This window comes from Micromonospora sp. II (assembly GCF_001709195.1).
Lineage (GTDB): Bacteria > Actinomycetota > Actinomycetes > Mycobacteriales > Micromonosporaceae > Micromonospora > Micromonospora chalcea.
In genome coordinates this window covers 344,388-402,058 of sequence record NZ_LYXF01000057.1, presented here as the reverse complement: position 1 = coordinate 402,058, position 57,671 = coordinate 344,388, and the positions used below count along the sequence as shown (strand labels likewise).

At 70.2% G+C, this 57,671-nt stretch carries 49 protein-coding genes (2 of these 49 cut by a window edge); 30 read left to right on the top strand and 19 right to left on the bottom strand.

Annotated elements, in window-relative coordinates; genetic code table 11:
- From A8711_RS25095 to A8711_RS25065, 8 genes are all read right to left on the bottom strand, one after another.
- Positions 1 to 628: the 5' portion of a septum formation family protein gene (locus A8711_RS25095; RefSeq protein ID WP_083297101.1), read on the bottom strand. It extends 281 nt beyond the left edge of the window; the window shows 628 of its 909 coding nt (coding positions 1–628); the start codon lies at positions 626 to 628; the stop codon falls past the left edge of the window.
- A 661-nt stretch (positions 629 to 1,289) separates the two neighbouring features.
- Positions 1,290 to 1,823, bottom strand: a complete 534-nt coding sequence (locus A8711_RS25090) for a hypothetical protein (RefSeq protein ID WP_069089491.1) — start codon at positions 1,821 to 1,823, stop codon at positions 1,290 to 1,292.
- Positions 1,824 to 2,204: 381 nt separating this feature from the next.
- Positions 2,205 to 3,341, bottom strand: coding sequence for a site-specific integrase (locus tag A8711_RS25085; RefSeq protein ID WP_069089490.1), 1,137 nt, complete (start codon positions 3,339 to 3,341; stop codon positions 2,205 to 2,207).
- A 63-nt stretch (positions 3,342 to 3,404) separates the two neighbouring features.
- The gene (locus tag A8711_RS31770) at positions 3,405 to 3,707 is read right to left on the bottom strand and encodes a helix-turn-helix domain-containing protein (protein WP_083297091.1); all 303 of its coding nucleotides are present in this window, start codon (positions 3,705 to 3,707) and stop codon (positions 3,405 to 3,407) included.
- A gap of 80 nt (positions 3,708 to 3,787) precedes the next feature.
- Entirely contained in the window at positions 3,788 to 3,955 is a 168-nt protein-coding gene (locus A8711_RS32970; RefSeq protein WP_233607752.1) for a hypothetical protein, read from the bottom strand.
- Positions 3,956 to 4,418: 463 nt separating this feature from the next.
- A complete protein-coding gene (locus A8711_RS25075) occupies positions 4,419 to 4,964 on the bottom strand; it encodes a DNA cytosine methyltransferase (protein WP_069089489.1) in 546 nt (181 codons plus the stop codon).
- A 108-nt stretch (positions 4,965 to 5,072) separates the two neighbouring features.
- Positions 5,073 to 6,071: a TRM11 family methyltransferase gene (locus A8711_RS25070; protein WP_069089540.1), complete on the bottom strand. Its 999-nt coding sequence runs from the start codon at positions 6,069 to 6,071 to the stop codon at positions 5,073 to 5,075.
- Positions 6,055 to 6,978, bottom strand: a complete 924-nt coding sequence (locus A8711_RS25065) for a hypothetical protein (protein ID WP_069089488.1) — start codon at positions 6,976 to 6,978, stop codon at positions 6,055 to 6,057. The genes A8711_RS25070 and A8711_RS25065 overlap by 17 nt, the downstream gene beginning before the upstream one ends.
- 833 nt (positions 6,979 to 7,811) lie before the next feature.
- On the opposite strand from A8711_RS25065, the gene A8711_RS25060 reads away from it, so the two are divergent.
- From A8711_RS25060 to A8711_RS24990, 15 genes are all read left to right on the top strand, one after another.
- Positions 7,812 to 8,696: a hypothetical protein gene (locus A8711_RS25060; protein ID WP_069089487.1), complete on the top strand. Its 885-nt coding sequence runs from the start codon at positions 7,812 to 7,814 to the stop codon at positions 8,694 to 8,696.
- 641 nt (positions 8,697 to 9,337) lie between these two features.
- A complete protein-coding gene (locus tag A8711_RS25055; protein ID WP_069089539.1) occupies positions 9,338 to 9,730 on the top strand; it encodes a pilin in 393 nt (130 codons plus the stop codon).
- A 2-nt stretch (positions 9,731 to 9,732) separates the two neighbouring features.
- Positions 9,733 to 10,647, top strand: coding sequence for a conjugal transfer protein TrbL family protein (locus A8711_RS25050; RefSeq protein ID WP_069089486.1), 915 nt, complete (start codon positions 9,733 to 9,735; stop codon positions 10,645 to 10,647).
- Entirely contained in the window at positions 10,644 to 11,606 is a 963-nt protein-coding gene (locus A8711_RS25045; RefSeq protein ID WP_069089485.1) for a PrgI family protein, read from the top strand. Before A8711_RS25050 ends, A8711_RS25045 begins: the two co-directional genes overlap by 4 nt.
- The gene (locus A8711_RS25040) at positions 11,603 to 13,444 is read left to right on the top strand and encodes a VirB4 family type IV secretion system protein (RefSeq protein WP_069089484.1); all 1,842 of its coding nucleotides are present in this window, start codon (positions 11,603 to 11,605) and stop codon (positions 13,442 to 13,444) included. The genes A8711_RS25045 and A8711_RS25040 overlap by 4 nt, the downstream gene beginning before the upstream one ends.
- Positions 13,441 to 15,954, top strand: coding sequence for a type IV secretory system conjugative DNA transfer family protein (locus A8711_RS25035; protein ID WP_069089483.1), 2,514 nt, complete (start codon positions 13,441 to 13,443; stop codon positions 15,952 to 15,954). Before A8711_RS25040 ends, A8711_RS25035 begins: the two co-directional genes overlap by 4 nt.
- 374 nt (positions 15,955 to 16,328) lie before the next feature.
- Positions 16,329 to 17,168, top strand: a complete 840-nt coding sequence (locus A8711_RS25030; RefSeq protein ID WP_233607746.1) for a replication-relaxation family protein — start codon at positions 16,329 to 16,331, stop codon at positions 17,166 to 17,168.
- A 469-nt stretch (positions 17,169 to 17,637) separates the two neighbouring features.
- Positions 17,638 to 18,450: a hypothetical protein gene (locus A8711_RS25025; RefSeq protein ID WP_176722872.1), complete on the top strand. Its 813-nt coding sequence runs from the start codon at positions 17,638 to 17,640 to the stop codon at positions 18,448 to 18,450.
- A 408-nt stretch (positions 18,451 to 18,858) separates the two neighbouring features.
- Positions 18,859 to 19,695, top strand: coding sequence for a hypothetical protein (locus A8711_RS25020; RefSeq protein ID WP_069089481.1), 837 nt, complete (start codon positions 18,859 to 18,861; stop codon positions 19,693 to 19,695).
- Positions 19,692 to 20,009: a hypothetical protein gene (locus A8711_RS25015; RefSeq protein ID WP_069089480.1), complete on the top strand. Its 318-nt coding sequence runs from the start codon at positions 19,692 to 19,694 to the stop codon at positions 20,007 to 20,009. Before A8711_RS25020 ends, A8711_RS25015 begins: the two co-directional genes overlap by 4 nt.
- A 259-nt stretch (positions 20,010 to 20,268) precedes the next feature.
- Complete coding sequence (locus A8711_RS25010; protein ID WP_069089479.1) at positions 20,269 to 21,420, top strand: FAD-dependent monooxygenase; 1,152 nt, start codon at positions 20,269 to 20,271, stop codon at positions 21,418 to 21,420.
- Positions 21,421 to 21,452: 32 nt separating this feature from the next.
- Positions 21,453 to 21,803, top strand: coding sequence for an Lsr2 family protein (locus A8711_RS25005; protein WP_069089537.1), 351 nt, complete (start codon positions 21,453 to 21,455; stop codon positions 21,801 to 21,803).
- 177 nt (positions 21,804 to 21,980) lie between these two features.
- Positions 21,981 to 22,979, top strand: coding sequence for a hypothetical protein (locus A8711_RS25000; protein ID WP_069089478.1), 999 nt, complete (start codon positions 21,981 to 21,983; stop codon positions 22,977 to 22,979).
- Positions 22,980 to 23,075: 96 nt separating this feature from the next.
- On the top strand, positions 23,076 to 23,723 hold the full coding sequence (locus tag A8711_RS24995) for a GGDEF domain-containing protein (RefSeq protein ID WP_069089477.1): 648 nt from the start codon (positions 23,076 to 23,078) through the stop codon (positions 23,721 to 23,723).
- A gap of 38 nt (positions 23,724 to 23,761) precedes the next feature.
- Positions 23,762 to 24,358: an immunity 21 family protein gene (locus A8711_RS24990; RefSeq protein WP_369830128.1), complete on the top strand. Its 597-nt coding sequence runs from the start codon at positions 23,762 to 23,764 to the stop codon at positions 24,356 to 24,358.
- Between the two features lie 51 nt (positions 24,359 to 24,409).
- Here the strand turns inward: A8711_RS24990 and A8711_RS24985 are convergent, their stop codons facing one another.
- Positions 24,410 to 24,928: a hypothetical protein gene (locus A8711_RS24985; protein ID WP_069089476.1), complete on the bottom strand. Its 519-nt coding sequence runs from the start codon at positions 24,926 to 24,928 to the stop codon at positions 24,410 to 24,412.
- Positions 24,929 to 25,100: 172 nt separating this feature from the next.
- Entirely contained in the window at positions 25,101 to 25,649 is a 549-nt protein-coding gene (locus A8711_RS24980) for an aspartyl/asparaginyl beta-hydroxylase domain-containing protein (protein WP_013284987.1), read from the bottom strand.
- Between the two features lie 659 nt (positions 25,650 to 26,308).
- Here A8711_RS24980 and A8711_RS31760 point away from each other — a divergent pair.
- The 12 genes from A8711_RS31760 to A8711_RS24925 all read left to right on the top strand — a co-directional run bounded on the left by A8711_RS31760 (position 26,309) and on the right by A8711_RS24925 (position 37,818).
- A complete protein-coding gene (locus tag A8711_RS31760) occupies positions 26,309 to 26,680 on the top strand; it encodes a hypothetical protein (protein WP_233607747.1) in 372 nt (123 codons plus the stop codon).
- Between the two features lie 21 nt (positions 26,681 to 26,701).
- Positions 26,702 to 27,739 carry a hypothetical protein gene (locus A8711_RS24975; protein ID WP_069089475.1) on the top strand — a complete coding sequence of 346 codons (1,038 nt, stop codon included), beginning with the start codon at positions 26,702 to 26,704 and terminating at the stop codon, positions 27,737 to 27,739.
- Positions 27,740 to 27,848: 109 nt separating this feature from the next.
- Positions 27,849 to 28,919: a M23 family metallopeptidase gene (locus A8711_RS24970; protein ID WP_069089474.1), complete on the top strand. Its 1,071-nt coding sequence runs from the start codon at positions 27,849 to 27,851 to the stop codon at positions 28,917 to 28,919.
- Between the two features lie 114 nt (positions 28,920 to 29,033).
- Positions 29,034 to 29,705: a hypothetical protein gene (locus tag A8711_RS24965; RefSeq protein ID WP_069089473.1), complete on the top strand. Its 672-nt coding sequence runs from the start codon at positions 29,034 to 29,036 to the stop codon at positions 29,703 to 29,705.
- Positions 29,706 to 29,782: 77 nt separating this feature from the next.
- Positions 29,783 to 30,880, top strand: coding sequence for a DUF4314 domain-containing protein (locus tag A8711_RS24960; RefSeq protein WP_069089535.1), 1,098 nt, complete (start codon positions 29,783 to 29,785; stop codon positions 30,878 to 30,880).
- Positions 30,881 to 30,936: 56 nt separating this feature from the next.
- Positions 30,937 to 31,419 (top strand): hypothetical protein, encoded by a 483-nt coding sequence (locus A8711_RS24955; RefSeq protein ID WP_069089472.1) that lies wholly within the window; start codon positions 30,937 to 30,939, stop codon positions 31,417 to 31,419.
- A 347-nt stretch (positions 31,420 to 31,766) separates the two neighbouring features.
- Positions 31,767 to 32,927 (top strand): AAA family ATPase, encoded by a 1,161-nt coding sequence (locus A8711_RS24950; RefSeq protein WP_069089471.1) that lies wholly within the window; start codon positions 31,767 to 31,769, stop codon positions 32,925 to 32,927.
- 30 nt (positions 32,928 to 32,957) lie between these two features.
- Positions 32,958 to 34,595, top strand: a complete 1,638-nt coding sequence (locus A8711_RS24945; RefSeq protein ID WP_069089470.1) for a VWA domain-containing protein — start codon at positions 32,958 to 32,960, stop codon at positions 34,593 to 34,595.
- A gap of 294 nt (positions 34,596 to 34,889) precedes the next feature.
- Positions 34,890 to 35,501 (top strand): hypothetical protein, encoded by a 612-nt coding sequence (locus A8711_RS24940; protein WP_069089469.1) that lies wholly within the window; start codon positions 34,890 to 34,892, stop codon positions 35,499 to 35,501.
- A 41-nt stretch (positions 35,502 to 35,542) separates the two neighbouring features.
- The gene (locus A8711_RS32965; protein WP_233607748.1) at positions 35,543 to 36,538 is read left to right on the top strand and encodes a hypothetical protein; all 996 of its coding nucleotides are present in this window, start codon (positions 35,543 to 35,545) and stop codon (positions 36,536 to 36,538) included.
- On the top strand, positions 36,531 to 36,992 hold the full coding sequence (locus A8711_RS24930) for a DUF4262 domain-containing protein (RefSeq protein ID WP_069089468.1): 462 nt from the start codon (positions 36,531 to 36,533) through the stop codon (positions 36,990 to 36,992). The genes A8711_RS32965 and A8711_RS24930 overlap by 8 nt, the downstream gene beginning before the upstream one ends.
- 220 nt (positions 36,993 to 37,212) lie before the next feature.
- Positions 37,213 to 37,818, top strand: a complete 606-nt coding sequence (locus tag A8711_RS24925) for a hypothetical protein (protein WP_141707687.1) — start codon at positions 37,213 to 37,215, stop codon at positions 37,816 to 37,818.
- Between the two features lie 498 nt (positions 37,819 to 38,316).
- Here the strand turns inward: A8711_RS24925 and A8711_RS24920 are convergent, their stop codons facing one another.
- From A8711_RS24920 to A8711_RS24890, 6 genes are all read right to left on the bottom strand, one after another.
- A complete protein-coding gene (locus A8711_RS24920) occupies positions 38,317 to 39,066 on the bottom strand; it encodes a hypothetical protein (RefSeq protein ID WP_069089466.1) in 750 nt (249 codons plus the stop codon).
- Positions 39,067 to 39,223: 157 nt separating this feature from the next.
- Complete coding sequence (locus tag A8711_RS32180; RefSeq protein WP_369830129.1) at positions 39,224 to 39,937, bottom strand: hypothetical protein; 714 nt, start codon at positions 39,935 to 39,937, stop codon at positions 39,224 to 39,226.
- A gap of 320 nt (positions 39,938 to 40,257) precedes the next feature.
- On the bottom strand, positions 40,258 to 43,167 hold the full coding sequence (locus A8711_RS32175; RefSeq protein ID WP_176722871.1) for a BTAD domain-containing putative transcriptional regulator: 2,910 nt from the start codon (positions 43,165 to 43,167) through the stop codon (positions 40,258 to 40,260).
- Positions 43,168 to 44,043: 876 nt separating this feature from the next.
- Positions 44,044 to 47,271 (bottom strand): RHS repeat-associated core domain-containing protein, encoded by a 3,228-nt coding sequence (locus tag A8711_RS24900; RefSeq protein WP_233607721.1) that lies wholly within the window; start codon positions 47,269 to 47,271, stop codon positions 44,044 to 44,046.
- A 639-nt stretch (positions 47,272 to 47,910) separates the two neighbouring features.
- Positions 47,911 to 49,677, bottom strand: a complete 1,767-nt coding sequence (locus tag A8711_RS24895; RefSeq protein WP_124778840.1) for a hypothetical protein — start codon at positions 49,675 to 49,677, stop codon at positions 47,911 to 47,913.
- A gap of 226 nt (positions 49,678 to 49,903) precedes the next feature.
- Positions 49,904 to 51,736: an Hsp70 family protein gene (locus A8711_RS24890; RefSeq protein ID WP_069089463.1), complete on the bottom strand. Its 1,833-nt coding sequence runs from the start codon at positions 51,734 to 51,736 to the stop codon at positions 49,904 to 49,906.
- Positions 51,737 to 51,940: 204 nt separating this feature from the next.
- Between A8711_RS24890 and A8711_RS24885 the strand changes: the two genes are divergently transcribed.
- Positions 51,941 to 52,891, top strand: coding sequence for a DUF6745 domain-containing protein (locus A8711_RS24885; protein ID WP_124778841.1), 951 nt, complete (start codon positions 51,941 to 51,943; stop codon positions 52,889 to 52,891).
- Between the two features lie 191 nt (positions 52,892 to 53,082).
- Here A8711_RS24885 and A8711_RS24880 read toward each other — a convergent pair whose 3' ends face one another.
- Entirely contained in the window at positions 53,083 to 53,757 is a 675-nt protein-coding gene (locus A8711_RS24880; protein ID WP_069089461.1) for an HNH endonuclease family protein, read from the bottom strand.
- A gap of 412 nt (positions 53,758 to 54,169) precedes the next feature.
- Between A8711_RS24880 and A8711_RS33230 the strand changes: the two genes are divergently transcribed.
- The gene (locus tag A8711_RS33230) at positions 54,170 to 54,565 is read left to right on the top strand and encodes a DUF397 domain-containing protein (RefSeq protein ID WP_369830127.1); all 396 of its coding nucleotides are present in this window, start codon (positions 54,170 to 54,172) and stop codon (positions 54,563 to 54,565) included.
- Between the two features lie 43 nt (positions 54,566 to 54,608).
- On the opposite strand, the gene A8711_RS24875 is transcribed toward A8711_RS33230, so the two are convergent.
- Both A8711_RS24875 and A8711_RS24865 read right to left on the bottom strand, forming a co-directional pair.
- Positions 54,609 to 55,556 (bottom strand): helix-turn-helix transcriptional regulator, encoded by a 948-nt coding sequence (locus tag A8711_RS24875; RefSeq protein WP_069089460.1) that lies wholly within the window; start codon positions 55,554 to 55,556, stop codon positions 54,609 to 54,611.
- 889 nt (positions 55,557 to 56,445) lie between these two features.
- Positions 56,446 to 56,730: a hypothetical protein gene (locus A8711_RS24865; protein WP_124778842.1), complete on the bottom strand. Its 285-nt coding sequence runs from the start codon at positions 56,728 to 56,730 to the stop codon at positions 56,446 to 56,448.
- Positions 56,731 to 57,516: 786 nt separating this feature from the next.
- Between A8711_RS24865 and A8711_RS24860 the strand changes: the two genes are divergently transcribed.
- Positions 57,517 to 57,671 carry the start of a helix-turn-helix transcriptional regulator gene (locus A8711_RS24860; RefSeq protein WP_069089457.1) on the top strand. 1,231 nt of this gene lie beyond the right edge of the window, so the window shows 155 of its 1,386 coding nt (coding positions 1–155); the start codon lies at positions 57,517 to 57,519; its stop codon lies off the right edge, out of view.

Genomic DNA, 57,671 nt, shown 5'->3' with positions numbered 1-57,671 from the left:
ACGTGTGCGGCCGAGCGCAGTCGGTCTGCTCGAAAGCGCCGTACCGGTCCTCGTTCAGGCACCCGAAGGCCAGCGGTGACGGGCCCTTTAGCGCATCCCGCAGGCTGCCGGTGTGCTGCACCGGGTGGTCGTCCGGATGCCGTTGCTCGGAGCCGCCATCGGCCGTGTCCAGCTCGAAGATGTCGCACCGGAACCAGCGACTGCCACCCTGCCACCCGCCCGGGGACGGGGGCGCGACCTGCACCGTCAGGCGAGCGCCCCGCCAGTCGCCACCGACGAACGCGGTCGCCTTCGCGTCGCATTCGGCGAACGCCGGTCGCAGCACCGCCGAACCCACCAGCGGCGGGGTTTCCCGCTCGGCTACCGCGCCGGTGAACGTGCCCAGGTGAAAGGTCTCCAGCAGGTGCTGCCGCGAGCAGTCGACCGGCTGGTAGCTGGTCAGGTAACTCGACGGTTCGGCAATCACGTGGCAGTCGCCCACCTTCGGGGTGAACTGCACGGCCGCCGCGGCGAGCGGCCAGTCGTCGGTCAGGTCGCCGTCCAGCCCGGCAGGTGCCCCGCACCCCACCATCGCCACCACCGCCCCGGCCAGGGCAGCCACCGCCACCCGCACCACCCACCGTCGCAATTCACCCTCCCCGTCGCGCTGGCGCAGCATATGCCACCCGGGGGCATCACCAGGGTCTCCATCCGTCGTGTGACATCCCGAGAAGGCCCGGCGCTGCTGTGCTCCGGTGGACAGGGCGTTGATCCTGTCAGCCACGACACGCCGGTTAGGAGGGCGGCGGCTTCGGCGCGCTGCCGCCCGCGTGCGGGTACGGAGCTGCGCGGCGCGACCGGGCAGCTCCGTGCCGCCAGGCGTTACTCGGCGGGCTGCGCACCATCCGCAAAGGGCTGGTGCACCCGGTAGCTGACATCTGAGATGGTTTGCCTGGGACCGGTCGGCCGGCAGCGAATCCGGCCGAACTGCGCGAGGCTCGCAAGCGGACAGGAGCCCTCGTCCGACCGTGGTGTCGGCGTTCGCACCGATCCCTTCGGTGCTCCTACCGGTAGCGACGTTGCGGGATACCCCGTCATTTGAGTGTGGTGTGTGCGGAAATCTTCATGCAGAGGGCAACGGTAAGGGAGGCAGCGTGCTGGTCGCGGACCGCAGACTGGTGGGCCACGAAGTTGCCCTTGACTGCGGCGATGTATTGATCAACGACCAGGGCGACGACGGCAACGGCGAGAAGATCCTGGTGGACGACGAAGCCCTTACCCGCCTGGATGACAACTTCGCTCTTGTGCGGTTACTCGGTGTTCAGGGTGACGATGACGCCCTGGTTCGCGCACGCTGTCTGCAGACCCGACATGTGCATCGTCATTGGGCCCATGAACGCCAGCGCGCCCATCTCCTGCCCATTCGGGATCTGCGACATCTGCCAGGCGAGGTCCATCAGCGCGGTGCCGTGCTCGCGGATGTCGTCGTGGCGGGAGTCCTCGAACACCCTGCGCGCCTGTCGGTACTCGGCTTCGGTGAGCTTGTCATCGCCGCCGCCCTTAGCGCTGCCGTCGGCCTTCTTCCCCTCGCGCATGGCCTTGCAGGCGGCGACGCCGGTGTCCTCGCGGATGAACCGGTCGTACAGGCCGTAGCCGCCGACGGCGAGCAAGAGCGCAGCGAGGGCCGCAGCGACGGCGACGATCAGCGGCTTGCGGCTGGGCGCGGCCGGCGGTGCTGACGGCGCAATCCCAGCGGCGGTCGGCGGCCACTCGGCCGGCTGGTGCTGGACGGGCGGCTGGCCGTAGACGTCGTGCGGCTGCTGCGCCTGGTACGGGTTGGTCAAGACTGTCTCCCCACGTGACGTGTCGTGTCGATGATGGTTGGGATGCGGCTGCCGCCCTGCCCGTTGTCGGGTAGGTGACCGTGGGTGTGGCCGGTCAGCTGGTGCGGGTCGGTCGGAACGTGCCGACGGAGGCGGCCACATCGCCGGGCTTGTGGCGCCGCTTGTCGAACACGTACGGCTCGAGGAGGGTCCAGCCGTCGGCGCTGAGCTGCGCGAACCAGGCTTGACGGCGGAGTCTCAGGTGCTCTCCGCAGCGGTGCTAGTGTCCGCGAATGCGCGGCACAACACCCCCGCTCAACCAGTGCTCGCCCACGTCCAGTGCTGGGGCGAGATGGCGTGGCCCCTATCGGCTGGGCACCTATGCGCACCTCAGCAGCCTGATCAAGCGACCGGTCGCAGATGCCGCAGCGTGCTGTTGGGGCGGTCGGGTTGGGTTGTCTCCCAGCGTCGCTGCAGCGCGTCAACAAGGTTGGTGATCATGGGTTCGGTGACGTGGCTGTAGATGCCTCGGACTCCGGCGAGGCGGTGGCCGAGCCGTCGGGCCTGGGCGATCTCGGGGATGCCGTCTTCGATGAGCCAGGTCTTGTGGGTGTGGCGTAGGTCGTGGAAGTGCATGCCGGGCAGGATCGGCGGGATGTCTCGCTGGGGGTCGCCGGTGAGGGCGGGAGTCCAGGCGCGGCGGTTGAAGTTGGAGCGGCGTTGGTGGTAGCCGCGGGCGCCGGGGAAGACGGTGTGGTGAGGGTGTTCGGCGAGGTGGGTGGCGAGGAGGTTGGTGAGGAAGCGGGGTAGTCGGATGCGGCGGACGGAGTCGTTGGTTTTGGGTGGGCCGAGGTACAGCTTGCCTTCGACTTCGTGCAGGGCGCCGGTGTCGGGGTGGACGTAGATGCTGCCGAGGGTGAGGTCGAGGTTGTCTCGGTGCAGGCCGGCGAGTTCGCCCCAGCGCATGCCGGTGTAGGCGGCGGTGAGGATCATGAGGCCGTCGGATGGGCGGGTTTGGCGGGCGACGATGGCGGCGACTTGTTCGGCGGTGGCGTGGGGTCGTTCGGCGCGGATGCCTTTGGGGATGCGGATTCCTCGGCAGGGGTTGAAGGGGATCCGGCGGTCTTCGACGGCTTCTTGCAGAACCATCGACAGGACCATGATCACGTCGGCGACGGATCGGGGTGCGAGGCGTTTGCCGAGGGCGACGGCGAGGGTCTTGATGTGTTGGCGGCGGATGTCGACCAGGGGCAGGGGGCCGAGGGTGGGCAGGATGTGCAGTCGTAGGTGGCTGCGGTAGGCGGCCCAGGTCGCGGGGGACGCCTGGTGGGTGGACTCCCAGATGGGCACCCATTCGGCGAGGGGGATCCGTCCGCCGCGGGGGTCGATGAAGGTGTCGCGGGCGACTTCGACGTCGATTTCTTTGGCGCGGATGACGGCGTCGGCGCGCCGGTCATGGGTCGAGTCGGTGGTGACGGTGCCGTCGGTCATGCGGAGGCGGACGCGGAACTTCATGCCGCGTTGTTCCACCCAGGCCATGGGTTACTCCATTCGGTGCGGGTGCGGTGCGTCGGTGATGGACGCGTGACTTCGCGGGTTGGGTCAAGTCGGCGCTGGCGGGTGGCGGCGCCGGTGGGTGCGCCGGCCGGTGGCCGGTTCGGCGGAGGCGGCGATGAGGGCGGCGAGGTCAGCGGCGGAGAAGCGCAGGTGTTTGCCGAGGAAGGTGCAGGGGATTAGGCGGCGCCCGGCGCGGCGGCGTAGCCAGGATTCCGGGATGCGCAGCAGCGCTGCGGCTTCGGCTGGTGTGTAGAGGCGCGGTTCCTGCTCGTCGTGGTGCCCCGTCGCGCGGACGGGTGTGGGTGACGGCGGTGGGCGCCGTCGGGGGCGGTGCGGGTTGTCGCGCACGGTGAGCTCCTCGCAGGCGCGGGTGGGGCGGGCTCTTCGCGGGCGGATGCCTGGTCGGCTTGCGAAGAGCCCGCGGGTGGTCAGTGGTGGCGGCACAGCAGAAGGCGCAGGGCGGTCGCCGCTTGGGCGGGGACGACGCCGTTGCCAAGGACGCGCAACGCGCCGGTGCGTGGGAGATCGAGGGTGGGGTCGGTGACCCAGTTGGCGGGTAGGCCCATGAGCCATTCCACGAACGGCGGTGCGAGCACGGGCTTACCGTGCTGGCCGGGCTGGGCGGGCGCGGGAACGGGACGGCCGATCAGAAGCTCCCAGCGTGCGATCGCCGGGGCGTAGATCTGCCACGTGGTCTCGTCGGGTCTTCCGAGCGCGTCGCTGCTGAGCTGGGCGGGGGCGGTGCGTAGGTCGGGGTCCTCGTCGCCATGGTGGCCGGCGCTTCCCGTGTAGGAGGTTCGGGGCTTCGATAGGCCAGGCACCAGAGACGGCAGGGGGACGTCCTCGTGGGAGCCACATTGTCCGGGGCAATCCTTCTGCCTGTCCGTCACGCGCGGCGTGGGGAGGAGCACCTGTGACAGCGGCGGTCGGAAACCGTCACCTGCGCGGCGGCCGGGGGTGCCGGTGTCGCTCGCGGGTGGGGTCGGCAACAGCTGGTGGCGGATGCCGCTCGAGGCGACGACGTCGGGCAGACCGCGCTGGTGCCCGGGTCCTTTGCCGTCACGGGCACAGGGCGTCGGCAGCGTTCGTATCTCTTCTCCCCTCTCCGGTGGTGGCGAGCAGGAACAGCCGGTCCCGTCGATGCGGGGCGCCGATGTCGGATGCGCGTAGGCATAGCCAGCTCGTGTCGTACCCGAGCGCGGCCAGGTCGGCGTGGACGACGTCGAGTCCGCGTGTGCGGAGGGCGGCGACGTTTTCCACAAAGACGACGGGCGGTCGAAGAGCGCGAACAGCGTGAGCGACGCTTGTCCACAGGTTGCTGTGGACACCGGTGATGCCGGCGCGTTTGCCGGCGTTGGAGATGTCTTGGCAGGGGAAGCCTGCGGTGAGGATGTCGACGGGTGGCACGTCGGTCCAGTCGATGGTGCGGATGTCCCCGAGGTTGGGCACGTCGGGCCAGTGGTGGGCGCAGACGGTGGCGGCATGCCGGTCGGTTTCGGCGTACCAGGTGAGCTGGCCGCCGAGCACCAGCTCGACGGCCATGTCGAGGCCGCCGTATCCGGTGCACAGGGATCCGATGCGCGGTGCGGGTCGGTGGTCAATCACGCACCTCCGCCGCGTCGAACTGCGAGGGCTCACCGCGCGCGGCCAACAGCAGACGGCAGCAGCTGTACAGTCCCGCCGCGCGACTCGGGTGGCGGTGGGTAGGCCTACTCACGCGACCATCCCTCCCCCGAGGGTGTCCTTCAGGCTCTCTGAACGCGAGTCGGTCTGGCTCTTGCTGAACACGAGGACGTCCTCGTGTGCGATCAGGTGCATGGGGGTGCCGGCCGCCCGGGCCTTGCGGACGGCCTGGAGTTGGAAGAACGACGGCCGGGCGACGAGCCCGCCGTCGCGGATGGCGGCGAGCAGTGCCACGCACCGGTCGACGGGGGTGAGGCCGGCGCGGATTCCGGCGCCGATGACGGCCGAGGGGAGGTCGACGAGTTCGCCGTGCTTGCGCCACGGGCGGGCGGTCACGACGACGACCCCGCCGGGGCGCAGGAGGGTGTGGCAGCCGGTGAGGATCTGGGCGAACCCGTCGGCGAGGCCGGTGAGGTCGCGGTAGGCGAGGTTTCCGCGGTCGGTGCCGTCGTTGTAGGCGTTGTCGAACTTGGCCACGCCGTCGGTGCCGGGCCGGACGAGGCCGTGCACGGTCGGTCCGTACGGCGGCGAGGTTACGACGAGGGCGATCTGCCCGGTCAGGGCCGCGGGTACGAGCGAGAGGATGCTGGTGGCGTCGCCGCGGATGACGCCGGCCCGGCCGGTCGCGCCCTGGGTGTGGGCGTGTTTGATGTTGGCGTCGGCGATGTCGGACCAGCGGGACTCGTACTCCACGCCGATCGCGTCGCGGCCGGCGTGGATGGCCTCGACGAGGGTGGTGCCGATCCCGCACATCGGGTCGAGCACCAGGTCCCCCGGTTGGGTGTAGGCGGTGACGGCGTGCGCGGCGATCGCGGGGAGCATCCGCGCCGGGTGTTGCACGGACTCGCGCACGTACCGGCCTCGGCGCTGGACCGGTCCGGTGGCCTGGGCCGTCGCCCACACCGTCAGGCCCTCAGCGCTAGCAGCAGCCCGATGGCCTCCGATCGGGTCGATGGTGGCGGCGGTCGGTGTGCTCTGCTCGTTGGGGTCGCCGGCGGTGTCTGCGTGGTGCTTAGCCACGGCGACCACCGCCCTCGCGCCCGCCTCGTCCACGCGGGGCGCGGCTCTGGGATCGGCTGAAGACCATCAGGTCCGCGTGGATGCGCAGGTGCGCCATCTGCCACCGCTGGTCGGTGGTGGTGAGGGTGAGTAGTTCCTCGTCGGTGACGTGGTAGACGAAGGCGTCGCCGTCGGTGTCGGCGGTGACGGCGACGAGGTGCTGCAGGTAGCCCAGTCCGACGCTGGCGGCGGCCTGGACCATGCCGGAGAAGTCTTCCGGGCTGGCGGTGGTGCCGGTCGGGACGGTGACGACGAGGATCAGGCAGCCGCCCGGTTGCAGCAGGGCGGCGCAGGCGGTCAGCAGCCACGCCAGCCGGACCCGGTTGGCGGCGGCGTGCTCGTGCAGGGGCCAGCAGGCGACCACGAGACTGGTCGCCTGCTGCAGGGAGCCGCCGGGTGGTGGGTCGGCCGCCGTGCCGGTCGGCGGGTGCAGCTGCGGGTCGGTGAGATCGTCACCGAACCAGGCGCCCATCTCGGGCAGGTCGTCCTCCTCCCCCGGTTCCGCGCCGCCGCCGGTGGTGCCGGCGGGCGGGGCCGCGGTGGCCGGGCCGATGATCAGGCTGCACGCGTCGGTGAACCACGCCGGGTGGTGACGGCGCGCTCCGGCCGCGCAGGCCTGGGTGAGGGCGTGGTCGCCGGTAACGTCGACGACCGCCTCGCCGGGGCGGCTGTAGGCGGCGATGAGGCGGCCGGCCAGTCGGGCGCCGATGCTGCGTCCGGCGTCGCCCGGGATACGGGCGGTGCGCCAGACGGTGAGCGGTACCGGCGGGTCGCCGGCAACCAGGTCGATCGCGGTGGGGTCGACCTCGGCCAGCGGGCCGGTGTCGGCGGTGGGGTCGGGATGCGGGTTGTGGTGCTGCGGCGTGTGCTCGCTCATGTGGTGTCGGCTCCGCGCCGCGCCGTGGTGCGCTGACACCCTCAAACCGGTGTTTGTCAGCTGTGGCGAACACCTGCCCCTCTCACGGTGATCTCACGAATCTTTGACAGCCGGTTCCCGTCCGCTTGGCTGTCCTGGGGCTCCGGGATGTTCACGCGGGCGCCGGCTCCATGGGTCGGATCACTATCGGGAGGCTGCCAGAGCCGTCGATCGTTCCAGTTTTGTCAGCCGCCCAGTGTCACGGCCACCTCGGCCACACCAGCGGCGTACGCCAATGACACGGGGTGCTGGCCGGCATTGTCAGACCGCTGTCCGCTTCGCCGGACAGCAGCGGCGTCACCGGGGGCACCGGCTCCGGGATCTGTCATTCGGACGGCGGCTCGTCAGACCGTCACGGCCCGGCGGACGGACGCTGTCAGCCGGGGCATGCCGGCGCACCCCACGCCCCGTGGACGCCGACAGGCGGGGCGTCCAGCCGATCGCGGTCTGTCACTGTTCGCTGTCCAGCGCTGTGAGACGGGCTGGGAGGCGTCGTCGGACCCGCGCCGCGGTGGCGCGTCCTCTCCCCCGGCCGCGGCTGCGGAGCGTGTCCGTCCGTCTCTGGTCGTGTCAGCGCGAAGGTCAGCGTGGCGTATCAGAACGTGCACGTCGACGTCGATCGTCAGTGAGCGGTGGTGTCGCGAGAGGCGACTGATGGCGTCGACCCGGTGTCCATGTCGGCCAGCCTGCGTTGTCAGGGGGCCGTGAGGCCGAGGTGGCGCAATGGCGGTCAGGCGTGCCGGCTGCTGCTCCGGCCCGTCCCGACATTCGTCTCTGACATGGGAGTTCCTGACATGACCTCCTCCGCCACCGGCTGGCCCGACTCGCCTCTGGACGCCGTGGACACCGCCTTCGCCGACCTGACCTGCGACCCCGACCCGTTGTCCCTGGACCTCGATTCGCTTGTCGGGCAGCTCGGTGATGACACCGGTCTGCCCAGGGGTGTCATCGCGCTGCCGGCGTTGCGGCAGTGGCTGCTGGAGCATCCCCGCGCCTACAGGGTGCGGGACGTGGTGTGGCGTGAGCTGATCTTGCGCGCCCGCCTCGATGGGCCGGCCTGGGTCATCGCCGCGGTCGCCCTGGCGATGCCGGCGCTGCGCCGCTATGCCGGCCGGCTGCATACCGGCTGGGCCGGCGACGCCTACGACCTGGACGCCGAGATCCTCACCGGTTTCCTGACCGCGCTGCGCGACCGGGTTGACCTGGCCCGCCCGGCGCCGTACGCGGCGTTGTGCATGGCCGCGTGGCGGGCCGGCCATGAACTGCGGCAGCGTGCTGGCGCCGAGGCCGTGCCGGTGGACGACCTCGATCACGTCACCGGCCCGCGTACTCCGAAGCGGCCCTACGGGCATCCGGACCTCCTCGTGCGCCGCGCCGTCGAGGTGGGCATCGTCGATGAGTGCGATGAGCAGCCCTACATCGACCTGCGGCTGGGCCGGCGGGCCATCGAACCCATCGCCGCCCGGCTCGGCGTGGAGGTCGACACGCTGCGGCGGCGCGTCGAGCGCATCGACGTGCGCATCGCCGAAGCGCTCGTCGCCGGGCTTCTCACCGAGGTGATCTCATCGCGGGTGCAGGAGGACCTCGCCGCGGCGGCCGAGCGACGGCAGCACATTCGGGCCGCCCGCGGCGCCGGTCCGCGACCGGCTGCGGCGCGGGTAAGGCTGGCAGCCGCCTGAGGTGCCGTCCCCGTTGAGCGCCCCGACGCGGGCCCGGCCATCTGGTCGGGTCCGCGACCGTGTGCGGCGAGCCTGCCGTGCCGCAGCGGCCGCCGGTTCCCACCCCCGGGTACGGCGGCGAACCGCCGTGAACCGCTGCGGGGCGGGATGTCGGGACTCTCACAGCGGCGCTCAGGGGATGTCGAGGAGGTGGCTGTGAGGTTCCGGCGCCGACGCTGAGAGGCGGTTCCGTCACCAGCGGCATGGTCGTCGGAAGGGTGTGCTGGCCAGGGTCGTTAGAGGTTTGTGAGGTGGTGTTGGAGCGCTGTGGGACAGGCAGGTGTTCGCCAGGGCTCACAAACGCCGGTTTGAGGGTGCGGAACTCCTCCGGCGTCACCACGGCGTCATGCGGAGGTTTGGTTTCGCCCGCCGTCGGGCCGGGACATAGGGCTGATACGGGACCGGGTGCCTCGGGTGCCGCGCCACGTTGATGCGCTGACACCTCATCGATGACCGCTGACCCGAATGGGAGGACGAGCTCCTCCCGAGGTTCACCGCGCTCCCCTGTCCGGCATGTGTCTCCCGCGCCCGGCGGCGGCTCCCCGACCGCCGTTTCGACTATTCGCGCCGGCCGTGAGCCGGTGCGGGAGGTGCAGCCACCCATGTTCCCCACGTTGTGGGCACGGTCTCGTGCTCTGACTATCGCGCTGTCCACGCTTCGCCGCGTCGCCCGGGTCGCCGCGCCCGCTGCGGCTGCCCTCGGGATGCTGGCCGTGCCCGCCGTCGCCTACGGCGACGCCGGTGAGCCGGTCGTCCTGGCCGTCAACGACCTGCCCACCGTCATCGCCAACCTGCAGGCCTGGGTGATGGGCATCCTGGCCGCCGTCGCCACCCTGTTCCTGGTCTTGGCCGGGGTGTACTGGGCCACCGCCGGTGGCGACCCCGTCCAGGTCGACAAGGCCAAGGGCGCGTTGAAGAACGCGCTGATCGGCTACGGCCTGGCCGTGCTCGCGCCCGTCCTGCTGAGGGTCGTTCAGGGAATCGTCGGAGGCTGACGATGGCCTGGGCGCTCAACCAGATCCTCGACTGGTTCGCCGGTCTGCTGCTGGATTGCCTGAACGGGCTCATCACCGCGATCACCCGCGCGCTGCTGATCACCCCGGACGTCACCGCGCTGCCGCAGGTGCAGGCCCTGACCGGACGGTCGGTCTGGGTCGTCGACACCGTCTTCGTCCTGGCGTTCGTCACCGCTGGTGTTCTCACCGTGGTCGCCGGCGGTGACGAACGTGCCCGCTACACCGCGAAGGATCTCCTGCCGCGGTGCGTGGTCGGGTTCGTCACCGCCCACTTCTCGCAGCTGATCGCGGGCACGCTGATCGAGGTCGCGAACGCGTTCACCGTCGCGCTGACCGCGCAGGACTTCAACGGTGACGGGGCCCTCGACGCTGTCAAGACCCACCTGATGGCCGCGCGGGACCAGAGCGCCGGTCTGCTGTTCGTCGTCTGCCTGGCGATCATCGTTGTCCTGCTCGCCGCCACCGCTTGCAGTGTGATCGTCCGCTTCGCGGTCGCGCTGGTGCTCACCGCGGTCGCGCCGATCGCGCTGGCCTGCCACGCCCTGCCGCAAACCGAGGGTGTGGCCCGCCTGTGGTGGCGGTCGTACGTCGCCATGCTGGCCATCCCGGTGGTGCAGGCGTTCGTGCTGTTCGCCGGCCAGTGGATGCTGCTGGACACCAGCAGCATGCTGCCGCTGCTGGGCCTGCCGGTCGAACCGGGCGGGACGCTCAACCTGTTCGTCGTGATGGTCCTGCTGTGGACCACGGTCAAGGTGCCGGGGTTGATGCGCCGCTACGCCACCAGCGGCGCAGGCGGGCACGGCGGCAATCCGCTCGGCGCGGTCGTGCGGGTCGTCGTGGTGCAGCAGCTCACCCGCGGGCTGCGCATCCCCGGCCTTGGGGCGGTGCRCCGATGAACCGCGACCACCGCGACGAACAGCCCGTCACCGCCCGCATGCCCGCCGATGTAGACGCGCCGGACAAGGTGCTCTACGGGCTGACATTCCGGCAACTCGCGATCGTGGCGGTGGCCGCCGTCGTCTTCTATGGCGGCGGGAAGGCCCTGCACGCCGTCGTGCCCGCGCCGGTGCTGCTCGGCGCGGGCGTCGTGCTCGGCGGCCTGGTGTTCGGTCTCGCTGTCGGCCGCCGCGACGGACTGCCCATGGACGTGTGGCTGGCCTGCGCGGTACGCCACTGGCGGGCGCCGCGCGCGTTGTCCACCACCGACACCACCGCAGAGACACCCGACTGGGTACAGGCCCCGACGTCGACGGTGCCGCTGCCGGCCCCGCTGAGGTTGCCTGCCGACGCCATCGACGACCGCGGGGAGATCAGCCTCGGCGGTGTGAAGGCGGCGATGGTCGCGGCGACCAGCGTCAACCTCGCGTTGCGCACCGCCGACGAGCAAGCTGCCCTGGTCGACACGTTCGGCCGGTGGCTCAACAGCCTGTCCACGCCGACGCAGATCGTGGTGTCGGCGCAGCCGGTCGACCTGCACTCCGCCGCCCACACCGTCGCCCAGGCGGCGGACGCCCTGCCGCACCCGGCTCTCGCGGACGCGGCGGCCGACCACGCCCGGTTCCTCGACGACCTCGCGCAGCGGCGGGATCCGTTGCGCCGGCAGGTCCTCATCGTCACCCGCACCACCCGCGGCGAACGGGGCGAGCACGCGGCCCGGCGCCGCGCCGACCAGACGGTCCGGTCGCTGTCCGGGCTGGGCGTCACCACCCGCGCCCTCGACGGCCACGCGACGACCGCCGCCCTGGCCGCCGCCGCCGACCCGTACCGGCCGCCCCGCCCCGGCGGACTCGCCGCCCCCCACACCACCATCACCGGACCTCCAGTCAGGAGGCCACGCACCAGGAGGACATCGTGATCTTCGTCAGGCGCCGACGCGCCCCGCACGACGACAACCCCAGCGCCAGCCCGCCGTCCGCAGGACTGGCGGCGACGGTGGCACCGGCTTCGGTGGAGGTCACGCCCCGGTTCCTGCGAGTCGGAGACGGCTACGCCGCCACGCTGGTGGTGACCGGGTATCCGGCCGAGGTCGGGCCGGCGTGGCTGGAGCCGCTGCTGTCCTGGCCGGGCCGCCTCGACCTCGCGTTGCACATCGACCCGATCCCCGCCCCGGTGGCGGCGTCCCGGCTGCGCAACCAGCGCGCCCGCTTCGAATCGTCCCGGCGGGCCGATGCCGAGAAAGGGAAGTTGGCCGACCCGTACGTGGAGGCCGCCGCCGACGACGCCGCCGACCTCGCCGAACGCCTCGCCCGCGGGGCGGCGAAGCTGTTCCGCGTCGGCCTGTACCTAACCGTGCACGCCCGCACCGAAGCCGAACTCCTCGACGCGTGCGCCCAGGTGAAAGCCGCCGCCGCGTCCACCCTGATCGAGGTGCAGCCCGCGACGTGGCGGCACCTGCCCGGCTGGACCACCACCCTGCCCCTCGCCACCGATTCGCTGCAGATGCGCCGCACCATGGACACCCAAGCCCTGGCGGCCGCGTTCCCCCTCGCGTCGGCGGACCTGCCCGCGCCGCTGCCCGGCGACCCCGCCACCACCGGCGGGGTGCTGTACGGGGTCAACCCGGACTCCCAGGGCATCGTCTGGTGGGACCGCTGGAGCTGCGAGAACCACAACAGCGTGATCCTGGCCCGATCCGGCGCCGGCAAGTCCTACTTCGTCAAACTCGACATCCTCCGCCAGCTCTACCAGGGGGTGCAGGTCGCCGTCGTCGACCCCGAGGACGAATACCTCCGCCTCGCCGACGCGGTCGGCGGCACCATCGTGCGGCTCGGCGCACCCGGCGTGAAGATCAACCCCCTGGATCTGCCGGCCGGAGACGGCCGCCCGGACGTGCTCACCCGCCGCGGCCTGTTCCTCCACACCCTCATCGCGGTGCTGCTGGGGCAGGTGCCGCCGCCTCCCGAGCGCGCCGCCCTGGACCGGGCGATCCTGCAGGTGTACCGGCAGGCGGGCATCACCGCTGACCCGGCCACCCACCATCGGCCCGCTCCCCTGTTGAAGGATCTGGCCGCGACACTGCGGGCCGACGACAACCCGGCCGCCCACGAGTTGGCCGCCCGGCTGGCGCCGTGGGTGGCCGGCTCGTTCTCCGACCTGTTCGACTCACCGACCACGACCCGCCCGGACGGGCACCTCGTGGTCTGGAGCCTGCGGCACCTGCCGGACGAACTGCGCACCGTCGGCACCCTGCTCGCGCTGGACGAGATCTGGCGGCAGGTCGACCTCCCACCTCAATATCGGCGGCGGTTCCACGAAGGATCCCGCCCGCAGGGCCGGCAGCTGGTTGTGGTGGATGAGGCGTGGCTGCTGATGCGCGACGGTGAGGGCGCCCGGTTCCTGTTCAAGATGAGCAAGGCCGGCCGCAAGCGCAACGCCGGCCTGTCGGTCATCACCCAGGACGTCGCCGACGTGCTCGGCACCGACCTCGGCCACGCCGTCGTGTCGAACGCGGCCACGCAGGTGCTGCTCAAGCAGGCCCCGCAGGCCATCGACCAGGTCGCCGACGCGTTCGGACTGACCGCGGGCGAGCGGCGGATGCTGCTGTCGGCCCGGGTCGGGCACGGTCTGCTGATCTCCGGCACGAACCGGACCGCGTTCGAGTCGATCTCCTCGCAGGCCGAACACCTTCTCGCGACCACCACACCGTCCGACCTCGCCGACCTCGACCCCGACGACACGGAGGAGGACCTGTGACACCGTCCCTTGTCGCATCGCCAGCGCCGGCGCCCAGTCCTTCCGGGCCGGGCGCCGGAGTCAGTGCCCCGCCGAGCGCGCCCACGCGCTGGGTTCTGCACGCCGCCGATTGGGCGGTGGACCGGCCGTGGCTGCTCGGTGTCGCCGCCGCCCTGCTCGTCGTCTACGTCGCCGGGCGCACCCTGCTCGACGGGTGGCGGCACCGCCGCCACGCCGACCGGGCCCGCCTCGTCACCGTCGCCCCACCACCGGAGGTCGACCCGCACAGCGTCGCCGCGCTGTGGGCGAACCTGCACGGCACGCTCACCCCGTCGCGCCGACGGCGGCTGCTATACGGCAGCCCGCACGTGGTGTGGCAGTACACCTGGACCGGCCGGCAACTGCTCATCAGCATCTGGGTGCCCGGCAGCGTGCCGGCCGGGGCGGTCGAGGCCGCCGTGCGGGCCGCCTGGCCCGGCGCCGCCTGCACCACCGACGACCAGGCGTCACCGCCGATCCCACTGGACGTACCGGCGGCCGTCGGCGGGCACCTCCTGCCGACGGCCGCCGAGTGGCTACCGATCAACACCGACCACGACAACGACCCATTACGAGCGCTGATGTCCGCCGGCTCGCAGCTCAAATCGGACGAGTACGCCTGCGTGCAGATCCTCGCCCGCCCCGCCACCCCCCGCCGGGCCGCACGCGCCCGCCGCGCCGCCGGCCGGCTCCGCGAGGGCAAGACGGCCGTACCGGGCATCGATCCCGCCGCGCCGCTGCTGTGGCTGATCGAGGCGTTTCTTCCTGGCCGCCCCACCACCGCCCGCAGCGGCGGCCAGCTGGCCGGCCGCCGGGATCCCGGGGTGGAGCGGGACGTGCGGGCGATCCTCGACAAGACCGCCCATCCGCTGTGGAGCATCGGCATCCGCTACGCCATCGCCAAGAACAATCACCGCGGCGGCTCCCGGCCGGAGGCCAGGTTGCGGGGCATCGCGGACGCGGTCGCCTCGTCGTTCGCCGTGTACGCCGGCCGCAACCGTCTCGCGCACCGGGCGCGGATGGCGCGACCGGTGGCTGTGCTGGCCGCCCGGCGGCTCGGATCAGGGTTCCTGGCCTCCACCCCCGAGCTGGCCGTCCTCGCGGCGCTGCCGCGGGATCTGGCCGTGCCGGGGCTGGATCGGGCGCGGGCGAAGTCGATGCCCGCCCCGGTGGCGGTGCCGACCGGTGGCCGAGGCACGAAGGTTCTGGGTGACGCCGAAGTCGGTGGCCACGCGGTGGCCCTGTCGGTGGCGGATGCGAGGTATCACCTGCATGTGGTCGGCTCGACGGGCTCCGGAAAGACCACCCTGCTGGTCAACATGGCCGTCGAGGACATCAAAGCCGGCCGGGGCACCGTGGTCATCGACCCGCACGGCGACATGGTCCTGGACATCCTCGACCGGCTCCCCGCCAGCGTTGCCGGGCGGGTGGTGCTGTTCGACCCCGACCAGCCCAACCCGCCCACCCTCAACCCGCTGTCCGGCGACGACCCGGACCTGGTCGTCGACAACCTCGTGTCGATCTTCGGGAACATCTTCGCCAAGGCGTGGGGGCCGCGGATGGACGACGTCATGCGGGTGGCCTGCCTGACCCTGCTGCGGCACGCCAACGTCACCCTCCAGCACATCCCGCCCCTGCTCAACTCCACGCAGTTCAGAAGCGCGATGACCGTCGGCCTGGATGACCCGGCCGGCCTGTCCGGGTTCTGGCAGTGGTACGACCAGCTCAACCCGGCCCTGCGCTCCCAGGTCATCGGTCCCGTCCTCGCGAGGTTGCGGGCGTTCCTGCTGCGCGACTTCGTCAAGCGCACCATGCGCTACCCCCGCTCCAGCTTCGACATGGGCAAGGTCCTCGACGGCGGTGCCCTCCTCGTCAGGATCCCGAAAGGCCAGCTCGGCGAGGACACCAGCAAGCTCCTTGGCTCCCTCGTGCTGGCCCAGGTGTGGCAGGCCGCCACCGCCCGCGCCAGCGTGCCCGCCGACAGACGCCGGGACGCCACGCTGATCATCGACGAGTGTCAGAACTTCCTGACCCTCGCCAACAGTCTCGACTCGATGTTGGCGGAAGCGCGGAAGTACCGGCTGTCGATGGTCCTCGCGCACCAGGACCTGGCCCAGTTCCCGAAGGACCTCCTGGCAGCGGCGTCGGCGAACGCCCGTAACAAGCTGTACTTCTCCGTCGCGCCGGAGGACGCCCGTGTGCTCGCCCGGCACACGCTGCCCGAGCTCGACGAGCACGACCTGACGCACCTGGACGCCTACACCGCCGTCGGCCGCCTGGTCGTCGGCGGGCGGCAGACGCCGGCGTTCACCCTCAAGACCCGGCCGCCGAAGCCGGTCGTGGGCGAGGCGACGGCGATCCGTCAGGCCGCGGCGGAGGCGGTTCCGGCGCAGGACACCAGCGCGATCGACGACCTCGTCGACCGATTCTCGGCCCGACCCGACGACAACCGCCGGTCCCGTGGCAAGAGCGCTCCGAAGGCGAACACCTGAACGCCGCAGGACGGTTGAAGCAAGATCGACAGATCGGTCGACCGAGGTCGACCGAGTCCCGGTCGCCCCTTCCGTGCGGGCTTCACCAGCCCTTCACCACCGATCATCACACCGCACTGACAGATCCGGCCGTCCGGGTCTGTCAGTGCCGCTCACCGGCCGTGTCCAGCCTCCGGTGACCATCTCACCGAACTCAGACACCCTCCCTCGGAGGGACTCCTCTTCCGCTTGGAGCATCCACCGTGTCCACCAACAACTCCGTCTCCCGCTCGGCTTCTGCCCCTTCCTCCGCCTCTTCGCCTGGTTCCCGTTCGTCGTCTCGTCTTGCTCGTCTTGACCGGCTTCGTCGGTTGACCGCCCGTGATCATCAGCTGTTGCGGTGGCTCGCCGAGCACTACGTGCTGTCCACCGACCAGATCACCACGGCGCTGTTCCCATCGCGTCGCTCGGCCCGGCTCCGACTCGCCCAGTTGCACCAGATGGAGGCGGTCAGCCGGTTCGTCGACGTCACCACCGGCAGCGGCCAGTACCTCTACACCCTCGGCCCGCTCGGCACCGTGGTCCACCCCACCCAGTTCAACGACCCGAACCACGCCGGCGCCCGGGCCCCACGCACCAGCATCGACCGCACCGAACGCATCATCGGCAGCCGCCGCCTGCCCCACCTGCTCGGCACCAACCAACTGTTCATCGACCTGCTCGGCTACGCCCGCACCGACGAAAACGCCCGGCTGGCGCGGTGGTGGTCCGAACAGCACACCACCGCCGCCTTCGCCGCCGCCTCCTACGCCGCCGGCAGCGGCACCGGTGTCCAGCCCGACGGACACGGCATCTGGCACGCCGGAGGGCGCACCGTCGGGTTCTTCCTCGAACACGACAATGGCACCGAACCCCTCGGTACCGTGCTGCGCAAGCTACGCGCCTACGAGCAGCTCGCCCGCTACGGGCCCCGCTACCCGGTGCTGCTGCGCGTCCCCGGCCGCCGCCGCGAGCAGCACCTCCTCGACGCCCTCGCCGGGGTGCCCACCGCCATGCCCGTGGCCACCGGCCTCCACAGCGAGCACCCCGCCGGACCTGCCTGGACACTGACCACCGACCCCGGGCCGCGCCGCTGGCTGCACGAACTGCCCTGCGACCACGGCCCGGACAACCCGTCCACCAACCCGCACCGCTTCCCCGACACCGACCCCAGCGACCCCGACCCGGAGCCCTGACATTCACCTTCACCGCACGCGCAGGGGAGCCGTCCACCGCCGTGGGCGGCTGTGAGACCAACCGGATCTCACAGTCCCGCCGTCCCTCGCCCGCGTAATCGAGCGGTCGTCTGACAGTGCAGGTCAACGGCACTACTGACAATCATGACGGCGGCCGGCGCTGACAGATCCGGCCGCTACCTTCATCGGCACCACCTTCACCCATATATCGCTCCACCCGGTCCGGTCCCACCTCGGGAACCACCGCCGCACCTCACAGTGCGCTCTGCCCACCCGCCCTGTCGGCCGGTCGGCGCCCGCGCCGCGCGGCGACCCCCAGGTCGCACCGCACCACCCCGCACCATCCCGCTCCACCAGCAGCCCTCTGCTGCACCCATCCCTGTTCGTCCCGTGAGTCGACCCATGTACCCGGTGGGCCGGCCGCTTCCGCGCGCCCGACAACGCGCCCCTACCGAAGGAGGAACCCCAGATGACCGCAACCAACGGTGCCGCGACTCCGCTGAGCCGCTTCGGCACCCGCGTGCCGACGGTGACGCCCCGCCCGGGCCGCAAGCTCACCCCTGCGGCCACCACCGCCGCCACCACGGCACCCACCAGCCCGGTGGTCACGCAGACCGCGACGATCAACACCATGATCGTCTGCCTGCCCGACGGACTGCCGTCGCAGGCCCTGACCGCCACCCAGCTCGACCGGCACTTCGGCGTGTCCGGCACCCTGCAGCCCCGCTTCTGGGCCATCCCAGACATGTGGCTGTGGCAGCGACGCGACCTGGTCGCACCGCGCAAGGGACGTCCGGTGTACTGCGCCGGCGGACCGGTCAAGCTGCTCGACCTCGCCGCCATGCGCCACGCCGCCGGCGTCGGCGCCGGCATCCGCCATCAACTGTGGCAGCAGGTCGTGCACGGCACCCGGCCGGCCACCCCGTGGCCAACCCTGCTGGCCCGCCACCTGGCGGACCCCGCCCGCTACCCGCGCGAGCGGGCCGAGGCGGACTTCCACCAGCAACCCCGCGTCAACGCGATGCGGATGCACAACGCGGCCAGCTACGGCGCCGCCCGCCTCAGCCCAGGTGAGCTGGAGATGTTCCAGGCAGGCCCGATGGCCTACCAGCACTACAGCGCCACCACCGCCGTCTGTGGCGACGCCCTGCTCACGCCGGACGGGCACAAGCTCGCACCCGCGAGCGACGCCCTCACCCACCGGGTGACCTACCTCGAGCAGGCGATGCGGTACCTCGACACCGTCGAGCCCGACCAGCGGCTGCTCGCCGTCGCCCTGTAACACCACCGCACCGGAACCGGTCGGGCACCACCACCCATCCCCTGCTTCCCCGGGGATCGGCGGCGACCCGACCGGCTCCACGCAACTCCGCCCGCGCCGCGCCGACTCCTGGCCGCAGACGCAAGCTCTACCGCCGCGCCCCTGAGGCTTCCCGAGCCCTGCGACGCACACCCCACCACGACCAATGCGGCCACTGCCCCTACGCCACGTCCATTGCCACCTGAACCACGCCCGACCCGCTTCTGCGGGCCACGCGTCGTCGTACCCGCGGGCCAGAGCAGCGTGGCGTGGACTCGCTGCCGGCCCCGTGCGGGCACCGCCCGGCGCCCCGGGCTGGGGCGCCTCGCAAGCCCGGCCAGCGAAGCGGCCGACCTTTCCCTCTTCCACACATCAGGAGGTTTCCCCGCCATGTCCGATCGACTCTGGTTCCGCGTCGACGACGTCCTGTCGCTCGCCGCACACGCCGCCTCCACCGGCGCGCACCGTAGGACCCGGCAGCAGTACCGGGCCGGCGTCCCGGACCAGGCAGCGCTCATCTGGTCCCACGACATCGACGGTGACTGGTTGTCCTCCAACGGCGTCCCCCGCTGGTACGACACCGACGGCGCCGACCACCGCGTCCGCGCCGAAACCTGGACCCACACCGCCACCGGCGCCACCGGCAACCCGATCCCTACCGACGACGGACACGGATTCCTGCCCCTGCACACCGAACACCTCGACGGCCGCCGGGACCTGCTCGACCTGCTCCGCTACGCCCGCCGCCACGGAATGCGCTGGTTCGGGCTGCACCCGGACCCGGCGAGCGACGTCCGCTACCGCATCGTCCGCAGCCGCGGCGACATCACCCCGCCGCTTGCCACCTGGACCCCGGCGACCGTGACCTGCGACGTGGTCGGCGGCGGCGCCTACCGCGCCATGGTCGCCACCGGCTACACCACCCTCTCCCGCGCCGGGGTGCTGTGCCGCTTCCCTCGGTTCGCGGTGCAGCGCATGGCCGCCCACCTCGACGCCCTTCACCCCGGTGACATGTCCGGCGAGCATCCCCGGCTGCGGTTCGACGGCGACGAGGTCACCGTCGAGTGGGAGGACGACGACGGCCTGGGCAGTAGATGGGTCGAGGACGACCGGGTCGTCCCGGATGCCAACCGCTGCTACGCCCTCGGCGCCTACCAGTGGCCATGGACCCTCGTCGCGTCCGAGGCGACGACCCGCGCCGCCGACCCGGAGGGCCGGTCGCGGTGATCGTTGACGAGGTGTTCCATCAGCGCGGCCACGGCATCTACGAGCTGACCCGGGTGCACCACTCCGACGGGTACGTCCTGCGGGTGCGGGTCTGCCGCGACAGCTACGCCACGCAGAGCACGGCGGTCGCCGAAGTCCTCACCCCGCTGTTCACCTGGACGATCATCGCGAGCAGCCCCGGTAGTGGCTGGCACCGCACGACCCCAGCCACGCCCCCCGACGCGACACCGCTGATCACGGTCGCCGACGAGGTACTGCAGCGGGCCCGGCGGATCCTTCCCGTGCCGCCTCCGTTCACCACGCCCGGCCGCTAACCCGCCGAGACCACACCTTCCCGCGCCGCCCTGCCGGCCCGGTCGCACCTCGGCACCAGCGGACGCAGCCCGGGGCGCCGCGCCTTCCGAGCCTCCATCCGCCCGCCGCATCAAGGCGGCTGGCCTGTGTGTCCGCGGTCCACCGTCGCTGACCCGCCTTCTCACTGGCACCACCTGGCCGATGCCCGGCCACCCGCGCGCTCGCGCACACCCGGGCACGGCCGTGCCCGGGTTTCCCGCTCTTCAGAAGGGAACCCTCATGACATCCGCCACCAGGCCGTCCTCCGGTCGGCAGCCCAGCATCGCCGTCATTGGCGGCAGTATCACCGGCCCGGTCACCGCGCTGCTGTTGCTGCGCGCCGGATTCGACGACGTCACCGTCTTTGAGGCGGCGCCGGCGTCCGCGCCTCTGGGCGGCGGCCTCATCGGCCTGGAACACCCGGCCCTCGACGTGCTCGACCGCCTCGACATCGGCCAGAGCGAGTTCGTGGCCCACGACTCCGAGGCCATCGTCCAGATGACCGTCCGCGACCGCCGGCCGGCCGAGACGATCCGGCGTACCTATCCGGGGCGGAACACCACCTGGACGCTGCTGCACCAGGCGCTGATCCGCCGCCTGCCCGCCGGTGTCCTGCACACCGGTATGAAGGTCACGGCCCTGGTCGAGCAGGACGGTCGGCCGGTGCTGCGGTTCCGCGACGGCCACACCGCGGCCGCCGACCTGGTCGTGTTCGCCGACGGCCGGTCCTCCACCGGCCGCCGGCTGCTGAATCCCGAGCGGGCTCTGCGGTACGCGGGCTACGTCGCTCACCGCGGCGTCGCCGACATCGCCCCCGAGCCCGGGCTGCGGGATTTCCTGCGGTTGCAGCCCTGCCCGGGCGTGCAGTTCAACCTCGCCCCGGTAGCCGGAGGATGCGACTGGACCTTCTACCTCAACTGCACCAGCACCGAGTACGCGCAGCGGTTCGGCGCCGACCCCACCCGCCGGGTCTTCGCTCTGCCCCGGCACGTCAGCCCCGCCGCCCGCGCCCACGTCGACACCCACGCCGGCCTGCTCCTCCCGGCCGACCACGCCGCCGTCGTGCACGCCACCACCACCCGCATGGCTGTACCGGTCCTCGACATCACCGCACCGCAGCGCATGGTCTGGCCCGTCGGCGCCGGTCACGCCGTTCTGCTCGGCGACGCCCTCGCCCCCGTGCGCCCGCACACCGCGCGCGGCGCCAACAACGGCATCGAACAAGCTGCCGGCCTGGCTGCCGCCCTCACCCAGCACCGCAAGTACCGCGCTGACCTCACCGCCGCCCTGCACGGCTGGCAACGCAGACACCTGCCCGCCGCCGTCGCCGCTGTGCAACGCGGGCCCGTCATCGGCCACCAGCTCGGCCTCGGCACCCACCAGCCCGCCTAGTAACCCACCCAAGAGGAAAGGAGGTGGCCCTCGTGGCCACCAAGACCACCGCGATCCTCATCGACGACCTCGACGGCTCCACTGACGACGTCGCCACCTACCAGTTCGCCTTCAACGGCGTCACCTACGAAATCGACCTGTCCGCCGGCAACTTCGACCGGATGGCCGCGGCGTTCGGCCCGTTCATCACGGCCGGTCGGCGCCTGCCGAAACAGCCCCGGCCACCACGGCGGCAGGACGACACCGCGGCCGGCCGCACCCAGAGCCAGGAGATCCGCACCTGGTGGTGGACCGTGAACTGGCAGGAGCTGAACCTGCCCCAGCCACGAACCGGCGGCGTCATCCCCGCCGCGGTGCGCGACGCCTACCACGCCGCCCTCTGACCCCGGTCCCCGCCGTGCCGTTCGGCGGGCGATCACTGGGCGGCACACCTGGACGCGCCCTGCGGAGTCCCGCATTCCGGGCAGACGACTTGATCAACACCCGATCCGAAGCGTGCATCAGTGCACGCCTCACTCGCCGACCCCTGCCGAGGGCAGGAGAAAGGGGGCCACGCGCCCATGACCAGCACCCCCACCAGCACGACCACCGATACGGCCGCACCAGCGCCACTGGCGCCCAGCGTCGTGCAGGTCCTCGCCGCGCTGCACCGGCTCGGCGAGGCCACCGCCGCTGCCATCGCCACCGAGGCCGGCCTCGGCTACTCGACCACCACCCCGAAACTGCGCACGCTGGCAAGCGCGGGACTGGCCGAGCCGACCCGAAGCGACACCGGACCCACGCTGTGGCGGCTGAGCGACGCCGGCCGTGCGCATACCGAACAGGGCGGACACGGTGAGCCCGCAGCGGAGCCCGCTACCCGCGACACCGACACACCCGGTACCTCCGCCGGTCACGGTCCGATCGGCGACGACAGGCAGGGCACTGGGGAGGCTGACGACAAAGACGGCGACGATCGGCCAGCCGTTGAGGTTGCCGCCGACGGGCAGCCGAACGCCCTCCAGGAATCGGCATCGCCGGCTCCTGTTGATGCCGACGCGGTAGCCGAGGCGGCCGCTGAGGCCGAGGGCGCCGACACCGAGCACGGCGACGACAACGCCCGCTCGACTGCCGAGCTCGAGGTGTCAATCGCGGCCGACAGCATCGGCCAGGCCATCGGAGCGACGTCCGCAGCGAACGATGCGGACGCCGAACCGGCCACACCAGACGGTCTGCCTGCTGGCACGGCCACCGACAGCACCACGGGTGAACCCTTCATGGAAGCACCGGCCGCGCCGCCGACCACGCAGGCGACGGGCGAGGCGGCGCAAGCCCTTACCCGGCGGGCGTCGGGCACCCTGCGCGGCGCGATCCTCGAGGTCCTCGAGGCCAACCCCGGTCGGCAGTACAAGGTCAGCGAGCTGTGCAGGCTGGTCGACCGGGCCAACGAGGGAACCGGCGCGAAGAAGGCCAGCGCGGGCGCGGTCCACAACGCCGCCGTGAAGCTCGTCGGGACCGGGCGAGCGGTCCTGGTCGCCGAGAAACCCGCCACGTTCGCCCTCGCCGACCCGACCGCCTGACCGATCCCGCCCTGCCGGTAGCCCCGGAGGCGGGCGTCGAACTTCCCGGAACCACGCCCGCCCCCGGTGCTCCTTCCATAGAAAGGAGCGTCCGAAGTGTCTCCCATCCTGACCTCGATCGTCACCGCCGCCGGTGGAGTCCTCGCCGGTCTCGCCCTCGCCGCGGCCTTGCTGTGGCGCCAGCAGCAGGCGCTGGCCCGCGCCCGCTACGCCGCCGGCCACGACGACACCACCGGCCTGCCGAATCGGCGGGCCCTGCTCGCCGCTCTCACCCGCGCCACCCGCGCCGATGCCCCGTTCGGGCTCGTCCTGCTCGACCTCGACGGCTTCAAAGCCGTCAACGACACTTTCGGCCACGAGGCCGGCAACGACGTCCTCACCGAGGTCGGCCGGCGGCTGGCCGCCCTGCGAGGGCCGGTGCGCCTCGCCGCGCGCCTGTCCGGCGACGAGTTCGCCCTGCTGGTCGACGGCGGCCCCGACGACGTCGCCGCCGCCGCCCGCGCCGCCTGGCGGGCGGTCGGCCGCCATTCCGTCGACCTCGGCGCGCACACGCTGACTCTGCGCGCCAGCGTCGGGCATACCAGCGCCGCCCTCGGCGTTAGCCCGCGGGCCCTGCTGCACCAGGCCGACACCGCCATGTATCAGGCCAAACAATCCGGTGCCGGAGTCCATGGCGCCACCGCCACCAACAGCCGCACCGGACCGCCGCCGGGTTCCCGCCCGCGGGACCTGCGTCGCCGCTAACCGCTCACGGACACCGAAGGGGGTCGCCCGCCGACGACGTGCGCGAGGACAACGTTCTGCCGCGTCTCGGCGGGCACTCGTGGATCGCCGTGGCCTGGCAAGATCGCGACGGGAGGTCGGGGTCATTGCGGTACACGTGGGTTTCGTCGGCTGGCGGGCCGCTGCTCGTCGCTCCGCAATCGGCGCTGTCACTGTGGAGCGGCGCTGATGGCACGGATGGACCCGTGGAGAGCTGGGGGGACTACGGCCGGGCGTGCGCGATCGACGGTTACGTCGGCGTGGTCGCCGTCGGTCAGCGGCAGGCGCTTGTTCTGGGCGATGAGCCGGCAATGACGACGTACCTGTCCTCGGAACGGCTGTTCCTGCGGTGGGCAGCGGCGTACGAGGAAGACGATCTGGTGAGCGCTGCCCGCCGAGCGGTACGTGATGGCGTGGATTGGGACGCAGATGAGGATGTCCGTTGGGTGGTGGACGGGCCAGTTGTGATGTTCGATTCGGCGTGGCCGGGGGCGGAGTTGGAGCCCGACAACCACCTCGTGATCGATCTCTGCCCGGGCGAATACCGGGTCCGTGCGACGTATCGCGCCGATGGTGACACCTGGATGGTCCTCGTTCAGCTTCAACCCGTGTCATGAACTCGCACGCTTTTGCCCCTGACCACCTTGCCGTCGATTTCGGAGTCGCGCTCAGCTCAGACGGTGTCGGCGGTACTGCGGGGAGATCTCGCCGACCTCGATCCCGTTCTCGTCCAGGGCGTTGTAAATCGTCAGCCAGTCATCGGCGAATCGCAGACCCAGGGCCACGCTGCCGTCCGCCAAGTCGCCCCCGACGTACTCCAGGAGCTCCACCGCCGTCAGGCGCTGCCCGTGTCGAGCAGCCAACGACGCGGGAGCATCGTCGCGCCACCGCAGGCGAAAGCCATCCGATGTCGGCCATACCGGCGCCCGGGTCACGTCGATCATGCACCAGGTGATCGAGATGTCGTCGAACTTCTGATGGTTGATCTCCAGGCGTTCCTCATCGAAGTCGAGCACCATCGGGCAGTCGGCGAACCACGAATCGTCGTCGTCATCCCAGACCACCCAGGTGGACGTCAACCTGCGGCCCACGAGGCCCCGTAGTCGCTGGGCGTGACGGCTGGCGATGTCGGATATTCCGTGGCGCCAGTCTGGCTGGTAACCGGGGATCCCGAAGTTGAACGTCATCGAGGCAAGGTAGTCCTGGTCCGGGCAGCCAACGACACGGCATCTGGGACTTCCGCGTAGGGCGCTGCGCGTAGCGTGACGTCCTCAGGTGTTGCAGTGGCCTCGTATGCGGTCGGATTCTTCGAACCGGCAGGATGAAGCAGGGCCGCGGAGCTGGGCCGGCCTGTCTCGCTCATCCGCCGCGCCGCACGAAGCCTGCCACCGAAGCCGGCAATTCGTCTTGCGGCATGTCCTCGTAGCCGGGACGGGCGAAGTCGAACAGAAGCACGATGCGGTCGCTGGAGCCGTAGTTCCACGCCTCGTGCGTGACGGTGTCGTCGAAGACGAGGCTCTCGCCCTCGCTCCATTGCCGGGTCTCGTCGCCCACGCGCAGCGCGCAGTCCTCTGGCACGACCAGCCCGAGGTGGGCGCGGTAGACGGTCGTCACCCATCCCTGGTGGGGCTTGATGTGGGTACCAGGAGCCATTCGAGAAAACCCAGCGGTCGTCAGGTGAGGGACCTTCGTCAACGCGGAGGCAGTGTGCGGGCACGCGTCGAGCGCTTCCTCGATCCGTTTCCCGAAGGCGACGAGGCCGTACACGCTCCAGCCCTGGCCGTACATCTCGCGTTGCACCCACGGCTGATAGGTCTCCCGCGGCAGAGCAAGGCACTCGTCCCGGATGACCTCCCACTGTGCCCGAAGATCGGCCAGGAAGGGAAAACGCCGCTGATCCACGAACATGAGACAGCATGATGCACCAACGAGGGGCGATGTGGGCTACGGCACCGCCTCGTGTAGGCGGTCGTGGCAATGGCCCTTGTTCACAGCACTTACAGCTCTAGCCGCACGTTCATGCACGTTCCGGTCACCGGCCCACAGCGGCCGGTTGCCAGCGAGTAGCAAACCTGGGCCGGTGGCCGGCCGTCGCCACCGCCGGCAAGGCTTCGCGCCTCGACCGCTGCACGTCCGGCGTATCCGGCTCTGCTCCGGAACTCAGCCGCCGACACCGATGACGCCCGACGACGGCATCCATCGCGCCTTCATCGACCCGCTCGGCGACAGCAACGGCCAGCCGTCTCCCGGCCGCTGCTCACCACCGTCGACCCCACCCGCGTGCGCCGTGATTGCGCGCAGACCACCCGGGCGGTGACCCTCGCTGCTGTGAGGGCCGGTGACCCCTCACCTCGTCCAGCACGACTTGACCTCGGTCAAGAGATGAGCGTCGATCAGCGCTGGTCGTCGTCTGTCGTCCGGACGTCAGCATTTCCCAGAGCCCTGGCGTGTGTCGGGCGGCGACCGTGCATGCCCGCCATCCGTCGACCGAAGGGCCACCCGCCATGGCACACCCCGCACACCCTGAGGACCGCAGCCGGCGTCCCAGCGACCGCACCGCGCTACCGGTGGACGTCACCGACAGGCTTCTGTGGGCGCTCGCGGTCGACGTCGCCGCCGCCCACCAACCGGGACCCGACGGTGCCTGCACGAACCTGCAGTGCCGCGGACAGCAGGGTCCTTGCTGGGCGCTGCGCACCGCCCGGCGCGCCGAACAACGCGCCCGCCGCGCCGCCACCCTCGCCCCGCCGCCTTCGCCGGGTCCGGCCGCGATCGCACGCGGGCGCGCCCCGGTTCCCGCCATGCCGCGTCGCTTGACCGGCTGGTTCACCCCGGCCCATCCGCCGGCACCTGTGATGCGGCCTGCGTCCGTACCGGGCGCGGTGCCGCCGGAATCCCGGCTGGACCGGCGTCCACCCGTGGCGGCGTCGGCCGCCTGAGCACGCACCTGGAGGCAAACCGTGAACTTCCTACCGAACGACACACTCGCCGGTTACGCCCGCACCGCCGTGGACCTGCGCGCCCGCATGGTCGACTATCACCGCAGTCCGCTCGCGGCGCAGTACCTGCAGGCGTTCTTCGGCAGTCGTCTCGCCGACCGCCCCAGTCCCAGTTCGGGGGGCATGGCGAAGGTCCTCACCGCGGTCCGTGCCATTACCGCCAACCCGTGGCGATTCGGCGAGCCGTATGTCATCGCCCCCGCGATGACCGCGATCATCGCCGCCGCCGCGGCGGCCCTCGACCTGACCGGCGAGGTGCTTCCCGCCGACGTCGCCCCCGACGACGGCGGAGTGCTGTTCCTGCCCGAACCGATCTACCACCGCGGCGTCAGCGGTGAGGTGTCCTCGATCGGGGCGATCACCTGGGCCCGCACCACCAACACCAGCAGCGGCCGGTCCTTCTGGGCCATCGCCGGCTGGGCCGACCACCACGACGCGCACGACCCGGCGGCGGTGCGCCGTCGTGCGCAGCTCGCTGACCGGCCCGACCTCGCCCGTCAGTTCGGCCCCTATGTGCTGACCGATTTCACCGAGATCCCCATCGGCCGGCCCGTTGACCCCCGCCCCGACCTGCCGGTCCTCGACGGGGACGACCGCGACTGGGAACCGGCGCCCGACGGCCGGTTCTGTATTGACGAGACCACGACCGCGATGCGGGCCTGCGCTGCTGTCGCCTATGCCTTCTGGCGTATCCAGGCCCAACCCCTCGCGACCGTCGCCGCCGCCCTCTTGGACCGCGCTGCGCGCCGCCGTGCTGTGCGGGCCAGCATCCGCCATGACACCCGTGTGGTCATGCTGCGCCGCACCAGCCCTCTCGCCGAACCGCCCGACGGGGAACCCAAGTGGCACTACCGGGTGCGGTTCGTCGTCCGCGGCCACTGGCGACGCCTCATCGACCGCGACGGCCACCCCTACCGCATCTGGATCAACGCCCACATCAAAGGCCCTGACGGGGCGCCCTTGCTGCACGGCGAGAAGGTGGCCGTCCTCGCCCGCTGACTCCTGCACCCGCCCGAAGGCCGCGCGCCGCCGCTCCACAGGCTCGCGGCCTTCACCGTCCTCGCGACCTGCCGGCCCGCTGCCGGCCCTGCCTTGAAGGAGTCCAGTCATGACCACCCGCATGCTGTCCGGGATCGCCCTCGCGGTCACCGGCGTCCTGCTGCTGTGCTCCGGGCTGGCCACCACCTTGATCTTCGGCGGCGGGGCGGGCGCGTGCGGGCCGGCTACCAGCGTCACGCCCACCTCTTCGTCGGCCGCGCGCAGCCCTGCTTTGGGTGGGATCGGTCCGATCGGTGACTGGAACGCCGAGCAGGTTGGCAACGCCGCTGCCATCACCACCGTCGGCATGCGCCTCGGCGTGCCGCCCCGCGGTTGGGTCATCGCCGTGGCCACCGCGATGCAGGAGTCCTCCCTGATCAACATCCCTGGTGGGGACCGCGACTCGGTCGGCCTGTTCCAACAGCGCCCCTCCCAGGGCTGGGGCACCCCCGAGCAACTGCACGACCCGCGGTATGCGGCGACGACGTTCTACCAGAAGTTGCAGGCCGTCGACGGCTGGCAGGCGATGCCACTGACCGAGGCCGCCCAACGGGTGCAGCGGTCGGCCTACCCGGACGCCTACGCCAGGTGGGAACCCGATGCCGCCAGGATCGTCGCCGCCCTGACCGGGGCCAGCGCCGGCCCGGCCGCCTGCGGCGTGGCGGTCAGCGCGCAGGGCTGGGCCCTCCCGGTGCAGGGGGATGTCGGCTCCGGTTTCCGCACCTCGGGCCGTCCCGGGCACGACGGCGTCGACCTGATCGTGGGCAAGGGCACCCCGATCCACGCCGCGTCCGCCGGCACCGTCTCCGTCGTGCGCTGCAACGCCGTCGATGTGCGCACTGGCCGGGACTGGGGCTGTGACCGCGACGGCGATCCCGCTCTGACCCGCGGCTGCGGCTGGTACGTCGACATCAACCACCCCGGTGGGGTGATCACCCGCTACTGCCACATGCTCACCCGCCCCTCCGTCGCCGAGGGTCAACGGGTCGCTGCCGGTGACGTTATCGGCGTCGCCGGCAGCTCGGGCCATTCGTCCGGACCGCACCTGCACTTCGAGGTGCACCTCGGTGATCACAGCTCCGGCACGGCCGTCGATCCGGTCGCCTTCATGGCGTCCGTCGGCGCGCCCCTGAATCAGTAGTCCCGATCGCGGATGCCGGCGGCGGCTCCGTGATCTACCCCCAGCCCGGCGGTCGACCCGTGCGGGGACGACCGCCGCGACCCCATCCACACATCCCTTGAGGAGGACAAGGCCGTGAGCACACCCACGCTCATCGGTGTCGCCGGGTTCCGCGGCAGCTACACCGGCCGCTTGGTCCAGTTCGGTGAGAGTCCGGAGGTTCTGGTGCCGCTGCTGCGCCGGATCTGGACCGACACGTTCGGCCGTGACACCGGCGCTATGGCCGCCGCGCTGCTGGCCCACGACTGGTGGTCCCTCGCCGTCAACCCGAAGCCCCGGCGTTGGGACCGGCAGCCGCCCGTGCCCGGGCTGGGCTACCCGGTCGTCGTTCAGGACGCCGCCGTTCGGCGGGGCGCGCTGCGCGAGGACGTCGGCGGGGCTCTGGAGTGGCTGTATCTGCTGCACCTCGACCAGCGGCGGCTGGTGGTGTACGAGGCGACGATCCACGGCCGCTGGCTGCGGCACAGCGCGCATCACCTCGACCCGGTCGAGGACCTGTTCGTCACCGCGCCCGCCGACGACGGGGGCGGTCCGGAGATGACGGTGTGCACCGTCTGCGGCGCGGTCGACGAGATCGACCACGTCGAGGTGCCGTCCATGGCCGGCTACGGCTACGACACCGTCACCAGTTGCGGCCGCTGCGGTTCCTCGGTCGCCAGCGACCCGATGTTCGGCGATCGCGTCACCCGTAAGCCCTGGCCACCGCAGAACCCCACGGCAGGCGACACGGCGGGCGAGACCCGATGAGCACCGACCGCCCGCCGTCAGCGGCCACCGACGACGGCGGCCCTTCCACCGGCCCCGTCGACCGATCGGAGACCGCCATGCCTAGCTACGAGGCCGGGCAGCGTGTCGCCCTGGTCCACACCGACGACCCGTACACCTTGCTGCGGCCCGGCGACACCGGGACTGTCCGCCGCCACGACCAGCGACAGAACCTCGTGGAGGTCATCTGGGACAGCGGCTCGACGCTGGCGATGTGCCTCGACGCCGGCGATCGCATCGCACCGGCCACCACCACCCCGCCTCGCACTGGCGGGGTGGTCGGCGAGGCCACCGGATGGGCCGCCGCGCTGCAACGGATGCGCGCCGCCGGCGCCGAGGCCGGACGCACCGCCGCCGAGTGGTGGGCGCAGGACAGCATCGGTGCCCGGGTCGGCGGTGACAGCCGTCTGGCCGCGCGCCGGATCCTGGTTGGCATCGACGACGGCGATCCTGCCGTCCTCGACGCTCTGCCCCGCTTCTCCTCGGTCGGAGAGCGGGTGGACGTCGCCGGGTGGGAGCTGTTTGCCGCCGCCACCGGCGACAGCGCGGGCTGGTTCGGGCTGCGCATCCCGCAGCGCGACGAGGCGATGGCCGTCTACCGCGACGCCTACGACACCGCCGTCACCGACCGCGTCGCGGAACTGTGTCATCTCGCGGCCAGCCCCACCGGCACGGATGTGTCCCACCTGCACCCCGACCGGGTCCGGATCGGCGGTGTCGGTGTGTTCGCCGGCGACTGGGCGCGCACCACCGGCCCCGACGGCGACGACCGGGTCGAGGTCGGGTTCGTCGGCACCCTGATCGATTACTGGAACGGGTGGGCGGTGTTCTCCTGCACCCGCGACGTGGCGGAGGCGATCGTCGCCGACCAGCAGCGCCACCGCGACCGGTACCGCGACAGGCTGCGCGAGCAGGGTGTGCCGGCCGGCGACCTGGACCGGCAGGTCGACGAAGCGTTGGCCGGTCTGTCCTTCGACGGCGACGTCCTCGTCGCCGACCAGCGGGCCCTGTCCGGCGACCCGGACGCCATCGATTGCATCACCGCGGACGGTGATGGCCGGTACGTGGTGATGGGCCGCAGCTGGTGCTGGGAGGCCGTCGATCCGTACGTCTGCGACCGGATCGTCGGCGACCTGCCCGACACCGACAACGCATAGGCCGGCATACCCACCGATGCCCTACCTCGACGGGTGGGCCGGCAGGAAGGAAACAAGTGACCATCCGCACCCAAGAGGAGATCGTCACCCGGGTCTGGGCTCTGCGCGCCAACCGCGGGGACATCTTCGGCTTCCGGGAGGAGGTGCTCGTGGAGGCACTCGACCTGGACCACGCCCGCCAGGTCATCGCCCCTCGTCAGCCGGGCGAGTGGACCCGGCGGGTCGACCACGAGACCCATGCCCGGGACTACCTGCGATTCGCTATCGGGAAGATCCTCGACCACCGCGGCAACTCGGCGAGCCGGTCGGTGGACAAGCTGAGTGAACTCGCCTGGCTCCTCGGCCGCGACGACGTCGTGGCGGCGATGGAGCACGCCGGCTACCCGATGTACGGGGCGGCCAAGGTCAAGGCGTTCGCCGACGGGTTCGGCTGGCCGTTCCACGATGACCTCGACGGCGGCGACGGGCTGGCTCTGGCTCGGATGGCGGAGGGACAGCAGTGCGACCCGCAGGGCTGCGAACGGGGCTGCGCTGACTGACCACGACCGCGCCGGCAGCATCGCTCGACGCTGCGTCGCACACGTAGTCAGCCGGCACTTCCGCAATCCCGCACCCGCACACCCATTCGACTTGATCGATTGGGCTGGCGGGGGTTCCATCGTCGGCGCCGACACTGCCTGCACGGCCTCGACACCGACCAGCACGCATCAGCGGCGACCTGACGTGTCGCCGTCACCCTTCAGCACCACCAGGGGTGTGGTCGCCGACCTGTCCGGCCCGATTCGGGCCGGCAGGGGTTGGCCCCGCCTGTCTCCGCTGTGCGGTACCCACCGCCCGCGCACCCGGAGACGGGTGCGCGGGCCCGACCCCGAATCGAGGCATTCCCATGACCACACCACACCCACCGGCCGTTTCGCCGCAGAACGACCCGGCGCCGGCCAGCGGCGCTGGCACTCCCGCCACCGGGGCGGGCTCCGGCCGGTCCGGCTACCTCTACCGCAAGGTCGCCCTGCACCTGGCCGACCACCCCGACCAGGTTCTCAAGGTCGGTGAGATCACCCGGGCGATCGGGGCACCGTCGTCCGGGGCGGTGTTCGAGGCGCTGAAGAAGATGGCCGCCGCCGGGCACGCCACCCACCACCGCAACCCACACCGGTTCCAGATCACCCAGGCCGGCATCGACGCCGCCGGCGCCCTCCCGCCCGCCGCACCCCGCACCCGCTCCAGCGGCAACGCTGGTGGCCGGCAGTCCCGGCCCGCGCCGGTGCCGCGACCGAACGGGACGCTCTATCACCCGCGGCGGCTCGGCAAAGGCTGGGACGTCGAGGAACTGCGGCGGCTGCGCGCCCAGCAGGTGCCGGTGCTGCTGTACGGGCCGCCCGGCACCGGGAAGACCGCGATGGTCGAGGCGGCGTTCCCCGACCTGCTGACCGTCGCCGGCACCGGCGACACCGTCGTCGACGACTTCCTCGGCTCCTACAACCCGGTCCCCGGCGGCGGCTACGAGTTCGTCCACGGGCCCCTCGTCACCGCGATGCGCCAGGGGCGGGTGCTGCTGGTCGACGACGCCACCCTCATCCCGCCCCGCGTCCTGGCCGTGCTGTACCCGGCCATGGACGGCCGCGGCACCGTCACCATCCCCGCGCACGGCAACGAAACCGTGCAGGCCGTCGACGGGTTCTACATCGTCGCCGGCCACAACCCGGGCGTGCACGGCGCGGTGCTCACCGAGGCCCTGGCCTCCCGGTTCACCGTCCACCTGCACGTCACCACCGACTGGGACCTCGCCCGCCAGCTCGGCGTCCCCAAGCCGGTCGTGGCCGCCGCGATCGACCTCAACGCCGACCTCGCCGCCGGCAAGACCGTGTGGGCGCCGCAGCTACGCGAACTGCTCGGCTTCGTGAAGGTCCGCGACCAGCTGGGTATGAGCGCCGCCCTGGCGAACCTGGCCGGCATCGCCCCGCAGGACGCCCGCGACGACGTCACCGCCGCCCTGTCCCGGCACACCGGCACGCCCATCACTGCGCTCGCCCTCGGCAAGCGCTGACCGCCCCCTTTTCTGGAAGGAGCCCCTTTCGTGTCCCACCCGCACACCCACCTGCGCCCCGGCACACCGCCGCCGCCGGCCGGTGCCGCCGACTGGCGGGCCTGGTCGCAGGCGTGGACCCAGCACGTTCCGCTGCTGACCGGCCGTACCGACCTCACCGTCCTCGTCGCGCCCGGCGCGGCCGGGGACGCGCCCGAGTGCTTCTACCCCGCCCTCAACCGGATCGAGGTCGACGCCACCTACATCGCCGACAGCCCGGACGTCACCGACCCGGCCAAGGCCCGGCACAAGCGGATCGTGCCCACCGGCTACGGGCTGCTCGTGCACGGCGCCGCGCACGCCGCGCACAGCCGCTGGACCACCCCGCCCGGCACCCCGCCGATCCTCGCCACCGTGGCTGACCTACTCGAGGAATCCCGGGCCGAAGGACGCCAACGCGCTCGCCGCCGCGGCGACCGCCGGTGGCTGCGCCACGTCGTGACAACCCTGCTGCACCCCGACGACGCGGCCGTCGACGACGCGTGGCACGCCGGGCAACTCGCCGCGCTGCTCCTGGCCCGCGTCGACGCCCGCATCGTCACCAGCAAAGACGTCCGCCCCGTCCGCGCCGCGGTCACCGGCGTCCTCGGACGCAAGCGCCTGCGGCAGCTGCGCGACATCTGGCGGGAGGCCCACACCTGCGACGACACCGACGCCGACACCATGATCTGCCTGGCCCGCCGGTGGTGTCAGGTCCTCGGCATCGACCCCGACCAGCAGTACGACACCCCCGTACCGGACGCCGGCCTGTTCCCCGGCCGCCTCGCCGCGGCCCTCGTCGACTACCTCGCCGTCGCCGCCGGCGTCACCCCAGCCGAGTACGCGACGGCGCTGCTCGCCCACCGGCACAGCCCACCCACCGAGTGGGACCGCACCGACCCGACCGAGCAGGAACACCGCGCGGCCCGCGACCTCGCCAACCGGCTGCGGCAGGCCCGCACCCGCCACACCGAACCCGGCCGGCGCCCCTCGCCGATCCCACCCGGTCGGCTGCGGACCCGCCACGCCATCACCGCCGACGCGCAAACCGCCGCCGGGCAGATGCCGACCGCCGCCCCGTGGCAGCAACGCGCCCAGCTGCCTCCGGAGAAGCCCCGCCTGCATCTGGCTGTCCTGGTCGACCTGTCCGGGTCGATGGCCCGCTACACGCAGGCGATGTCGTCGGCCGCGTGGATCTTCGCCAACGCGGCACGCCGCGCGCAGGCGACGACCACCACCATCGGGTTCGGTGACCGCACCACCGTCCTGGTGCCCCCACGCACCTACCCGAGGCAGGTGCTGCACATGCGCACCGAGCTGGCGACCGCCACCTTCCCGGAAGCGGTCAAGGTCGCCGACCAACTCCTCGACCTGCGCCACGGCCGCGCCCTGCGGATGCTCGCCGTCGTCTCCGACGGCTACCTCGACGACATCCCCGCCGGGCAGCAACTCGTCACCACCCTGCACCGCGCCGGCTGCGCCGTGCTGTGGCTTCACCCCGCCGACCCGCCCACCGACGGCGAACCGGCCGACCCGGACCAGATCTGGGGGCACACCTTCACCCACGCCACCACCCTGACCGTCACCGACCCGACCGAGGCCATCGCGGCGATCGCCGACGCCGCCGTCACCGCCCTCACCCAGGCCTGAACCCCAGCCGAGCGGGCCCCGAGCCGGCAGCCGACCAGTCCCACCCCGCGCCGCGGCGCTGCCTGGCCGCTGCCCGGCGGCGCCGCGCACCGCGACCTCGCGACATACCGGGCCTGGAATGCGGGGCTGCCGCAGGCGGCCCTACTCCCATCTCGCGGAGGGCCGATGCCGAACGGCATCGCTGCCGCCCCCGGCGACTTGACCATCCCGCGCCATCGAAGCGTGCATGCATCGCGCCCCGACCGATCCAGATCCCGGGGCGCGGCTACGACGCTGCCCGACAAGGAGTTCCTCATGCGTTACGGCACCGACGACGAACACCCCTTCGACACCGACAACCGCGCCTGGCGGCGCCTGCGCGACGTCACCAGCGAACACTTCGACGCCATCACCTGGAACCGGGACCCGGACGGACGGCCGGTCCTGCTCACCCTGCGCGACATGCGCACCGGCGACACTGTCACCCTCGCCGTCCTCGACTCCCTGGAGATCCGCGACCCGCACGCGCTGATCGCCGTCCACACCAGCGGCGACCTCGACGCCCACGGCCCCACCAGCGGCGCCGACGCAGCCCACTCCCACGCCGCCACGCTCGCGCTCGACAGCACCACGCTCGCCGTGACCAGGCCCGTACCGCTGCACGACCCCGCCGTCACGGATCTCCCCGCCACCGGCTGGGTGGACCTCCCGGCCGACCTCGCCCACGTTCTCCGGCCGGCGCTCGACGACGCCCGCACCGCCGTTCTCGTGCTGCTCGACCGCACCGACGGCAGGCTCGCCGCCGTCGGCCCGTTCCCCACCCACGCCGCCGCCGACACGTGGCAACCCGCCGACCGGCCCGGCCGCACCGCCGACCGGCTCACCGTGCCCCTGCACCCGATCCTCAGCGAGCAGGCCCAGCCGTGACCACCACCCGACTACCGGCACAGCCCGCCTCATCCCCTGTCGTGGCCATCGACGTCGACGGCGTCCTCAACCCCGCCGACCCCGGCCGCGCCGAGACACTCGGCTACCGGCCGCACCGCTACGACGGGCCCGCCCCCGACGGCCGGCACGTCACCGGCACCGTCTGGCTGAACCCCGACCACGGGCCCTGGCTGCGGGAACTCGCCGAGCACGCTCAACCGGTGTGGTGCACCAGCTGGAACCACCTCGCCGCCGCATGGATCGCGCCACGGCTGGGCCTGCCGACCACCTGGCCGCACGTCCCCGTTCACGCCGGCGGGGTCCGCTTCGGACACCAGAACAAACTCAGCCCCCTGTACGCCTGGGTCGCGCGGCGGCCACTCGCCGTCCTCGACGACGAGTTCGGCGGCAAGGACCCCACCACCGCCGACCATCGCACCGCCGACGGCGCACCCACCCTGCTCCACCCGGTCGACCCGTACGACGGGCTGCGCCGCGCGGACATCGACACGGTGCTGACCTGGCTGCGCCGGCTCAAAACCACGCCGCACCAGCACCACAGAACTCCGATCACCCGGACTCACGGGTCCCGCATCCCACGCCAAGCGGGCCCGTGCCGCAACGACAAGGAGCTGACGATGGACAACACGTTCGACGCCGCCGACGAACCGGACGTCGACCGGCCACCCCGACTCAGCGTCGGCGACCCGGAACTGCGCAAGACCCGCCGGCTCGCCCGCGAATGCGACACCTGCATCTTCAAGCCCGGCAACCCAATGCACCTCACCCCCGGCCGGCTCCAGCAAATGGTGACCGAAGCCCGCGGCGACGCGGGATACATCATCTGCCACTCGACGCTGCCCTACGCCGGCAGCCCGATCCCGCCCGCGCTCTGCCGCGGCTTCGCCGACCGCTACCGCACCTGGCAACTCCAGGTCATGGAACACCTCTGGGGCTTCGTCGACGTCGAGCCACCCCACCCAGACACAGACCCCGCCCCCAGCGCCGAATGCCCAGGAGACACCGACCATGCGTGACATCAACGAGCTCCTCCGGCGTCAAGAACGGATCATCGACACCATCGGCTGGGCCGTCACGTACGTCCTGCCCACCGACGACGGCACCGTCACCACCGCCCCATTCGCCTACACCGTCGGGCTCACCGCCCACGGCCACCCCGAACTGATCACCGCAGGGCTGCCACCCGAGGTCGCCCACAGTCTGCTCAACGACCTGGCTCGCCGGGTCTACGACACCGCCGAACGGTTCACCCACGGACAACGCCTCAGCGACGTCATCGCCGGCTACGACGCGATCATCATCGACGGGCCGCCGACCGACGAACTGTTGCCCGGGTTGGCGATCAGCCGCTACGGCCGCGACCAGGTCCGCCTCCAGCAGATGGTGTGGCCGGACCAGCAGGGCCGATTCCCCTGGGACGACGGGTACCGCTTCGCCCCGCGGACACAGCCGCTGATCGGCCGGCTGTAGCCGGACACCCGACCTCCGTCGTCCGCGATCGGCGCCGCCGTGGTGGTCAGCCAACCGTATGAGTCGCTGCGGTCCAGCGCGTGCTCATCGCCGCCATCATGTAGCTACGAGGACCGACAAAATCTAGTACCCCAACGTCACTGGCTTCGACGTTGGGGATGGCGTGGCATGATCACGCGGTAAACCGTACGCCCTAGTTGTGACACAAGGATGTGGCCGCATGGCGGGGACAGGTCAGGCGGGCAGCGGACGGCGTGCGGCGGCTGCGGGCATGCTGGCCTTCGCGGTTCTCATGATGGCCGGCGGCTGTGCGAGGGCCGCAGAGACGGTGGAACGGGAGTCGGCGCCACGTTCAACCTCGCCGTCTCCGAGTGCGGCGATGCGTGTGGTGCAGCCGGAAACGTTGACCGGCATCCCCGAGTCAGCAAGCCGCAGGTTGCGCGAGCAGGCCCAGCAGAACACCGACAACCTCAAGCAGTTCCTCGACGGCGAGGCGACCAGCGAAGTCGGCTCCGTCTATGCCCTTCGCGATTCCAGTGTCACCTACCTTCTCAGTGCAGTGTCCGGCAAGGTAACTGATCCCAAGGCAAGCCTGGACAAGAGTTTCGCCGATCTGCCGAAACTGGCTGGTGTCAAGCCCAGCCGACCGGGGCCGATGGGCGGCGAGGCTCGCTGCGGCTCGGGCGAGACCGAGGGGGTTCCGGTAACCGTTTGTATGTGGGCAGACAACGACACCATCGGTATGGTCGCTGTCCTCGGCATGCCGGGTGTCTCGCCGAGCCTCTTCGTGCGGGTACGCTCCCAGGTCCAGCGGGCGGTCGCCTAGCTCTCCTAGTAGTCCAACGTCATTTGATCTTCCGGTCGGCGGCATGACCGAGTTTGCGCTGGTAGTGGGACCGGTGGCGCGGGCTTGGGATGTTCGTCGCCAGATCGACCAGTGCAGGGTGTGCGCTGGCTGGAGTGGTGCGGCGAGGACGAAGGCGTTGAGGAGTCGGCGGATCTCGGCGACGGTCAACGCCGCTGCATCGCCTGTGGACCAGCGTGACCCGCCCGTTCAGCAAACGCCCAGCAGGTCTTGCGTTCCACGCCCGACAGCAGTCCTTCCACGAAGTGCCCGGCGGTCCGACAGGGCTCCGCCCGCACGACCGGTCAGCGACACGCGTCACCGCCTCGTCGAGGATGACCGCCATCCGGCGGGGTCTACGCTGTGGCACGCGGCCACCGCACGATCTTCGGTTGCCCTCACAAGCCATCGATGATCAACGCGGTGGCCGTCGTCATGCCCGCACCAAGCCCAACGCCGAAGCCGAGTGACGTTGGAGTACTAGCCGGACCATCTGGCGGTGATGGCCTCTTCAACACGGAAGCGCTCGCCGCAGGCCGGGCAGTCCGCTCGGCCAAACACGTAGGTCAGCTTCTCGGCGACGTCGGGATGGTGGTCGGCGATCGCCCGATCGTGCAGGCGTTTTCCGACACTCGTCAAGGCGGCAGGGTCAGCGGGCAGCAGTGGCAGCCGCTTGGAGCCGGAGTCGTGCATGTACATGCTGTCCAGCGTGGTAAACGTTCCGTACTGGCCGAACGCGACGAAGATTTCTTCATCGCATCGCGGGCACGCCACCTCGTATTCCTCGTTGTTCAGTCCGTCGAGGTGTCTGCCCCAGACCTCGGCGCCTTCGAACGCCAGCAGCGCCTGCAACATATAGACGTAGGTGCTGGGGTCGTCATCGGAGCCGGAGCTTTGGAGCGTTTCCTCGGTCAGCGCTCTCAGTCGAGCGATTTCGCAGGAATAGGTGACGTGCGGGTCGAGATCCCCGTAGGGCTGATCCACGCTGGACACGATGTCAGCCGCCAGCGCCAGCGGCATCGTCCGCTGCGCGGGCGACCAGCGGCCCGCGATCTCCGTCAGGACTGACAATGCCGGGAAGCTTGCCGGGTATACCGTGCCCTGATGGCACAGCCGGGACCACAGTTCGCCCCAGACCGGGCTGCGCGGGTCCGGTTCAGCCCTCGCCAACAGACCCGGGACGTCATCTGCCACGCCGTAGGCATGCCTGAGCTGGGACCAGTCCGTCATGCCGGTGATCTAAGCAAGTCCCCACCGCGCCCGCACCACCAGAACCTGCCTGACTCCCCCATGACAAGATCGACAGGATATTGCATGGGGCTCCCTGGCACGCCTTCCACAGGCTCCGTCGGCACCTCCTCAAGGAGGGGACAGACACCAAGAGTCTCTACAAGATCGAGGGCGGGTCAGGGTTAGGACGCCCGGGGACGGTCGGTTGCGGGCCGTGGTGGTGGGCGTTAGCCCGCTGCAGTTTGGCCGGCGGCCAGTACCGGCGCACGGTGCGCTCGGATCTGCCGATCCGCTCGGCGATCTGCGCGGGATGCATCGACGGATCCCGCTGATACCAGTACGCGACGGCCGCCGGAGTAGCCGCGGCGACCTGGGCGGCGTTTCCGTGGTCGGAGGGGATCGTTGCTGGGGTCTTCGCGTCGCGGGTTGGCGTCCTGCCGGCGCGATCGCCGGCAGGACGGGACGGCTCGGAATCGCCACGGACGTCGTCGCGGTCGGGCTGAGCCGGGCGGTCTGGTGACCCATCGCCTTGCGTGCTCGCGGCCTGTCCTCGCGATGGAACCGGGGTAGACACGGCGCCCGGCGACGCAGAGGTGGCCATTGGTTTGGTCTCGGTGACCGTTTCGGTGAGGCGGGGCGTTCGCCGCCTGGTGGTCCGGTCGGCGCTGGTCCTCGGGGTGTGGTGTCCTGGCCGGTCCTGAGGGGCCGCTGGTTGCTGCGGAGACGTGGGCTGCCCGGTGCCGGCGCGGATCCTTCCGGTGATCTCCACGAGGCTGATGCTGGCCACGACGACAAGGCCGTCCACGGAGATCGGCAGCAGGTAGGAGGCGCCGGCGTCGATCTCGCCATAGCGGGCGGCGACACCGACCATGTGCCAGTAGCTGACCCAGCCGGCGATGCCGGCGATCGCCGCGGTGGCCAGCAGCCGCAGGGCGGCCAGGGACCTGCGGTGGCTGGGCACCCGGGAGATCAATTCCACGGTGAGCAGCAGCGCCAGCGGCGGCCAGGCGGCGATCAGCTGGCTGATGAGGTTCGGCCGGGCGTGCAGCACGTTCGCCGCGATCGACGCGGCGACACCGAGAGTGAGCACGGCACGCACCGCCCACCGCAGCGGCCGTAGACCGACCAACTGATCCCGACTGGCCGCGTTCGGACGGTCACGGTGCGAGGACGGCGAGGTGGAGATGCCGGTCATGCAGTCGCTCCGTCCTCGTCGCGGGAATGACGCTGCGCCTGCGGGCGGGGCCGGGGGCGCTGCTGGGCGGCGATGAGCTCGTGGGCCAGGGCGAGGGTGTCTTCGTGGGGTTCGGCGTCGATCTCTGCGAGAGCCCGCGTCAGTGCTCGGCGCAGGGAGCGGATCGCGTCTGCCTGGCCGAGGGCGGCGCGGGCGCGCATGGCGTGCTGGTAGAGCTCCTCGGTGTAAGGGCTGTGGCGGATCGCCTCGTCGAGCACTGAAAGCTGGCGGGCGGGATGGTCGGCGAGAGCGTCGGCGAGCGCGAGGTAGGTGTCGAGGGCTTGCTGCCGTACGGCCTCGCGGTAGGGCTCGATCCATTCGTAGTCGACGCCGTCGGCGAGGTGCCCGCGGTAGGTGTCGACGGCGCGCCGTAACGCGGCGACCCGCGCTTGCGGGTCGGTGGCGCGTTCGGCGTGGCGGATCGCCGCGCGCATCCGCCACAGGTCCACATCGACGAGGGCGGGGTTGAGCGTGTAGCGGTTCTGGGGATGGGTGAGGTAGTCGCCTGGGCCGGCCGTATGCCGCATGACGGCGCGGAGGTTCGACACGTAGGTATACAGCCGGCCTGGCGCCTTACTGGTCGGGGCGTCGGGCAGCAGGTCATCCAGAATGGCGTCCACGGTCGCTTCGCCGTCGTGGACTGCCAGGTACACGAGTAGCTCGAGGGCCTTGGCGCGCAGCGGCGGATGGGACGCGGCGTCGGTGATGCTGGGCCAGCCGAGCACCGACACCTGCACGCGGCGGGGCTGCCGCTGCTCGCCGTCCACGGCGGGGGGCACATTTGTCTGCTCTGCGGAGGGTGCGGTGTCGTGACCACCGGCGTCGACCGCGGCGTGCGTATCGGCGATCGGATCGGGCCGGGTGTCGATGATGCCGGTCGACCTGTCCGATGCCTGGGGATGTGCGGTGGCCGGGTCGCGGCCGGTGGCCTCGACGGGGGTGGGTGACGTGCTGGCAGTCGTCGGGGTGGGCGTCGCGGCCGGTCGCGGCCTCTCGGCCGGGGCGCTGCGGCCGGCTTCGGTCGAGTTCGCGGTGGCCGGTTGCCGGTCGTCTGGCTGCGGCGCGGCGTCGATGGGGGCCGGTGGTTGGCCGGTATGTGATTCGGCGAGGACGCGGAACAGGGCGAGGGTGTCGGCCGAGGTGAGCACGGCCAGACGCTCCACTGGGACGCGGTGATCACTCTGGTCGGTGCGGGCGTCGGCGAGGGCTGTGGTGCCGTCAGCGGCGACGCCGACGGTGTCACCGTCGGGCCATGCGCCGAGCAGCACCCCGTGGATGTCCAGGCGTGTGCCTTGGGTAAGCAGCGCGGCGATGCGGGTGTCCTGCCGGGCTGCGGTGGCGTGGGTCAGCAGCAGCACCGGCGGCAGCGGCTCCCCCGCGGAATCGAGCGTCCGCAGGTCGGCCACCGTGTCAGCGCCGCGGGTGTCGACGAGACGGCTGCGGTGCAGGATCTGCGCTTCGATGAGGTCGAGGGCCTGCTCGACGGTGGCGGTGACCGTCAGACGCGGGGTGTGGGGCAGGGTCGCGGTGTCCGTGTCGAGGAGGGTCGTCGCGGTTGCCGCTGGCATCACCACCTGGGTGCGTTCGTGTAGGGCGTCGAGGCCGCCGGCAGCGAGCGCGGCGGTCAGGAAACCGCGGGCAGCGGCGTCGGCGCCCGGGCCGATGAGCCCGAGACCTGCGGACGGCCAGGCCTCGGCCAGCGGGTGCGCCAGGGACGGCACCGCCGGGCGCGGCACAGGTGTCGGGCCGACATCGGTTTCGGTTTCACCGTTGACGCCGGACGCGTCTGGTCCGGTGTTTCCGTCGCCAAGGCCCGGGGGCGAGTCGATGTGGCGCCGTTGGTGGCCGGTGGTGGGGGGTGTGGCGGTGCGTGGTGCGACGCCGCGAAGCCGTCGGCGGATCTGCATGACCACCGTCGGCATCGGGGTCGTGTCGGGGCCCTCGACGTGGGTGGTCGAGGGCGGGCGCGGGGTGTAGCGGCGACGCCGGTGCGCCCAGACCAGCGCGGCTGCTGCGGTGATCGCCGCAGCCAGGCCGATGTCCACCCAGCTGCCGCCCGGCACGTCGATGCCCGGGGACCGGTTAGGTGTGGGCAGCGGAGCGCGTGCCGGTGGCTGCGAGTCGCCGCGGGAGGGTGGAGTCACACCGGCGGTGCCCGGCGCGCTCGCGGTGGCCTTGGGGTCTGCCGGGGGTGGTTCTGTCGCGGGTGCTGTCGGGCCTGCCGTGGTGGTGGTCGTGGGTGTCGGTGTTGCGGCCGAGGAGTCATGTTTCGTGGGTGGCGCGGGGGTGTCCGGGCGTTCGGGTTCGGTGTGGGGCTGCTGATCTTGGCCGCGCGGCGGAGTCTGGTCACTCCTGTGGGTGGCGTCGGCCGGTAGGCGGAGAACCCAGCCCGGGTAGATGAGGTCGGGGTTGCGCAGGGTGCCGCCGACGTGGGGAAAGCGGGCGCCCCGGTTGAGGGCGAAGATTTCCGGCCACCGGTCGGCGTCGCCGAGGGTGCGGGCAGCGATCTCGCACAGGCTGTCGCCGCGGCGCACCGTGTAGGTGGGCGGCGGCGCGGCCGGCTGGTGGCTCGCAGCGGGGCGGTGGGAGGCGGGTGAGGCGGTCGACTGTCCGGCCGCGGCTGGTTCATCGGACGTGGTGCTCGCGGGAGTGGCGTGTGCGACCGCGCCGGTAGCGGTGGTGACGGCGGTCGCGCCGAGCAGCGCCGCGGTGAGGCCCCGGACCGGACCGGGAAAGCATAGAGCGGGTACCCGGCGCAGCCGGCGAGCCAGCGACGCGTACGTATGGGCAAGGACGGCAGTGGCCAGCAGCAGCCAGAGCGTCACAGCCCCGGCTGCGGCGAGGACGGCGACGACACCGCTGCTCATCGGGTCGGCTATCCACAGCCGCATAGTGGTCGGCGCTGGCAGGTGCGGAGTCCAGCCGCTACTCATCACCAGGACGACCGCGATGGCGGCGGTGGACAAGACGCTGGTGACGACTGCAGCGGCGAGAGCTCCTGACGATTTCACCTGCCTCCTCCTGCTCGCCCGTCCACACCAGCAGGGCTACTGGTGGGGGGCGATGCAGTGACGCTATGAACCCAGTACGGCGTGGTGGGGTTATCGGTAGCTGACGGCACCTCACGGCGCCTTACACGACCTCACAACAGCAAGTCAGCGAGCATCGGCGGATACTGGGCGGGTCAACTACGCCCCTGCGTTAGCGCTCATCAGGCTGGTCCGCGACCTGGCCGGTGCCGACGATCCGGCCCAGGAGAACGGATGATTGTCGAGGCACGACTACCGGCGCGACACCCCAGAGTCCTCTGCATAGTCGGCGGTGGACGATGGGTCGAACCGACCGGTTCGACCCATCGTCCACCTGCCGTACCTGAGGAGATCTGCTCAGTCACGTACTACGAAATGCACCAGGTATAATCGCGCTGCCGGAATCCGGTTGGGGTAGTAATTACGGCCGCTACCCTGAACGGGATACCGAGCATCTACTCGGTCCCAGGACTGCAAACCGCGACTGCCCCGGAGCGCACGCTACTGGCTATCGTGGCGAACGCCACGCTTCTTGCTCTCGCGGATGACCGTTGCGATGATCACGATAACTGCGACAGGGGCAAGGGTAAGGAGCGCTTCCCCAAAGCCTCCATCGCTGAACATAGACCACGTCGCAGCTGCTACGAGCCAGAGAGCAATTGATATCAGTGCCGCTAGAGTTACTTGCTTCATCTAGTAGCCTCTTTCTGTATTTCAGTAGCCATCCGCCTCAGCACCGCTCTCCACGTACGCGGTAGTAGCGTAACCCAGTGTGGCGCAACCGGCATTTGCAAGAAGACCAACGCCTCCCGTCGCCATGGTGACGATCATCGTGCATGAGCCATACATGGCCCCACCTGCCACCGCGCCGAAGAACTTTGCCCATGCACCCTGCCCGGTGAGATCGATGTAGTTGATGGGATCGCCGTTCACATAGGCGTACCGATTGCCTTCACGAGGGTTGCCGATGAAGCTGAGGCTGTCCTGCTGGGTGAAGCGGCCCTGCTGCGGGTTGTACCAGCGCTGGCCGAGTTTGGTGAATCCGGTGCTCTGGTCGTAGGTGCCACCGGTGTAGCGGATGATGTTGCTGGCGCCGAGGTTGTACTCGTCGGTAGTGGTGGCGTTGCCGTAGGGGTCGTATTTGTAGGTGGCGGCGAGGGTGCCGTTGGCCTTGACCGCGGCGACGGGGGTACCGAGGCCGTCGAGAACGAAGGCGGTGTCGGTGCCGTTGATCCGCAGGCCCAGCGGGGTGCCGAGGCCGTCACGTTCGACGTAGACGGTGGTGCCGCCAGCGCTCCAGGACTGGAGCCACGGCATGCCGTGCTGGTCCTCGTAGCCGTACTGCATGGTGGTGGTCCCGGCGCGGGTCAGTTCAACCTGGTCGGTGCCGGCGTAGGCGTAGGTGCCGGAGTTCGCGCCGGTCATCTGGTTCGCGCTGTTGTAAGTCATGGGGTTGACCGACGGGTTGCTGGCGCGGGTCTGGTTGCCGCGGTTGTCGTAGGTGTTGTTCGTGGTGGTGATCTGGTTGGCGGTGTTGAACGTCAAGGTCTGGGCAGTGGTGCCGTCGACCTTGACGGTCTCGCGGTTGCCGTTCTTGCTGTAGGTGTAGTCGTAGGTCTTGCCGTTGTAGTTGGTGGCCTTGGTCAGCCGGTTGGCCTTGTCGTAGGTGAACTGGCTGATCGCGCCGGAGGTTTCGTCCTTCTGCCACTGCCGCAGCCCGGTGTCGTCGCCGGTGGCGGTGGAGCAGGGCTGCCCGGAGGTGTACTTGGCGTAGCAGTAGGTCACGTCGAACACCGTCGCGGGACCGGCGGAGTTGCGGGTGGCCGTGATGCGGGTGGGCCGGTCCGACTTGTCGTAGACCGTCTTGACGCGCAGCGCGTAGACGCTGTTGTCGGTGTTGGCAGCGAACCAGGTGTTGGTGCGGTTGCCGTCGTTGTCGTAGGAGTAGTTGTAGCGGGTGCCGCTGGCGGTGTCGGTGCGGACCAGCCAGTTGCGGGTGTTGTAGTAGTGCTTCGTGGTGCCGCGGCCGTCGGTGATCGCGGTGAGGTTCCCGGCGAGGTCATGGTCATAGACGAACGTGGCGGTGCCGGGGTTGGTGCGGCGGTGTAGCCGGTTGAGGTTGTCCCACTCCCAGGTGGTGGTGCCGGTGGAGTCGGTGCGGCTGATCAGGTTGCCGACGCGCCCGTACTGGTAGGTGACGGGGGTGAGGGTGCCGCAGCCGGAGTAGCTGGTCTTCTCGAGCCGGTCGTCCTTGGTCCAGTCGTATGTGATGGTGCAGCCGCCCTGAGCGACGGTGCGGACGCGGCCGAGGACGTCGTAGGTGAACGTCTTGACGGCCAGGCCGTTGCCGGTGGGCGGGGTCAGGGTCGTGATCTGCTTGTCGCTGTCGTAGGCGTAGGTCGTCGGGTTGCCGGTGTTCGCCGGGTCCGTGGAGGTCTTCACCGTGCCGTCGCTGTTGTAGTCGACCTCGGCTTTGGCGGCGAGGGCGTCGGCGGTGGAGGTGCGGTTACCGGCGCCGTTGTAGGTGTAGGTCGACGAGTTGCCCTGAGTGTCGATCGACGAGGACGGCTGGAAGTTCGCCGTCGGGTTCGTCGAGGTCGACGCGTTCGCGTACGCCGCGGATGCGCTGGCGCCGGACGGTGAGGCTGACTTGGTCAGCGATTGACCGGCGTTGGCGCCGTAGGTGTTGGTGACCGTGCTGCCCTCGGGGCTGACGGTGGTGGCCACGTCCTGCCACGGCGTGTACGTCTGGGAGCGCTCGTTGCCGGCCGGGTCGGTGGCCTTGGTAACCCGCTTGTCGCTGTTCAGGTCATACGTGGTGTGCGGCACCGACGCGACCGGCTGCGACAGGTCCTGGCGGGGGTCGGCCATCTTCGTCTGCGACGACGTGGGATAGGCGAACCTGGTGGTCGCACCCTGGCCGGTGGTGGTGTCGGTGACCTGCGTGAACGAGGTGACCCGGTGCTGCCCGTCGTAGGTGACGACGCTGTAGAGGTCGTCCTTGGACCAGATCTTCACCAGGTCACCGGCGGTGTTGTACTCGAACGCCCACTGCCGGGTCGCCCCCAGCAGGTCGATGGCCTGCAGCCGGTTGTTGGTGTCGTACTTGTAGGACACCTCCCGTACCACGTTGTAGGCGTCGCTCTGCTGGTACTTCGTCAACCGGCCACCGGCGAACGTGGCCGTGGCCGTGCGGGCGTACTGGCCGCCCCGGTCGGAGACGACCTTGGTCAGCTGCCCGCCGTTGTAGGAGTAGTCGGTGACGTTGTCGTTGCGGTCCTCGGTCTTGTCCAGCAGACCATCAGAGGTGAAGAACAACTCCTTGCCACTGTCGTTCTCGGTCAGCTTCCACCCGCTGCCGTTCTTGACCAGCTTGGCCTTGAACTCACCCGGCGTCGTGTAGGCCGACCCGGACCAAGCGAACTTGCCAACCACCCCGTCCGCGGCCGCGTAGGTGACCGACCCGTCGTCAGCCGGATACAACTTCACGTCCTGACCGCCGCGGGTCCGCCAACCCGGGCCGTGTGCACCAACCGAGAGGTCACTGCCCACCATGAGGCTATTGAACGACGCGCCCAGCGTCACGTTCCCGGCGATGCCCGGCAGCGTCAGGTCGGTGGTGTTCACCATCAGGTTCCCGGACCCGACGTTGACCTTCACCTCCATCCGATCAGCCAGCGAGAACGACACCTGCGTGCCGTTACGCACCGGCCCGGTACCCTTGGGCACCGACGGCGCCGCCCCCGCCGCCGCCCGAGTCACCGCACGCTGCGGCGAGTCGAACAACCACACCTTCGACGACGACCGCGGCGACACCTGCGGCGCCTCCCCGGCCTCCTGCGGCGCCGCAGGCGCGGCGGAGGACACAGCCGGCGGAACCGCCAGCACCGACGTGGCCAGCAGCGCGGACGCCACCCCCACAGCCACTCGACGTTGACCCATCAATACTCCTTCTTGACATGCACCCGACGGCCAATCCGCCAGGAGGCAGGCAGAACTCACCCCGCCACCGAATGATCAATCCATCAGGTGGCGTGGCAGTAAATCGGCACTTGCGAAGCGCAGGCACCGACCCGGAATTCGGCTATGCAGCGCGAAAAGATTGTTGGCCGATGCCTCACAAAGATCAGGCGAGGTGGCCCGCTCGCATTTCTGGCACGAGGCAGCAAGGGGTGCCAGCTCGCGGTCGATGCGACACATGGCCTCTGCGAGCAGCGGAAAGAGCAACCCCGGTGCAAGAAAAGCCCAGAGAAGAGCGCGACGATGGACGTCGTCAGCGCTAAGCGAGGTGGCGCGTCAGCCCGTCATCATGATTTACGTATCCCCCGTTGTTTTCAACGGTTGCCGTCAGACAACCGTTGCGCTGGAAACAAGCTATCCATTCACTTAGTCTCGGGTCAATAACAATTACAACTTGCTAGGGCGAAGGCCGCATACCGCACCAAAGTTGTGAAGTTCGTGACGGCACGTGACCATGGTGCGGTTGCCCGGGTGAGCAGACCCGTCCCATCTGCGGGGGCCAGCGGCTTGCCTCTTTGTCGTGCGACCTCGGCGTGCAGCGACCGGTGGACCTACCTCGGTCTAGCGAGCAGTGATCATGGGTTGGTCGAGGATGCCGGCGAGGCGCAGGCGTTGCCGGTGGGTGTGGAGAAGGTCGGCGGCTGCGGCGGAGTCGCCGAGGGCGTTTAGTTGATCGGCGGCGCGCTGATGGAGCTGCTGGTTGTAGGGGTCGATGCGGATCGCCGCTTGCAGCAGTCGCAGGCGTTCATGCGGGTCGGTTTGTGCTTCCGCGGCGGTGGTGTGGGCATCGAGGACCAGGCGGCGAGTGGCCTCACGGGGTGGGTCGATCCACGGCCAGGTGTGGCCGGCGGCGAGGTCGCCCGTGTAGGCCTCCATCACGGCCTGCCAGCGGCCGGGTGCGTCAGTTGTGGCGGTGTGGTGGGCGGCAGCCTGCAGCCGCCACAGGTCCACGTCGGTGCGTGGGTCGAGGTGGTAGCGGTCCTCGGTGTGGACTACCACCTGGTCGGCGGTGGTGGCGCGGAGGGTCGAGCGGAGGTCGCTGAGGGTGGTGTACAGGCGGCCGGTGACGGTGTGGGCGGGTAGGCCGGGCCAGAGGGCGTGTACGAGTTGCGTGGTGGTGGCGCCGTCGGGGTGCACGGCGAGGAAGACGAGGATTTGCAGGGCGGCGCTGCGGCGGATGGCGACCTCTTTGCTGTCGATGAGCAACGCTGGACGGCCGAGCACCCGAAGCTGGACAGCGGTCGCTGTGGCCTCGGTGGGCCGCTGCGGTGTGGGCGGTGAGATTCGGTTGGCTTGGCGGGGGATCTTTGCCTGTGCACGGTTGATCGGCCGGGCTGGTGCGGACGCGGCGGGGTCGGGTGCTGCGGTGGTGGGTTGGGCCAGGACGGCGAGTAGGTCCGCTGCGGCGGTGCTGTCGAGGACACACATCCGTGGCCGTGGTTGGCCGGTCTGGTGGTCCACGGTTTGGCCGTTGCAATCGACGCGCCAGGTAGGTACTGGTGCTGCGGCGTCGAGGGTGACGACACGGGTGCCCGGGAGGTTCAGCGGTGCCGCCGTCGCGGGTCCGGCGGTCAAGACGAGGCTGGGTATGCCGTGGTCGGCTGTGGACGACGTGCTGGACGCAGGTAGCAGGGTGGCGGCATGGTCGAGGGTGTCGATGACGTGCAGGCCCGGGATGGTGGCGGCGGTCTCGGCGATGCTGGGCAGGAGCCTGGTGAGGGCGTTGCTGGTGACGATCACGGGGATCGTGTCGGTGGGGTCGCGCAGCGCGGTGAGGAGCCGGGTGATGAGTAGACCTCGGGCGGCGTGGTCGGCCCCGTCGCCGGCGAGACGTATGCCGGCTGGGGGCAGCGGCGCCTGCATGGCGCCGGTGGTGGCTGCTGGTGGCGGTGGTTGGTCGGCGATGGCTGCTTGGACGGCGGTGACGGTGGCGGGTAGGGGTGTCAGCTGGGTGGCGTCGGTGTCGGGTTGGCCGGGTTGGTGGACGCGACGGCGGCGTAGCCACACCAGGGCCGCTGCGGCGGCGATGTGGTGGGCGGTGTCGTCGGGTATCCAGCCGCCGGGCACGACCACCCCGGCAGGCTCGGTCTGGGCCGCGTTGGACGGGTGCTGCAGTTCATCGGCGGTGACTGGTGCCGGTGGGCTCGGCGGCTGGGTCGTAGGGGTGTGGGCGGTGGTGAGGGCGGCCGCGCCGGCGATGCTGGTGGCGGCGGCCTGCCATGGGGTGGGTAGCGGCAGGTGGCGTACCCATCGGGCGCCGGCGCGCAGTCGGCGGGCGGCTGTCACGGTGATGGTGTAGGCCATGCCGAGCCACAGCAGCCAGGCCACGGCGATGAGTCCCGTGGTGAGGGTTGCCGGGGTCAGCGGGTCGGTGAGCCAGTCGCGTAGCTGCGTGCTGGTCGGCCAGCCGGGCAGGTGCGCTCGGGTGAGGGTGGCCAGCAGCCACGGCGGTATCGCCAGGACGGCCAGGACGACGGTAGCGCCTGCGAGTCGCCGGGCCCCGTTCACCGCAGCTCCTCCTCCAAATTCGTCCGGTGGCATCGGGTTGGTGGGGTCATTGCGGCGGCCGGTGGGGGCGTAGTAGGTGGGTCCACATCTGGCGTAGCCACCAGGTGGTCACGGCGATGGCGTAGATGGCGCCGAGGATGCCGGAGGCGGGCCAGGAGACCAGGGCGGCGGTGATGACGGCGAGGGGTGCGCTGAGGATCAGGCGCAGGATCGGCTGGGACACGACGGCCATGACGGTGCCGATGCCCAGGAGCAGGCCTCCGACTCGGCCGGCGAGGTCGATCCAGAGGATCAGGTGGGGCCACCGGTCGGCGGTCAGGCTGTATTGGATGAGCAGCATCCCGGCAGCGGCGGTGAGCACGGATCCGGTGGGAAAGGCGAGCAATTTCGACCATCCGCCCGCGGGGGTGCGCCATTGCCGGGCGGCGATGAGGGCCATGACGGCGGCGGCGGTGATGGTCGGGGTGATGGGTAGCAGTGTCCAGCGCAGGAAGCCGTTGACGGGGTAGCCGACGTAGAGGCTTCCGACGACGGCGTACATGCCGCTGACGGCGACGCCGAGGGAGGCTGCGGCGAGGATTCCGGTTCCGGTGTGGATGCCGGGGCTGGTCGGGGTGGTGGTGCGGTTGGCGATGGTGGAGGCGAGGACGGTGCCGGCGCTGAGGCAGGCGATGACGGCGAAGACGGCGGCCATGGTCAGCTCGCCCCAGTTGAGGATCGCTTCGCGGTACATGAGGGAGCCGCGCCACTCAGGCGTGAGCAGGAACTGGGAGACCAAGGCGAGGGACGCGAAGCCGGGGAGGGCGATCGCGGCGGCGCGCCGCACCGGCGGTAGAGGTTCTTCGGTCGTGGTGGGGTCGATGGTGTTGGTGGCGCCTGCGTCGGCGGCGCCTCGGGCGGCGGCCAGGGTGGGCTGGTCGACGAGGGTGGAAGTGATGCCGGCGTCGGTGAGGGTCTTCGCCAGCAGGGGTAGGCGGGCGGTGCCGCCGACGCAGTAGACGCCGGTGAGGTCGCGGGGTGTGAGTTCCGCGGCGGTGATCGCTTCGGTGGTGAGGTGGGCGATGCGGTGCAGGACGGGCTGGGCGGCTTGGTCGAGCAGGCCGGTGTGGAGCACCACGGCCGGCCCGTCGGGTAGTGGCACGGTGACGGCCGGATGGTCAGTGAGGGCGTGTTTGCCGGCGCGGAGGCTGGCGACCATGGCCCATCGTTGCCCGCCGGTGCCGGGTGGGCTGGTGGTGAGTGTGGTGGTGAGGGCGTCGTCGATGGCGGTGCCGCCGGCGGTCGGGTCGGCGAGGGTGGCGAGGACTTCGAAGCGTGCGGGGCCGCGGCGCAGGACGCTGACTTCGGCGGTGGCGCCGACGTCGCAGACGGCGATGTAGGCGCCGACGGGCAGCTGCAGGCCGGTGGCGAGCAGGTGCCCGGCGACGGCGGTCGGCGCGTCGATCAACTGTGGTGGTGGGAGGCCGGCGCGGTGCGCGGCGTGGCGCATCCAGGTGCGTCGTCGTGGGCCCCAGCCTGCCGGGACGACGAGCCGCACGTCGTCGATGCCGGTGCCGGCGAGCTGGTGGGCTTGCTCGGCGACGTGGCGCAGGGTCGCGGCGACCAGGTCGAGCGGGTCGACGTCGGTGTCGGCGACGGTGAGTCGCTGCTCGGAGGGTTGGCGGGGGTGCGGGATGAACCGGTGCGGTGTGACCGGTGCGGCCCGCCAGGCGTGGTGGCCGGTCACGGTGGTGCCGTCCTCGCTGAGGAGGACGGCGCTGGGCAGGGCGGGTTCGCCGTCGAAGAGCAGCGGCGTCCAGGTGCCGTCCGGCCATGCCAGTACGGCGGTGGTGTCGACGCTGCCGTAGTCGATCGCCAGCCGCACCTGCCCCGATCGCATGGATGTCAGTCAAACATGAAGATCTCATTCACGTCATCCCTGAATCACTCACCGCAACCGGCCACGGCGCCCAGCACGGTCACAACAGCGAACGCCGGGACTGACGATCGGGCCTGGTTCCTCTAGGTCGCACATGGCCACTTGACCTGCAGCGGCATCGTCAACGGCATGCCGCACCATCGACCATTCGTCCAGGAGGACACCATGCATGACTCCACCAATCCGATCTCAGCGCACGGACAAGCCGTGGCGAGCCGATGGACGCAGGCGGCGTTGTCCTGCGAGCCCGCGGACCAAGCGCGCGCGGAGGCAGCCGTCCGCCTCGCCTACCGCAGCGCCGGGCATCCCGAGCCGTCGCGATTCCTGTGGTGCCCCTCTCCCCCGGCCGCCCTGCAGCAGGTGCGGCAGCTCCTCGACGACGGGCACACGTCACTGGTCGCCTCGGTACGCCGCGACGCCCTCAACAACGCGCTGGCAGCAGCACGAGCCCCGATCTGGGAGCAGACCAGCGACCACGACCAGTTCACCGCCTTCGGCGATTTCCACGACTTCATGGAATGGCACGGCTACTACGGCGAGCAGCGCTACGACGGCTTCGAGGCCCGCTACAACCTGATGGAGCACCGGTACCTCTGCAACCCGGTCACCAAGGGCGAGCGGTCCGCGCTCACACCGGTGCTGCAGGCGGTACGGCAGGTGTATAACCAGGTGCTGGGCCCGATCTGGGCGGCGATCGACCGCACCCTCACCGGCAGCTACATCATGCAATTCGCCTGGTACTGGAGCGACCAGCAGACGATCGTGAAGCGCAACGACGAGGGACGCGCCGTGATCCGTTACTGCCTGAATCCTCGCGACTGGTTCTTCGATCCGGCCTGGAACCTCTACCCCGACTGGCTTGTGCTCGCCGCGATCGACACCTACCAGCAGGTGCTCGGCACGGCACCCACCCCAGGGTGGGAGGGATGCCGTGACGTGGCGCTTGCGGCCGGGCCGTGGTGGCCCCTATCCGGGGTGGGCGTGATGATGCAACGCCCCACCGTTCTGCGACTCACCGACGACGGCCTGCTGCACGGCATCGACGAGCCGGCCGTTGTCTGGCCCGACGGCAGCACCCTGTGGGCCCGTGACGGTGCCATCGTCCCAACCGGGTGATCGCCCCGCGGCGGCACCTACGCCCCTTCCGATTGCGTCTCGGCGCTGGAGGGCGGGTCCGGTGTGGCGACCCGCCCTCCAGCGCGTCGGCGCCGCCATCCGTAGGCGCGCGGATGGGGCGGATGACGAGCGGCTCAGGGGTTGCCGTGCGTCGGCGCTCGTGCGGTCAGCCCAGGAGGCGGTGCGGAAGGCTAGGAGCTGCAGGTGTTCAGCATGCTCTGCAGCGCGGACTTCTCCGACGACTGCAAGCTCAACCCCCAGTTGTACTTCACCGTGATCCACATCTTGCTGTAAGTGCACCGGTACGACGACAACGGCGGCTGCCACGTCGACGGGTCCTGGTCACCCTTGGACTGATTCACATTGTCAGTCACCGCGATCAACTGCGGGCGGGTCAGGTCATTGGCAAAACTCTGCCGCCGGCTGGTGGTCCAACCGCTGGCGCCTGAACGCCACGCCTCGGCCAGGGGCACGACGTGATCGATGTCGACGTCGGAGGCGGCGGTCCAGGTCGCGCCGTCGTACGGGCTGTACCAGCGGCCCGAGGTCGCCGCGCAGCTGCTGTCGGTGACCACGGACGTGCCGTCGCGTTTGAGGACCGTCTCGCGGGTATTGCAGGTGCCGCTGATGGTGATCCAGTGCGGGAACAGATCCCGGGAGTACCCACTCGTCGACCCCTCACTCTTGACCGTCAGGGCGTTGAGCTGCGACTGGGCGGTGGCTTTGGAGGGAATACCGGGAGGTGTCGCTAGCGCTGGCGACGTGTCGATGGCGACCAGGCCGGCGCCGCCGATGACTACGGCTGCCGCGCCGGTCAGAGCTCGCCGAGCCAGTGAGAGTGTGGTGAGCCGTCGAGAGAGTCGCATGGGGCCTCCTAGGTGAGGCGGTCGTGGGATAGCACCGTCTTACCTCATCATGTCCATCGACACTCGCCACTGTGAAGGGCTGGCGACGCCCTCAGAAGCACCGGCCCTCGGCTGCTGCCGTCGGCGTGCTGGCAGACGGCGCCGACCCAGCGCAGATCGACACGTAGCGTGATTGGATAGGCGCGCTCGAGCCGTAGATCACACACAAGGCGGCGGCACCCGCTTTCGGGGTTCGACGGGTTCCTATCATCGAAAGCAACGAGGCGGGCTCGCAGACGAGGCGCAGGGCGCGACTAGATTCAAGGCCGCGCGACTGGCCACCAGCGACTCCAGGGCACCTCGATCGCTGCCGCATTGCTCCGCCACACGTCTGATAGTAGAACTTCTATGGACACTCCGATGTCATCGACTGATGCAACCCTCAAATCGAATGTGCGTTACGCGTCCTGCAGTAAGCACAGCACGAGGATCTACGCAAAAGTCAAAACCGGAACCCTGGTGGCGACATGGCAGCGCGCTTACAATCGCCTTATGCGCTGCAGCATCGATGGCAATTATGATCAATGCGACGCACCGGGCTGCCGCCTGCATAACCTCCCCCGCCCTCACGATCCACTCCGGAGGTGCAGGAATGACCGATACGTCGTGGAAGAAGAGCAGGCGCAGCCTTGCTGGCGACAACAATTGTGTTGAGGTTCGACTCACACCTCACTTCACGGCGGTCCGAGACTCGAAGAATCCAGACGGCTCCCGCCTTTACTTCACGAAGGAGGCATGGATGACCTTCGTTTCGACACTAAAAGCGTAAGGCCCTTTACGCGCTCCTAGACGAGGCACCAACGCGCGTCTCTTTACCTATGACCGCCGCGATGACCGTTGGAATACAGCCTGCGCCGCCTACGCTTCAACAAAGCCGCCCGCCGCAGACTTGCGGCAATGTCGGTGATCAGCTTCACCGTTTTTCCTTCGGGCAGGGCTAAAGTTTGCAGGAATTTGAATTCCTGCTCGTATGTTGCGATCGCTGCCGCATTGTCCTTCGTTATCAAACTGGTTTGACTGCTCTCCAAAAAGAGCATAGCGCCACGACTGCGGTTGGACGACCCGGGAAGCCCTGGAAGCTCGAGGAGCACGAATGCGCCTCGTAGGCCGGGATGCGCCCCGCGCTCCAGTGGGATGACCCGGAGGTGCACATGGCGCAGCGCAGCCATCCGCGCCAGGTGATTGAGCTGGTCGACCATTACCGCCCGACCCCCCACGGGCCGCCTCAGCGCCGACTCGTCCAGGATGAAGAACATCTCCGGCGGGGCTTCGCGCTTGAATACCTCCTGACGCTTCATACGGACTTCAACCTGCCGGTCGACCGTCGAACTGGACACCTCCGCTCCACCGACGCCTGCAATGACTGCTCGGGCGTACCTGCTGGTCTGGAGAAGACCCGGCAGAACCTGAGGTTCGGCCTGGCGGATCGTCGCCGCCGATCCTTCGAATCCCAGGTAAGCAAGGAAATCGGGATTGAGCACGTCCCGGTACCGCCCCCACTGCTGCTTGCGGCCCTCTCGCGCGAGAGCTTCCAGGCGCGATCGGACCTCCGGGTCGCCGACACCGTATTCGGCAAGGAGCGCCCTAAGGTCACTGAGCGAGAGTCCGACTTGCCCTGTTTCGATACGGATCAGCTTGGACAGCGACCAGCCAATATCGCTGGCGACTTCCCTCTGCGTCTTACTCTGCCGCTCTCGGAGTTGGCGAAGTTCAACCTGCAGCCGCCGTCGCTGCACCGCCGGCCCAACACTGGCCATCATGCCCGATTTCTCCTATATGCCGATTTATTAACTTTTAGCCTCACCGAGAGGTCGCCACTAAGAGTTACCATCTCTGCGTACGGCGTGGTCTTGCCTGCTCATCGTCGGCGAGTCGCCGACTTACTGAGCCCCCAAACGGTACCGTTGCTAGCGTCAGATAGCGACTAGCCACCTTTCGGCCGCACCTATTGGAGCCGCCCACCGCTGAACTCCACGAGGCAGCTTCGTCTCGTGACCCACTACCCCGACCATGGCCCCGAGCCAGCACGAAACTGGAGTCCAAGCGGTGTCCAGCACTCCTCCCCGCGAGGATGACTGCGCCTCATCCGGCGAGCGCGCAGACCACCCGCGAACACGAACACCCAGACAGGCATCCAACCCCTCCACAAGGGGACCGAACGCCAGCCAGCCCGGCCGCGAGGGGGTCTCTGACACGCCTCGTTCCGAGGTGCGCTCGAACAACAGGTCCACACCTCGGGCACCGCACCGTCCCGAAAAGCGTGAAGGCAGGCGGCCTTCAAGCTCGCCGCAGCGGCGGCAACGCCGGTCCGAAAGCCAGCCAACCAGTGCACCAGCAGCGAGACCGACGATGTCGGTACACCGTGGGCCCGATTGGCTAGTCACAGTCCTCGATTTCATCGAGCGTCAGCTAGACCACGCCAAGACCACCAAAGAGCGATGGAAGATCGCCGGCATCCTCATCGCCGTGCTCTGGGCACTCATGCTCCCGCCAGCCGTCATAGCCATCGTCTTCCTCAAGGAGATCGGCCCGTTGCCGGTAGCCGCCAGTGTGGTGGGGTCTGTCAGCGCCTTCGCAGCCCTTAAAGGGGTTCGCACCTTGATCAGCAACAGACGCCGAGGAGGAGACAGCGAGGACCGTCGCTAGGATCTAGCGATCTCGACCCCAGCTAGAGACGAATCGTTCGACAGCCGGCCCCAGGATCGCCTGCGCGAACCAGCCTGCCAGGGCGGCACCGACGATGGTGCCAGCAAGGATGATCGCCGTTCGGGCGCCAGCACCCAGGCTGTCACCGAGCAACCGCACCACCAGCGACACGACAAGCAGAAGGAGAGCCCACACGAGCCCGCCCACTGCGACAAGCACCAGCACGCCGATCGCTCGTCGACGCGTGGTGGTACCCGCCAACCCCGCACTGCTGCGTTCCTCGTCCATGTACACACCCGCCCGGATCGGGATTGACCTTCATGAGTTAAAGGCTACGTCGTTGTCCGCAAAGGACGTCGCCTCCCCCACGCCAGACGCCGCGCCATCACCCACGCCATTTCAGCACATCGACCGATGGCTCGGCGCGCAATCCCTTCCCAGGCGCGTCGTCGCGTCCCGGCGACACCATCTACCTGCGGCAGCAACTCACCAAGGGTGGTCATGAATCGGCCGGAACCACCGAATCGGCGCATCCTGGGCCAACACCTCGGTAGCCCGGAGCGTTCTCCGTAATCAACTTCTGCTATCACGAGGGTAGACCTCGATTCAGCCATAGAACTTCCACAAATATGGCCACTAGTCAGAGTCAAAGGCTAAGGACCTTCGGTATCGCGCTAACCGCCACCCCAGCACGGCTAGAGTTCCCGCTGCCAAGTGGCCTGCCGGCGCCGGGCCATCCCGCCTCGCACAGGCTGCGGCAAACTCCACCGCTCCGTCACCGAGGCATATCCACTGTCGATGTGATCTCCGTCGACGTGCGCGACGGAGATGACGTGTTGGAGATCAGCCCCGGAAGAACCCGGTCTCCTCCACTCTCGCCCCTCAAGGCGGTGGAGTGGAAGCAATCGATGCGGACAAAGCGGTTGTCCGCATGCAGTCACCGATGACTCGCTCCTGCATCTGCGCGTCTGGGTGCTCCTGGTTGCGCCACACTGAACACTGAGTGACCCTATGTGCGCGATATCTATGCTGCCCACCGCCATTGGCGGGAGAACAGCCAGAGGAGGCGGTGCTATGGGCCAGAGTCCGCGTATGCTCCAGCCGTCCCTGTCTGAGCGCCACTTCTTCGGCGCTGAGCTGCGTCGGCTCCGAGAGCGGGCCAACCTCTCGCAGGCGCGACTCGGCGCGATGATCCGATTCAGCGCTGACCTAGTGCGTCGGGTGGAAAC

What these genes read in the sequence shown, in the direction of transcription:
- A8711_RS25085 (WP_069089490.1), bottom strand. Translation starts at nt 3,341, where the DNA reads ATGGCCTGGGTGGAACAACGCGGCATGAAGTTCCGCGTCCGCCTCCGC.
- A8711_RS25065 (WP_069089488.1), bottom strand. Translation starts at nt 6,978, where the DNA reads ATGAGCGAGCACACGCCGCAGCACCACAACCCGCATCCCGACCCCACC.
- A8711_RS25060 (WP_069089487.1), top strand. Translation starts at nt 7,812, where the DNA reads ATGACCTCCTCCGCCACCGGCTGGCCCGACTCGCCTCTGGACGCCGTG.
- A8711_RS25055 (WP_069089539.1), top strand. Translation starts at nt 9,338, where the DNA reads ATGTTCCCCACGTTGTGGGCACGGTCTCGTGCTCTGACTATCGCGCTG.
- A8711_RS25045 (WP_069089485.1), top strand. Translation starts at nt 10,644, where the DNA reads ATGAACCGCGACCACCGCGACGAACAGCCCGTCACCGCCCGCATGCCC.
- A8711_RS25025 (WP_176722872.1), top strand. Translation starts at nt 17,638, where the DNA reads ATGACCGCAACCAACGGTGCCGCGACTCCGCTGAGCCGCTTCGGCACC.
- A8711_RS25020 (WP_069089481.1), top strand. Translation starts at nt 18,859, where the DNA reads ATGTCCGATCGACTCTGGTTCCGCGTCGACGACGTCCTGTCGCTCGCC.
- A8711_RS25010 (WP_069089479.1), top strand. Translation starts at nt 20,269, where the DNA reads ATGACATCCGCCACCAGGCCGTCCTCCGGTCGGCAGCCCAGCATCGCC.
- A8711_RS25000 (WP_069089478.1), top strand. Translation starts at nt 21,981, where the DNA reads ATGACCAGCACCCCCACCAGCACGACCACCGATACGGCCGCACCAGCG.
- A8711_RS24985 (WP_069089476.1), bottom strand. Translation starts at nt 24,928, where the DNA reads ATGACGTTCAACTTCGGGATCCCCGGTTACCAGCCAGACTGGCGCCAC.
- A8711_RS24980 (WP_013284987.1), bottom strand. Translation starts at nt 25,649, where the DNA reads ATGTTCGTGGATCAGCGGCGTTTTCCCTTCCTGGCCGATCTTCGGGCA.
- A8711_RS24970 (WP_069089474.1), top strand. Translation starts at nt 27,849, where the DNA reads ATGACCACCCGCATGCTGTCCGGGATCGCCCTCGCGGTCACCGGCGTC.
- A8711_RS24960 (WP_069089535.1), top strand. Translation starts at nt 29,783, where the DNA reads ATGCCTAGCTACGAGGCCGGGCAGCGTGTCGCCCTGGTCCACACCGAC.
- A8711_RS24950 (WP_069089471.1), top strand. Translation starts at nt 31,767, where the DNA reads ATGACCACACCACACCCACCGGCCGTTTCGCCGCAGAACGACCCGGCG.
- A8711_RS24940 (WP_069089469.1), top strand. Translation starts at nt 34,890, where the DNA reads ATGCGTTACGGCACCGACGACGAACACCCCTTCGACACCGACAACCGC.
- A8711_RS24930 (WP_069089468.1), top strand. Translation starts at nt 36,531, where the DNA reads ATGCGTGACATCAACGAGCTCCTCCGGCGTCAAGAACGGATCATCGAC.
- A8711_RS24925 (WP_141707687.1), top strand. Translation starts at nt 37,213, where the DNA reads ATGGCGGGGACAGGTCAGGCGGGCAGCGGACGGCGTGCGGCGGCTGCG.
- A8711_RS24920 (WP_069089466.1), bottom strand. Translation starts at nt 39,066, where the DNA reads ATGACGGACTGGTCCCAGCTCAGGCATGCCTACGGCGTGGCAGATGAC.
- A8711_RS32180 (WP_369830129.1), bottom strand. Translation starts at nt 39,937, where the DNA reads ATGGTCGGTGTCGCCGCCCGCTATGGCGAGATCGACGCCGGCGCCTCC.
- A8711_RS32175 (WP_176722871.1), bottom strand. Translation starts at nt 43,167, where the DNA reads ATGAGCAGCGGTGTCGTCGCCGTCCTCGCCGCAGCCGGGGCTGTGACG.
- A8711_RS24900 (WP_233607721.1), bottom strand. Translation starts at nt 47,271, where the DNA reads ATGGGTCAACGTCGAGTGGCTGTGGGGGTGGCGTCCGCGCTGCTGGCC.
- A8711_RS24890 (WP_069089463.1), bottom strand. Translation starts at nt 51,736, where the DNA reads ATGCGATCGGGGCAGGTGCGGCTGGCGATCGACTACGGCAGCGTCGAC.
- A8711_RS24885 (WP_124778841.1), top strand. Translation starts at nt 51,941, where the DNA reads ATGCATGACTCCACCAATCCGATCTCAGCGCACGGACAAGCCGTGGCG.
- A8711_RS24880 (WP_069089461.1), bottom strand. Translation starts at nt 53,757, where the DNA reads ATGCGACTCTCTCGACGGCTCACCACACTCTCACTGGCTCGGCGAGCT.
- A8711_RS33230 (WP_369830127.1), top strand. Translation starts at nt 54,170, where the DNA reads ATGCAACCCTCAAATCGAATGTGCGTTACGCGTCCTGCAGTAAGCACA.
- A8711_RS24875 (WP_069089460.1), bottom strand. Translation starts at nt 55,556, where the DNA reads ATGATGGCCAGTGTTGGGCCGGCGGTGCAGCGACGGCGGCTGCAGGTT.
- A8711_RS24865 (WP_124778842.1), bottom strand. Translation starts at nt 56,730, where the DNA reads ATGGACGAGGAACGCAGCAGTGCGGGGTTGGCGGGTACCACCACGCGT.